Annotated in this window: 52 protein-coding genes and 3 tRNA genes (2 of these 55 only partly in view); 36 read left to right on the plus strand and 19 right to left on the minus strand. The window is 65.1% G+C overall.

Annotation, left to right across the window (positions count from 1 at the left end; all coding sequences use genetic code 11):
* From mce to ASE49_RS15710, 6 genes are all read left to right on the plus strand, one after another.
* Nucleotides 1-63, plus strand: partial view of a methylmalonyl-CoA epimerase gene (gene mce, locus ASE49_RS15685; RefSeq protein WP_056774655.1) — the final stretch only. 375 nt of this gene lie to the left of the window's left edge; only the last 63 of its 438 coding nucleotides appear in the window; its start codon lies off the left edge, out of view; the stop codon is at nt 61-63.
* A 44-nt stretch (nt 64-107) separates the two neighbouring features.
* Nucleotides 108-2,372, plus strand: a complete 2,265-nt coding sequence (gene scpA / locus ASE49_RS15690; protein WP_082456518.1) for a methylmalonyl-CoA mutase — start codon at nt 108-110, stop codon at nt 2,370-2,372.
* 65 nt (nt 2,373-2,437) lie between these two features.
* On the plus strand, nt 2,438-3,493 hold the full coding sequence (gene bioB, locus ASE49_RS15695; protein WP_056774657.1) for a biotin synthase BioB: 1,056 nt from the start codon (nt 2,438-2,440) through the stop codon (nt 3,491-3,493).
* Between the two features lie 128 nt (nt 3,494-3,621).
* Nucleotides 3,622-5,643 carry an acetyl-CoA carboxylase biotin carboxylase subunit gene (locus ASE49_RS15700; RefSeq protein ID WP_056774660.1) on the plus strand — a complete coding sequence of 674 codons (2,022 nt, stop codon included), beginning with the start codon at nt 3,622-3,624 and terminating at the stop codon, nt 5,641-5,643.
* Nucleotide 5,644: 1 nt separating this feature from the next.
* The gene (locus ASE49_RS15705) at nt 5,645-6,016 is read left to right on the plus strand and encodes a tRNA-binding protein (RefSeq protein ID WP_056774663.1); all 372 of its coding nucleotides are present in this window, start codon (nt 5,645-5,647) and stop codon (nt 6,014-6,016) included.
* The gene (locus ASE49_RS15710) at nt 6,016-6,792 is read left to right on the plus strand and encodes a thioesterase family protein (RefSeq protein WP_056774665.1); all 777 of its coding nucleotides are present in this window, start codon (nt 6,016-6,018) and stop codon (nt 6,790-6,792) included. The genes ASE49_RS15705 and ASE49_RS15710 overlap by 1 nt, the downstream gene beginning before the upstream one ends.
* Here the strand turns inward: ASE49_RS15710 and ASE49_RS15715 are convergent.
* The 3 genes from ASE49_RS15715 to ASE49_RS15725 all read right to left on the minus strand — a co-directional run bounded on the left by ASE49_RS15715 (nt 6,789) and on the right by ASE49_RS15725 (nt 9,963).
* Nucleotides 6,789-8,195, minus strand: a complete 1,407-nt coding sequence (locus ASE49_RS15715; RefSeq protein ID WP_056774668.1) for a peptide MFS transporter — start codon at nt 8,193-8,195, stop codon at nt 6,789-6,791. The genes ASE49_RS15710 and ASE49_RS15715 overlap by 4 nt on opposite strands.
* A 92-nt stretch (nt 8,196-8,287) precedes the next feature.
* Nucleotides 8,288-9,391, minus strand: coding sequence for a 3-dehydroquinate synthase (gene aroB / locus ASE49_RS15720; RefSeq protein ID WP_056774670.1), 1,104 nt, complete (start codon nt 9,389-9,391; stop codon nt 8,288-8,290).
* Nucleotides 9,382-9,963 carry a shikimate kinase gene (locus tag ASE49_RS15725; protein WP_056774672.1) on the minus strand — a complete coding sequence of 194 codons (582 nt, stop codon included), beginning with the start codon at nt 9,961-9,963 and terminating at the stop codon, nt 9,382-9,384. Before ASE49_RS15725 ends, aroB begins: the two co-directional genes overlap by 10 nt.
* A gap of 57 nt (nt 9,964-10,020) precedes the next feature.
* Between ASE49_RS15725 and ASE49_RS18370 the strand changes: the two genes are divergently transcribed.
* The 3 genes from ASE49_RS18370 to ASE49_RS15735 are packed head-to-tail and all read left to right on the plus strand — an operon-like array spanning nt 10,021 to nt 13,023.
* Complete coding sequence (locus ASE49_RS18370; protein ID WP_156370354.1) at nt 10,021-10,179, plus strand: hypothetical protein; 159 nt, start codon at nt 10,021-10,023, stop codon at nt 10,177-10,179.
* Nucleotides 10,180-10,186: 7 nt separating this feature from the next.
* A complete protein-coding gene (locus ASE49_RS15730; protein WP_056774676.1) occupies nt 10,187-12,109 on the plus strand; it encodes a hypothetical protein in 1,923 nt (640 codons plus the stop codon).
* 8 nt (nt 12,110-12,117) lie between these two features.
* Nucleotides 12,118-13,023, plus strand: a complete 906-nt coding sequence (locus tag ASE49_RS15735) for a tyrosine recombinase (RefSeq protein ID WP_056774678.1) — start codon at nt 12,118-12,120, stop codon at nt 13,021-13,023.
* Nucleotides 13,024-13,143: 120 nt separating this feature from the next.
* Here ASE49_RS15735 and ASE49_RS15740 read toward each other — a convergent pair whose 3' ends face one another.
* Nucleotides 13,144-13,320, minus strand: a complete 177-nt coding sequence (locus tag ASE49_RS15740; RefSeq protein ID WP_056774681.1) for a Flp family type IVb pilin — start codon at nt 13,318-13,320, stop codon at nt 13,144-13,146.
* 424 nt (nt 13,321-13,744) lie between these two features.
* Here ASE49_RS15740 and ASE49_RS15750 point away from each other — a divergent pair, with 424 nt between their 5' ends.
* The 3 genes from ASE49_RS15750 (at nt 13,745) to ASE49_RS15760 (ending at nt 14,441) form a co-directional block, all read left to right on the plus strand.
* Entirely contained in the window at nt 13,745-14,197 is a 453-nt protein-coding gene (locus ASE49_RS15750; protein WP_056774682.1) for a (deoxy)nucleoside triphosphate pyrophosphohydrolase, read from the plus strand.
* A gap of 44 nt (nt 14,198-14,241) precedes the next feature.
* Nucleotides 14,242-14,318 (plus strand) — tRNA-Arg (locus tag ASE49_RS15755).
* 46 nt (nt 14,319-14,364) lie between these two features.
* Nucleotides 14,365-14,441 (plus strand) — tRNA-Arg (locus ASE49_RS15760).
* Between the two features lie 256 nt (nt 14,442-14,697).
* Here the strand turns inward: ASE49_RS15760 and ASE49_RS15765 are convergent.
* Complete coding sequence (locus ASE49_RS15765; RefSeq protein WP_056774684.1) at nt 14,698-15,312, minus strand: hypothetical protein; 615 nt, start codon at nt 15,310-15,312, stop codon at nt 14,698-14,700.
* A gap of 384 nt (nt 15,313-15,696) precedes the next feature.
* Between ASE49_RS15765 and ASE49_RS15770 the strand changes: the two genes are divergently transcribed.
* The 3 genes from ASE49_RS15770 to ASE49_RS15780 all read left to right on the plus strand — a co-directional run bounded on the left by ASE49_RS15770 (nt 15,697) and on the right by ASE49_RS15780 (nt 19,419).
* Entirely contained in the window at nt 15,697-17,271 is a 1,575-nt protein-coding gene (locus ASE49_RS15770; protein ID WP_056774686.1) for a phospholipase D-like domain-containing protein, read from the plus strand.
* Entirely contained in the window at nt 17,268-17,876 is a 609-nt protein-coding gene (gene folE / locus ASE49_RS15775; protein WP_056774688.1) for a GTP cyclohydrolase I FolE, read from the plus strand. Before ASE49_RS15770 ends, folE begins: the two co-directional genes overlap by 4 nt.
* A 73-nt stretch (nt 17,877-17,949) precedes the next feature.
* Nucleotides 17,950-19,419: a hypothetical protein gene (locus ASE49_RS15780; RefSeq protein ID WP_056774692.1), complete on the plus strand. Its 1,470-nt coding sequence runs from the start codon at nt 17,950-17,952 to the stop codon at nt 19,417-19,419.
* A 13-nt stretch (nt 19,420-19,432) separates the two neighbouring features.
* On the opposite strand, the gene ASE49_RS15785 is transcribed toward ASE49_RS15780, so the two are convergent.
* Nucleotides 19,433-19,912, minus strand: a complete 480-nt coding sequence (locus ASE49_RS15785) for a peroxiredoxin (RefSeq protein WP_056774694.1) — start codon at nt 19,910-19,912, stop codon at nt 19,433-19,435.
* Nucleotides 19,913-20,090: 178 nt separating this feature from the next.
* Here ASE49_RS15785 and ahcY point away from each other — a divergent pair, with 178 nt between their 5' ends.
* The 8 genes from ahcY to trxA all read left to right on the plus strand — a co-directional run bounded on the left by ahcY (nt 20,091) and on the right by trxA (nt 33,102).
* On the plus strand, nt 20,091-21,512 hold the full coding sequence (ahcY, locus tag ASE49_RS15790; RefSeq protein WP_056774697.1) for an adenosylhomocysteinase: 1,422 nt from the start codon (nt 20,091-20,093) through the stop codon (nt 21,510-21,512).
* A 173-nt stretch (nt 21,513-21,685) separates the two neighbouring features.
* Nucleotides 21,686-24,043, plus strand: a complete 2,358-nt coding sequence (locus ASE49_RS15795; RefSeq protein WP_056774701.1) for a sensor histidine kinase — start codon at nt 21,686-21,688, stop codon at nt 24,041-24,043.
* Nucleotides 24,040-24,486: a tRNA (adenosine(37)-N6)-threonylcarbamoyltransferase complex ATPase subunit type 1 TsaE gene (gene tsaE, locus ASE49_RS15800; protein WP_056774704.1), complete on the plus strand. Its 447-nt coding sequence runs from the start codon at nt 24,040-24,042 to the stop codon at nt 24,484-24,486. The genes ASE49_RS15795 and tsaE overlap by 4 nt, the downstream gene beginning before the upstream one ends.
* Nucleotides 24,483-25,493 carry an aminoglycoside phosphotransferase family protein gene (locus ASE49_RS15805; protein WP_056774708.1) on the plus strand — a complete coding sequence of 337 codons (1,011 nt, stop codon included), beginning with the start codon at nt 24,483-24,485 and terminating at the stop codon, nt 25,491-25,493. Before tsaE ends, ASE49_RS15805 begins: the two co-directional genes overlap by 4 nt.
* Entirely contained in the window at nt 25,490-26,215 is a 726-nt protein-coding gene (locus ASE49_RS15810) for a nucleotidyltransferase family protein (RefSeq protein WP_056774713.1), read from the plus strand. Before ASE49_RS15805 ends, ASE49_RS15810 begins: the two co-directional genes overlap by 4 nt.
* Nucleotides 26,208-29,183, plus strand: coding sequence for a PD-(D/E)XK nuclease family protein (locus tag ASE49_RS15815; protein ID WP_056774716.1), 2,976 nt, complete (start codon nt 26,208-26,210; stop codon nt 29,181-29,183). The genes ASE49_RS15810 and ASE49_RS15815 overlap by 8 nt, the downstream gene beginning before the upstream one ends.
* The gene (addA, locus tag ASE49_RS15820; RefSeq protein WP_056774719.1) at nt 29,180-32,701 is read left to right on the plus strand and encodes a double-strand break repair helicase AddA; all 3,522 of its coding nucleotides are present in this window, start codon (nt 29,180-29,182) and stop codon (nt 32,699-32,701) included. The genes ASE49_RS15815 and addA overlap by 4 nt, the downstream gene beginning before the upstream one ends.
* A 77-nt stretch (nt 32,702-32,778) precedes the next feature.
* Nucleotides 32,779-33,102 (plus strand): thioredoxin, encoded by a 324-nt coding sequence (gene trxA, locus ASE49_RS15825; protein WP_056774721.1) that lies wholly within the window; start codon nt 32,779-32,781, stop codon nt 33,100-33,102.
* A 63-nt stretch (nt 33,103-33,165) separates the two neighbouring features.
* On the opposite strand, the gene ASE49_RS15830 is transcribed toward trxA, so the two are convergent.
* From ASE49_RS15830 to argJ, 3 genes are read right to left on the minus strand one after another with little or no spacing between them, the layout of a single operon-like run.
* A complete protein-coding gene (locus ASE49_RS15830) occupies nt 33,166-33,975 on the minus strand; it encodes an inositol monophosphatase family protein (RefSeq protein ID WP_056774723.1) in 810 nt (269 codons plus the stop codon).
* Complete coding sequence (locus ASE49_RS15835) at nt 33,972-34,610, minus strand: glutathione S-transferase family protein (RefSeq protein ID WP_056774726.1); 639 nt, start codon at nt 34,608-34,610, stop codon at nt 33,972-33,974. Before ASE49_RS15835 ends, ASE49_RS15830 begins: the two co-directional genes overlap by 4 nt.
* A 3-nt stretch (nt 34,611-34,613) precedes the next feature.
* A complete protein-coding gene (argJ, locus tag ASE49_RS15840) occupies nt 34,614-35,840 on the minus strand; it encodes a bifunctional glutamate N-acetyltransferase/amino-acid acetyltransferase ArgJ (protein ID WP_056774728.1) in 1,227 nt (408 codons plus the stop codon).
* A 91-nt stretch (nt 35,841-35,931) separates the two neighbouring features.
* On the opposite strand from argJ, the gene ASE49_RS15845 reads away from it, so the two are divergent.
* The 6 genes from ASE49_RS15845 to ASE49_RS15870 all read left to right on the plus strand — a co-directional run bounded on the left by ASE49_RS15845 (nt 35,932) and on the right by ASE49_RS15870 (nt 42,934).
* Nucleotides 35,932-36,537 (plus strand): TonB family protein, encoded by a 606-nt coding sequence (locus ASE49_RS15845; RefSeq protein ID WP_235523016.1) that lies wholly within the window; start codon nt 35,932-35,934, stop codon nt 36,535-36,537.
* 222 nt (nt 36,538-36,759) lie between these two features.
* Nucleotides 36,760-37,038, plus strand: coding sequence for a hypothetical protein (locus tag ASE49_RS15850; RefSeq protein ID WP_056774732.1), 279 nt, complete (start codon nt 36,760-36,762; stop codon nt 37,036-37,038).
* A 122-nt stretch (nt 37,039-37,160) separates the two neighbouring features.
* On the plus strand, nt 37,161-39,905 hold the full coding sequence (gene secA / locus ASE49_RS15855; protein ID WP_056774941.1) for a preprotein translocase subunit SecA: 2,745 nt from the start codon (nt 37,161-37,163) through the stop codon (nt 39,903-39,905).
* A 180-nt stretch (nt 39,906-40,085) separates the two neighbouring features.
* Entirely contained in the window at nt 40,086-40,652 is a 567-nt protein-coding gene (locus tag ASE49_RS15860) for a hypothetical protein (RefSeq protein WP_235523017.1), read from the plus strand.
* Nucleotides 40,649-41,995, plus strand: a complete 1,347-nt coding sequence (locus tag ASE49_RS15865; protein WP_056774738.1) for a PepSY-associated TM helix domain-containing protein — start codon at nt 40,649-40,651, stop codon at nt 41,993-41,995. The genes ASE49_RS15860 and ASE49_RS15865 overlap by 4 nt, the downstream gene beginning before the upstream one ends.
* Before the next feature lie 87 nt (nt 41,996-42,082).
* Nucleotides 42,083-42,934: a glucose 1-dehydrogenase gene (locus tag ASE49_RS15870; protein WP_056774945.1), complete on the plus strand. Its 852-nt coding sequence runs from the start codon at nt 42,083-42,085 to the stop codon at nt 42,932-42,934.
* 154 nt (nt 42,935-43,088) lie between these two features.
* Here the strand turns inward: ASE49_RS15870 and ASE49_RS18375 are convergent, their stop codons facing one another.
* Nucleotides 43,089-43,508, minus strand: coding sequence for a hypothetical protein (locus ASE49_RS18375; RefSeq protein WP_156370356.1), 420 nt, complete (start codon nt 43,506-43,508; stop codon nt 43,089-43,091).
* A gap of 66 nt (nt 43,509-43,574) precedes the next feature.
* Here ASE49_RS18375 and ASE49_RS15880 point away from each other — a divergent pair, with 66 nt between their 5' ends.
* Both ASE49_RS15880 and ASE49_RS18380 read left to right on the plus strand, forming a co-directional pair.
* A complete protein-coding gene (locus ASE49_RS15880; RefSeq protein WP_056774744.1) occupies nt 43,575-44,261 on the plus strand; it encodes a hypothetical protein in 687 nt (228 codons plus the stop codon).
* 18 nt (nt 44,262-44,279) lie between these two features.
* Nucleotides 44,280-44,771, plus strand: coding sequence for a DUF7694 domain-containing protein (locus ASE49_RS18380; protein WP_156370357.1), 492 nt, complete (start codon nt 44,280-44,282; stop codon nt 44,769-44,771).
* A 580-nt stretch (nt 44,772-45,351) separates the two neighbouring features.
* On the opposite strand, the gene ASE49_RS15895 is transcribed toward ASE49_RS18380, so the two are convergent.
* The 3 genes from ASE49_RS15895 to ASE49_RS18585 all read right to left on the minus strand — a co-directional run bounded on the left by ASE49_RS15895 (nt 45,352) and on the right by ASE49_RS18585 (nt 46,244).
* Nucleotides 45,352-45,720: a helix-turn-helix domain-containing protein gene (locus tag ASE49_RS15895; protein ID WP_056774750.1), complete on the minus strand. Its 369-nt coding sequence runs from the start codon at nt 45,718-45,720 to the stop codon at nt 45,352-45,354.
* Between the two features lie 11 nt (nt 45,721-45,731).
* Entirely contained in the window at nt 45,732-45,989 is a 258-nt protein-coding gene (locus tag ASE49_RS15900; protein ID WP_056774752.1) for a type II toxin-antitoxin system RelE family toxin, read from the minus strand.
* Between the two features lie 108 nt (nt 45,990-46,097).
* Nucleotides 46,098-46,244 (minus strand): hypothetical protein, encoded by a 147-nt coding sequence (locus tag ASE49_RS18585; RefSeq protein WP_200922074.1) that lies wholly within the window; start codon nt 46,242-46,244, stop codon nt 46,098-46,100.
* A gap of 156 nt (nt 46,245-46,400) precedes the next feature.
* On the opposite strand from ASE49_RS18585, the gene ASE49_RS18390 reads away from it, so the two are divergent.
* Genes ASE49_RS18390 through ASE49_RS15910 form a run of 3 tightly spaced genes read left to right on the plus strand, consistent with a single transcriptional unit; the run spans nt 46,401 to nt 47,337 of the window.
* The gene (locus ASE49_RS18390; protein ID WP_156370359.1) at nt 46,401-46,598 is read left to right on the plus strand and encodes a hypothetical protein; all 198 of its coding nucleotides are present in this window, start codon (nt 46,401-46,403) and stop codon (nt 46,596-46,598) included.
* The gene (locus ASE49_RS15905; RefSeq protein WP_056774755.1) at nt 46,598-46,864 is read left to right on the plus strand and encodes a hypothetical protein; all 267 of its coding nucleotides are present in this window, start codon (nt 46,598-46,600) and stop codon (nt 46,862-46,864) included. Before ASE49_RS18390 ends, ASE49_RS15905 begins: the two co-directional genes overlap by 1 nt.
* Nucleotides 46,864-47,337, plus strand: coding sequence for a hypothetical protein (locus ASE49_RS15910; RefSeq protein WP_056774756.1), 474 nt, complete (start codon nt 46,864-46,866; stop codon nt 47,335-47,337). Before ASE49_RS15905 ends, ASE49_RS15910 begins: the two co-directional genes overlap by 1 nt.
* A 132-nt stretch (nt 47,338-47,469) precedes the next feature.
* On the opposite strand, the gene ASE49_RS15915 is transcribed toward ASE49_RS15910, so the two are convergent.
* Nucleotides 47,470-47,544, minus strand: a tRNA-Asn gene (locus ASE49_RS15915).
* A 108-nt stretch (nt 47,545-47,652) separates the two neighbouring features.
* Nucleotides 47,653-48,447, minus strand: coding sequence for an NAD kinase (locus tag ASE49_RS15920; RefSeq protein WP_056774760.1), 795 nt, complete (start codon nt 48,445-48,447; stop codon nt 47,653-47,655).
* 126 nt (nt 48,448-48,573) lie between these two features.
* Between ASE49_RS15920 and ASE49_RS15925 the strand changes: the two genes are divergently transcribed.
* The gene (locus ASE49_RS15925) at nt 48,574-49,896 is read left to right on the plus strand and encodes an EAL domain-containing protein (protein ID WP_235523018.1); all 1,323 of its coding nucleotides are present in this window, start codon (nt 48,574-48,576) and stop codon (nt 49,894-49,896) included.
* A gap of 93 nt (nt 49,897-49,989) precedes the next feature.
* On the opposite strand, the gene ASE49_RS15930 is transcribed toward ASE49_RS15925, so the two are convergent.
* The 4 genes from ASE49_RS15930 to ASE49_RS15945 form a co-directional block, all read right to left on the minus strand.
* Nucleotides 49,990-50,811, minus strand: a complete 822-nt coding sequence (locus ASE49_RS15930) for a class I SAM-dependent methyltransferase (RefSeq protein WP_082456519.1) — start codon at nt 50,809-50,811, stop codon at nt 49,990-49,992.
* 206 nt (nt 50,812-51,017) lie between these two features.
* Nucleotides 51,018-51,473, minus strand: coding sequence for a hypothetical protein (locus ASE49_RS15935; protein WP_056774766.1), 456 nt, complete (start codon nt 51,471-51,473; stop codon nt 51,018-51,020).
* A complete protein-coding gene (gene mfd / locus ASE49_RS15940; RefSeq protein ID WP_056774949.1) occupies nt 51,470-54,949 on the minus strand; it encodes a transcription-repair coupling factor in 3,480 nt (1,159 codons plus the stop codon). The genes ASE49_RS15935 and mfd overlap by 4 nt, the downstream gene beginning before the upstream one ends.
* A gap of 78 nt (nt 54,950-55,027) precedes the next feature.
* Nucleotides 55,028-55,297 (minus strand): FAD assembly factor SdhE, encoded by a 270-nt coding sequence (locus tag ASE49_RS15945; RefSeq protein ID WP_056774952.1) that lies wholly within the window; start codon nt 55,295-55,297, stop codon nt 55,028-55,030.
* Between the two features lie 94 nt (nt 55,298-55,391).
* Between ASE49_RS15945 and recG the strand changes: the two genes are divergently transcribed.
* Nucleotides 55,392-56,521, plus strand: the 5' portion of a protein-coding gene (recG, locus tag ASE49_RS15950) for an ATP-dependent DNA helicase RecG (protein WP_056774771.1). Its footprint extends 928 nt past the window's final position; only the first 1,130 of its 2,058 coding nucleotides appear in the window; its start codon is at nt 55,392-55,394; its stop codon lies off the right edge, out of view.

A 56,521-nucleotide genomic window follows, 5' to 3' on the forward strand; every position in this document is an offset into this window, starting at 1 on the left:
CACCCCCGGGACATGGGCGGCCAGCTGACCGAGATCATGGAAACGCCAAAGGGCGCACACTGAGCTTTCCACGCCCCCGGCGGGGGCAGGATACACGAGGTAGAACGATGAGCGACACGTCCAGGCCGTCAGGCAACCCGGAAGGCCCCACCATCGAGACCAACACCGGCGAGGACAGCGGCGTCGCCCCGCAGGCGCGCGATCTTGCCGAGCCTTCGCCAAACCCGGACCTCGAAAAGTGGCAGGCCGCCGCGACCAAGGAGGTGAAGGGCAAGGACCTGACGTGGAACACGCCCGAAGGCATCGCGGTCAAGCCGCTCTACACCGCCGAGGACGTGACCGTCGATCCGGGCCTGCCGGGGTTCGCGCCGTTTACGCGGGGTGTGCGCGCCTCGATGTATGCGGGGCGCCCCTGGACTATCCGCCAGTACGCCGGTTTCTCCACCGCCGAGGAATCCAACGCTTTCTATCGCCGTAACCTCGCGGCGGGCCAAAAGGGCCTGTCGGTCGCCTTCGACCTGGCGACGCATCGCGGATACGACAGCGACCATCCGCGTGTCGTCGGCGATGTCGGCAAGGCGGGCGTGGCGATCGACTCGGTCGAGGACATGAAGATCCTGTTCGACGGTATCCCGCTCGATCAGATGTCCGTCTCGATGACGATGAACGGCGCGGTGATCCCGATCCTGGCGTTCTTCATCGTGGCGGGCGAGGAGCAGGGCGTCGATCGCAAGCTGCTCGACGGGACCATCCAGAACGACATCCTCAAGGAGTTCATGGTCCGCAACACCTACATCTATCCGCCCGAACCCAGCATGCGGATCATCTCGGACATCTTCGGCTACACCAGCCGCGAAATGCCCAAGTTCAACTCGATCTCGATTTCCGGCTATCACATGCAGGAAGCGGGCGCGACGCAGGTGCAGGAACTGGCGTTCACCATCGCCGACGGCGCGGAATACGTGAAATACGGGGTGGCCAGCGGCCTCGATATCGACAAGTTCGCGGGACGCCTGAGCTTCTTCTTCGCGATCGGCATGAACTTCTTCATGGAAATCGCAAAGCTGCGCGCTGCGCGCGTGCTGTGGCACCGGGTGATGACCGATCTGGGCGCCAAGGACGAGCGTTCCAAGATGCTGCGCACCCATTGCCAGACCTCGGGCGTCTCGTTGCAGGAGCAGGATCCCTACAACAACGTGATCCGCACCACGATCGAGGCGATGGCCGCGATGCTGGGCGGCACCCAGTCGCTGCACACCAACGCGCTGGACGAGGCGATCGCGCTGCCGACGGATTTCTCGGCCCGTATCGCGCGCAACACGCAGATCGTCATCCAGGAAGAAACCGGGATGACCAAGGTCGTCGATCCGCTTGGCGGCTCGTATTACATCGAGGCGTTGACACAGCAACTGGTAGACCAGGCGTGGGAGATCATCGAGCGGGTGCAGGCCGAAGGCGGCATGGCCAAGGCGGTTGCCGCCGGTTGGCCCAAGGCGATGATCGAAACCGCGGCCGCCGCCCGTCAGGCCCGCGTGGACCGGGGCGACGATGTGATCGTGGGTGTCAACAAGTATCGCCTCCCCAGCGAAGACCCGATCGAGACGCTCGACATCGATAACGCGAAGGTACGCGAAGGGCAGATCGCCCGCATCAACAAGATGAAGGCGCAGCGTGACGAGGCTGCGTGCCAGGCTGCGCTCAAGGCGCTGCGCGATGGGGCCGCGGGCGAATCTAGCATCGAGAACAACCTGTTGGCGCTGGCTGTGGAATGCGCCCGCGCGCGCGCCACGCTGGGCGAGATCAGCGCGGCGATGGAGGAAAGCTTCCAGCGCTATGGCACCCAGCCCACCCCGGTTAAGGGGGTTTATAGCGCGCCGTACGAGGGTGACAGCCGCTGGCAGCAAGTGCTGGACGGGGTGGCTGCGGTGGAGCGCCGCCTGGGTCGCAAGCCCAAGCTGCTCGTCGCCAAGATGGGCCAGGACGGCCATGATCGCGGCGCCAACGTCATCGCCTCCGCCTTTGGCGACATGGGCTTCGACGTGGTCTCCGGCCCGCTGTTCCAGACGCCGGAGGAAACGGTGGTGCTCGCGCTCGACAACGACGTCGATGTCGTCGGTGCGTCCAGCCTTGCCGCAGGCCACAAGACCCTGATCCCGGAACTGATCCAGCAACTGCGCGCCGCCGGGCGCAGCGACATCAAGGTGATCGCTGGCGGCGTGATCCCGGCCAAGGACTACGAGTATCTGCGCAACTCGGGCGTTCAGGGCATTTACGGCCCCGGTTCCAACGTGGTGGAATGTGCCGCAGACGTGCTGCGCCTGCTTGGCCACAACATGCCGCCGGCAGGTTCCGAACTGGAAGCGGCGGAGTGACGCTGGATCATGGCGGCCTCGCGTTCTATGACCCGGCTTTGGCCTTGGCCGCCTGAGGAAAGACGATGACGCAAACCTCCCCTTCGCCCGTGGTGCGCACCGACTGGACGCGTGACGAGATCGCCGCCCTGTTCGACCTGCCATTCCCCGAACTGGTGTTCCGGGCCGCGCAGGTCCACCGCGCCAGCCACCGGGCCGACGAAGTGCAGCTGTCCACGCTGCTGTCGATCAAGACCGGCGGCTGCGTGGAGGATTGCGGCTACTGCTCGCAGTCGGTGTCGGCCAACAGCGGCGTCAAGGCCACCAAGCTGATGGATGTGCAGGCGGTGTTGCAGCGCGCGGCGCAGGCGGCGGACCAGGGCTCCACGCGTTTCTGCATGGGCGCGGCCTGGCGCAACCCCAAGGACCGCGACATGCCCGCCATCATCGAGATGGTGAAGGGCGTGCGCGCGATGGGCATGGAAACCTGCATGACGCTGGGCATGCTGACGCCAGCGCAGGCCGACATGCTGAGCGAGGCGGGCCTCGATTATTACAACCACAACATCGACACCTCGCCCGAACGCTATGATCAGGTGATCACCACGCGCACGATGGACGACCGGCTCGATACGCTGTCCAACGTGCGGATGGCGGGGATCAACGTGTGCTCGGGCGGGATCGTCGGCATGGGTGAAACGCGGGCCGACCGGGTGGGCTTCATTCACACGCTCGCCACGTTGCCCGAACATCCCCAGTCGGTGCCGGTCAACGCGCTGGTGCCGGTGAAGGGCACCGTGCTGGGGGATATGCTGGCCGACACGCCGCTGGCCAAGATCGACGACGTGGAGTTCGTGCGCACCGTGGCGGTGGCGCGCATCACCATGCCCGGCTCGATGGTGCGCCTGTCCGCCGGGCGCGAATCGATGTCGGAGATGACGCAGGCGATGTGCTTCATGGCCGGCGCGAACTCGATCTTCACCGGCGACAAGCTCCTCACCGCGCCCAACGCGGGCGACGACAACGACATGGCGATGTTCGCACGCCTCGGCCTCAAGCCCATGGCGATCGAACTGACGGCCGCCCAAGTCGAAGCGCAGCGCATGCCCAAGGGCTGCGCGAAGCTGGAGGCAGCGGAGTAGGAGCTTTGGCAATGGAATCGAGCGCTAGAGCTGTCGTCTTCGGCTTGATCCTTATGCTTTTTATAACCGTTTTAATGCTCAACGCTGGCTGGTTTATGCACGGCGACTGAATTTTGGAGGATACGGGGTTGTTCAAGAAAATCCTCATCGCGAACCGGGGCGAGATTGCGTGCCGGGTCATCAAGACCGCGCGGCGGATGGGCATCGCTACGGTGGCGGTCTATTCCGATGCCGATGCGCGCGCGCCGTTCGTGCAGATGGCCGATGAGGCGGTGCATATCGGCCCCGCGCCCGCCGCGCAGTCCTACCTGATCGCGGACAAGATCATCGCCGCCTGCAAGCAGACCGGCGCCGATGCGGTGCATCCGGGCTATGGCTTCCTGTCCGAGCGCACGTCGTTCGCCGAGGCGCTGGCGGCGGAAGGCATCGCCTTCGTCGGCCCGCCGGTGAACGCAATCGCCGCGATGGGTGACAAGATCGAATCCAAGAAGCTGGCGCTGAAGGCCGGCGTCAACGTGGTCCCCGGCTTTGTCGGCGAGATCGAGGATACCGAGCATGCGGTGCGCATCTCCGAGGAAATCGGCTACCCGGTGATGATGAAGGCCAGCGCCGGCGGCGGCGGCAAGGGCATGCGCCTGGCTTATAACGAACAGGATGTGCGCGAAGGGTTCGAGGCCACCAAGCGCGAGGGTCTCAATTCGTTCGGCGATGACCGCGTGTTCATCGAGAAGTTCATCCTCAACCCGCGCCACATCGAAATCCAGATCCTGGGCGATAAGCACGGCAACATCCTGTACCTGAACGAGCGTGAATGCTCGATCCAGCGCCGCCATCAGAAGGTGGTGGAGGAAGCACCTTCCCCCTTCGTCACCCCCAAGATGCGCAAGGCGATGGGCGAGCAGTGCGTCGCCCTGTCGCGCGCGGTGGGGTATTATTCGGCCGGCACGGTGGAACTGATCGTTTCAGGCGCCGATCCCACGGGTGAGAGCTTCTACTTCCTGGAAATGAACACCCGCCTGCAGGTGGAGCATCCCGTTACCGAGGCGATCACCGGCATCGACCTGGTCGAGCAGATGATCCGCGTCGCCGCTGGGGAAAAGCTGGCGATGACGCAGGACGATGTGAAGATCGACGGCTGGGCGATCGAGAACCGCGTCTATGCCGAAGATCCCTATCGCGGGTTCCTGCCCTCTACCGGGCGCCTGTCGCGCTATAACGCGCCGGTCGAAGGCTGGACGGATGATGGTGCCGAAAACGGGCGCCGGGGCGTGGACGGCGTGCGCGTGGACGACGGCGTCTACGAAGGCGGCGAAGTGTCGATGTTCTACGATCCCATGATCGCCAAGCTGATCACCTGGGGCGAGACGCGTGACGAGGCGGCGGACAAGCAGGTCGCCGCGCTCGACGCGTTCGAGATCGAGGGGCTGGGCCACAACATCGATTTCGTCTCCGCGATCATGCAGCACCCGCGCTTCCGCTCGGGCGAACTGACCACCGGTTTCATCGCCGAGGAATACCCCGAAGGCTTCCACGGCGCGCCCGCGTCCGATGATCTGAAGGTAAAGCTGGCCGCCGTCGCCGCGTTCGTCGCCACCGCACGGGCGGATCGCTCGCGCCGGATCGAAGGGCAGCTGGGCCGTGCGCTGCAGCCGCCGGGCGAGTGGACCGTCACGATCGATGGGGCTGCTTACGATGTCGCTCTCGACGAGGATCTGCTGACGGTCAACGGGCAGGAGGTCGATCTCGAACTGGAATACACGCCGGGCGACCGTTTCGTGGAAGCCGAAGTGAACGGCGAGGAACTGGTGCTCAAGCTGGAGGCCAGCCGCACCGGCTTCAAGATGACCACCCGCGGCGCGATCCACAAGGTGGTGTGCCTGCCCACCCACGTGGCCGCGTTGTCGCGCCATATGATTGCAAAGGTGGCGCCCGATCTTTCGCGCTTCCTGATTTGCCCGATGCCCGGCCTGCTGGTGTCGCTCAACGTGGCCGAGGGCGACAAGGTGGAAGCTGGCCAGCCGCTCGCCGTGGTGGAAGCCATGAAGATGGAAAACATCCTGCGCGCCGAAAAGTCCGGCGTGGTGAAGACGGTCAACGCCAAGGCGGGCGAAAGCCTGGCGGTGGACGCCATCATCCTCGAACTGGAATGACATGCATCTGGATCACGACCCGGCGGCGCCCGCTGCGCCGCCGATCGGTTTTGATGATTTCCTGAAGGTCGATATCCGCGTGGGCACCGTGATCGCCGCCGAGGTGTATGAAGGTGCCCGCAAGCCCAGCTACAAGCTGCGGATCGACTTTGGCCCCGGCATCGGCGAGAAGAAAAGCGTCGGGCAAGTGGCGGCGCTGTATGCGCCTGAAGATCTTGTGGGGCGGCAGGTGGCGGCGGTCGTGAACTTTCCCGTGCGGCAGATCGGCAAGGCCTTGTCAGAAGTGCTGACGCTGGGGTTTGCGGACGCACAGGGGCGGGTCACGCTGTTTTCGCCGGACGCGCGCGTGCCCAACGGATCGCGCCTGTTCTGATGGCAAGCCTGGCCGAACTGCTTGCCGGGGCGGAGCCCCTGGACAATGGCTTTACGGTTCACATTACGCCGGACTGGCTGCAGGGGCGCACGGCCTATGGCGGACTGACGTCTGCCATTGCGCTGGCTGCGGCGCGAAACGCCTTTCCTGATGTGCCCCCGCTGCGTTCCGGGCAGTTTTCGATGATCGCGCCGCTCGCCGGTCGGATCGAGGCCCGTGCGCGGGTGGTGCGCAAAGGGCGCAACGTAACCTGGGTCGCATCGGAATTGCGGGATGACCAAGGCGTGGGGTTTTCCGCCAGTTTCGTGTTCATGGCGAGCCGGCCCAGTGTGTTGGCGATGCCGGGCATCCCATTGCCGGACAATGTCGTTGCGCCGGCGGATGCACCGCCGCTCCCGCTGGATCGCGCGCCGGTATTTCTACGCAGCCACTTCGAGGTGCGCATGGCCCTGCCGGTTATACCGGGCACCGCGGACATCGGCTGCTGGGCACGGCTGCGCGAAGGGGAAGGGCTGCACCCGGAGGTGCTATGCGTGGCGTGCGGCGACGTGTTGCCGGCGGCGGCGTGGCTCTCCGTACCTGCCGATGTGCCCATGAGTTCGACGCAGTGGCACGTCAACGTGCTGGACGCCGCCATGCCCCAGGACGGCTGGTGGCTTATCCGCTCGACCAGCGAAGCGGCGACTGATGGCGCGGTGAGCGAGCGTATCACCCAGTGGCATGCTGACGGCCGGCTGGCGATGGCCGGCATGCAGTCCGTCGCCGTGTTCGGCTAGCCTGCCGAAGTCGGTTCACCGCCCATCAGGCGGCGCGAGAAGAACAGTTTGAACACCGCAAAGCCGACTAATCCAACGCCTGCCGATGCCATGTGCAGCAGCCAGAACTGTGTGGTGGGCATCGTTTCGAACAGCGTGCCGATCTTACCCACCGCCAGGTTCGCGGCGAAGAACGCAAGGTAGTAGATCCCCACGATCGAGGCGTTCAGCGCGCGCGGCGCAAGGCGGGTGAACAGCGCCAGGCTGACCGGGAGCAGGTGGGCGAAACCGATCGAGTTGACGAGGTGGAACATGACCGGCCAGAACAGCCCGATCTTGCCGGTCCCTTGCGTGGCGGCGGCCAGATAGAGGCAGCCCGCGCCCACCGCGATGAAGCCGCAGCCCAGGATCATCTTGCCCAGTTCGTCCGGCTCCTTGCCGGTGCGCTTGCCGACGAAGGCCCAGAACGCGGCGACCGCGACCAGCATCGAGAAGCTGAGCGTGGCATCGATGGTGATCATCCAGCTGGTGGGCAGCGTCTCTCCCATGAACGTCAGCTGGAACTGCTGGTCCGCCCATACGAGGTAGGCGTTGAAGATCTGCTGGTTGGTCAGCAGCGAAATCGCCATGATCGGCACCAGCACCAGCACCGCCACCAGGCGCGGCCCGTCACCGGGGAGGAACCGCGCGCGCGGTTTGGTCGCTCCGGCTGCCTTGTCCGCCCTGGTATCGGCCGGCAGCCACGGGCGTGCAGCGATATACAGCACGAGGCCCGCCACCATCACCACGCCGGCGCAGCCAAAGCCCCAGTGCCAGCCGACCTTTTCCCCCAGCGTACCGGACACCAGCGGGGCGGCGATGACGGACACGTTGATGAAGATGTAGAAGATCTGGAACGCCATGGCGCGGCGCGGGTCCCCGGCGCGATACAGTTCGCCCACCTGGCTGGCGATGTTGCCTTTGAACAGGCCGACGCCCACCACCAGCGCGATTAGCGCGAACAGGAACGCGCCTTCGAACGCCATAAGGAAATGACCGAGCGCCATGATCGCCCCGCCCGCGATCAGCGCGGCGCGGCGGCCCAGCAGCAGATCGGCCAGAATGCCGCCCAGGATCGGGGTGAGATAGACCAGCGCGGTGTAGGTGCCGAAAATCTCGGAGGCGAGCGGCTGGCCTTCGAGGCCGGGAAACACGTGCGCTTTCAGCCAGCCAAGCCCGATGACCGTTTCCTGCCGGCCGGGCAGGAGCAGGTATTTGACCATGTAGAGCGTCAGTAGCGTCTGCATGGAATAATACGAAAACCGCTCGCACGCCTCGACAAGGCCCAGCAGGCCAAGGCCCTTGGGATGGCCCAGGAACGCGCGGTCGCCGGGGGCGGGATGTTCGGGAAAATCGAGTTCGGGGGTGGCTTCGGCGGCAGTCATCTTTGTGCTTTCACACCCCCCGTGATTATCGTTGTGCGAAACGGAAATGTCATGCCGAACGCGCGCCGTCAAATCGGGACGGCAGGTTCGATTTAGGCCAATTTGGTATCGAGGAAGCGCGCCACGTCATCCAGCGACACCTGCTTATCCAGATAGGTCTGGCCGATACCCCTGAGCAGCAGAAAGGGCAGGGTGCCGGCGTCCATCTTCTTGTCATGCGTCATGTGGTGCACCAGCGCGGCGCCATCGCAATTGAGGCCCAGATCGCGCAAGGATGCGGGAAGACCCACCGAACCGATGTGGCGGCCGATGCGATCCGCCTCGGCCTGCGGCATCAGGCCCTGGCGCGCGGAATAGTGCGCCGCCAGCACCATGCCCAGCGCCACCGCCTCGCCATGCAGCAGCCGGTCCGAAAAACCGGTCTGCGCTTCGAGCGCGTGCCCGAAGGTGTGGCCAAGGTTGAGCAGGGCGCGCTGGCCGGTCGTCTCGAATTCGTCCTGCGCCACGATCCGCGCCTTTGCGGCGACCGAGTGGGCCACGGCATATTCACGTAAGGCGGCGTCGCCCGCGATCATCGCCGCGCCGTTGGCTTCGCACCAGCCGAAGAAGGCGGGATCGTCGATCAGGCCGTACTTCACCACTTCCGCGTAGCCGGCCCGCAGTTCACGCTGCCGCAGGGTGTCCAGCGCGGCAAGATCGGCCAGCACCAGCGCGGGCTGGTGGAAGGCGCCGACGAGGTTCTTGCCGGCAGGCGTGTTGACAGCAGTCTTGCCGCCGACGCTGGAATCGACTTGCGCCAGCAGCGTCGTGGGCACCTGGATGAAGTGGCACCCGCGTTTGAGCACGGCGGCGCAAAACCCGGTCAGGTCGCCGATCACGCCGCCGCCCAGCGCGATGATGTGATCGCCGCGCTCCACCCCCAGGCCGAGCAGCCAGTTCACCGTCGCGCCCAGTTCGTCCCACGACTTGGTGTGTTCGCCCGGCGGCAGGATGCGCCAGCATGGCTCCAGCCCGGCGTCACGCAAGGACGCTTCCACTGCCGGCCCCCAGGCCGCGTGGACGTTGGTGTCGGTCACGATCGGCACCTGGCGCTTGCGCAGGCGGGCCCCGCATTGCGCTGCAAGGTCCGTCAGCAGGCCTGTGCCCACGCGCACGTCGTATGGGCGCCCGGCGATGTCGACGCGGATCACAGCCATTGCGAAATTCCCTGAAGCACCTTGTTGATGGTCTGCACATGCGGCCCGCTGCCGCTGGTGACGTGGATCGGCGCCTGCGCGTAATCGGCGGCGCGCTGATCGCGCAGGCGGCTGAGGATCTCGTGCGGGTCGCCGGTGCGCAGCAGCGGGCGGTTGCCTTTGCGCGCGGTGCGATCGACCAGCGTGGCGACATCGCTGTCCAGCCACACGGTGATCGCCTTGTTCAGGATCAGGGCACGGGTTTCCGGGTTGACGAAAGCGCCCCCGCCGGTGGCGATCACGATCTTGTCATCCCCGGCATGCTCGGCCAGCAACCGCGCGATGACGCGGCGCTCCCCGTCGCGAAAATAATCCTCGCCATACGTCTCGAAGATTTCCGGCACGCTCATCTGTGCGGAGCGTTCGATCTCGTCGTCGGCATCGATGAAGGCGCAGTGGAGCAGGGAGGCCAGCCGCTTGCCCACGCTGGACTTGCCCACGCCCATCATCCCCACCAGCACGATCGGGCGATCGATGCGGCGCGCCAGGGCCGCAATTTCCTGCGGGGAAAACCGGGTCTGTTGAACGTCCATTGCCGGATCGCCTATAGTTGCGCTAGGTCGCAGCGCAAGCATGGTGAAGGAAGGCAAGTGACGGTCATACAACGCAAGGCTGGGCTTGCCGGCGCCATCGCCATCATCGTGCTGCTGGCATTGGTGGTGCTGGGAATTGCCGCGTGGCGCGATGCCGGCGTGCAGCCGGTACAGGACATGACCGTGGCCGTGCCGCTGCCGGATTCGGCAAAGTGAGGGCGAAGTGAAGGCTGTCCATCTGCTTGCGGGCGCGGCGCTGGCGCTGACGTCTGCGTGGGTTGCGGCGCAGGACGCGCCCGAATCGCTTCTGCCCAAGTCTTTCGAGGAGCCCTCCCGCGCGCCTGCGCCCCGCCGCACCCCGGCTACGCGACCTGAGCCGAGACCTTCGCCCCGCGCTGCCCCTGCGCGCAGCGAAGTCCCCCGCGCTGCGGCACCGCGCCCCGTGTCATCGACGGCGGCGCCCACCGCGCAGTCCACGCCCGTCGTGCAGGCGCTACCCGCCGGTGCGCCCGCCGCGCTGTCGCCCGTGCCGGCGCTTGCGCAGGACGACGGCACCTTGAAGCGCATCCCCAGCCTGGAAGAGCTGGAGCGGATGTCGCCCGAAGATTTCGAATCGCTGCTGGGCACCAAGGTGTTGATCGACACCCCGCCCGCCGCTCGTCGCAGTGCGAACGAGGCCGGGCTGTTGGGCGCGGACGAGGGCGGCCTGCCGATGGATTCGCTTGCCAGCCAGAACGGCAAGCTCATCCAGATCGCGCTTCTGGGCAACCGGGGCATGCTGGTATCGCGCTGGGGCCACATCCTGCTACGCCGGGCGCTGGCATCGCGCCTCAACCCGCCGCCGGGCATCAGCGGTGCGGATTTCTTGGCAATGCGCGTGGCGCTGCTGCTGCGCATGGGCGAGATCGACGCGGCGCGTGCGGTGCTGCAGGATCTGGACATCGCGAATTACACCCCCGCGTTCGGCCGGGTGGCGTTCGATGTCTATTCCAAGAACGCGGACTTCACCGGCCTGTGCCCGGTGATGGCCACGCAAGGCTCGCTGCAGGACGATCCGGCATGGGGCGTATCGCGCACCATCTGCGAGGCGTTTCGCGGCAACAGCACTGCGGCGCTGTCGGTCCTCGAACGCGATCGCAATCGCGGCACGATGGACCAGATCGACCTGTTGCTGGCGCAGAAATATGCCGCTGCCGCCGGCAAATCGCGCCGCGCGGTGACGATCGAGTGGGACAAGGTCACAACGCTTACGCCGTGGCGCTATGGCCTTGCGGTGGCCGTGGGCCTGGAGCCGCCCGCCCCGCTGCTGGCAGATGCCGGCCCTTCGTATGACTATATCACCGCGCTCGCGCCTGCCGTCAGCCTGACGCGGCGGGCTGCGGCGGCGGACCTGGCGGCGGCGACCGGCGTGTTGTCCAACGCGGCGATGGTGGACCTCTATTCCCAGTTGTATGCGGATGCCGACACCAAGGGCGAGTGGCAATCACGCGCGGAAAACCTGCGCGATGCTTATACGCTGGAAGATCCGGTAGCCCGCCTGGCTGCAATGCGCACCTTGTGGAAGGCGACCGGCGCGGCGCAATACGCGCGCCAGGTGCTGACGGCGGCAGCTGCCGCGCGCGTGGCGCCCACTGCCGCGCTGGCGGACGATGCGGCGGCGCTCATTTCCTCGATGCTGGCGGCGGGCTACGATGCCAACGCGCTGCGCTGGGCCACGGTAGTTCCGTCTGGCTCGCAAGGATGGGGCATGCTGGTGCTGTCCGCGCCGCAGGGGATCAATTCCGTCGATTCGAGCGCGGTCGATACGTACGTCAGCAGCGATGACAGCGCGCGCAAGCAGCGCTCCGCATTCCTGGTGGCCGGGCTGGCGGGCCTTGGCCGGGTGAACAACGGCGTGGCGCAGCGCGTGACGGCGGACGCCGGGATGAGCATGGACGGCGCCACCCGCTGGACCAAGGCGATCGACAGCGCGGCGCAGCGCGGCGATCAGGCCAGCGTCGTGCTGCTCGCCGCGTTCGGGATGCAGGGGGACAGCTGGCAGCGGATGACCCCGCGCTATCTGTTCCACATCGTCTCCGCGCTGCGGCAGGTCGGGCTGGACGCCGAAGCCCGGATGATCGCGGCGGAGGCGGTATCGCGGGTCTGATCGCGCCCATGCCTGCCGGAGAGGATCAGGCGGAGCGGTTCCTGGCGATGCTGGCGGCGGAACGCGGGGCTGCGGCCAACACCCTGATGGCCTATCGCCGAGACCTTGAGGCTGCGCGCGCGGTGCTGGGCGACATCGCCACAGCGAACACCGATGCGCTGGAAACGCTGGGCTCTGCGTGGAGCGACCTGGCCGCGTCCAGTCTTGCCCGGCGCTGCTCCGCCTTGCGGCAGTTCTATGGGTTCCTGGTGGACGAGGGGGTGCGGGCGGACGATCCGTCAGGCGCCTTGCCGCGCCCGCGCACGCGCCGCCCGCTGCCACGCCTGCTCAGCCACGCCGAAGTGGAGCGCTTTCTGGAGCAGGCGGACGAGGAGGCGGTGAGCGAACGGCCTGATGCCGTGCGCCTGCTGGCTTTGCTGGAACTGCTCTACGGATCAGGCCTGCGCGCAACGGAGCTGGTGTCGTTGCCGCTGGCGGCAGTGCCGCGCGACGCGCCGTTTTTGCACGTGACCGGCAAGGGCGGGCAGCAACGCATGGTGCCCGTCAGCGGGCGGGCCAGTGCGGTGCTCTCGCGGTGGCTGGCGGTGCGCAAGGGCGGCTCGCGTTTCCTGTTCCCCTCCAGTGGGGCGAGCGGGCATCTGACGCGGGTGCGGCTGTTCCAGTTGCTGCGGGCGCTGGCGGGCCGCGCCGGGCTGGACCCGCTGCGGGTGTCCCCCCACGTGTTGCGCCATGCGTTCGCCACGCACCTGCTGGAAGGCGGGGCGGACTTGCGCGTGCTGCAGATGCTGCTGGGCCATGCCGATATCGCCACCACGCAGATCTACACGCACGTGGACAGCGCGCGGCTGGTGGAACTGGTCAACGCGCGCCATCCGCTGGGCGGGGTGCGCGGAACGATCAACCGCGAATCGTAGGCGGCGATCGTAGACGGCGGTAGCGCGGCAGAGCCTGCGTTAGCGGGCTGCGTTTGCAGCAGACATGAAAAGGGCGGCAGGTTTCCCCGCCGCCCCGATCAAGTATTCGTTTAGCGGCTGTTAGCCAGCAACGCCCTTCGACATCGAAGAAGACGTCTTGGAGAAGGTCGAGATCAGCTGCGAGCCCATGCCCTGCATCGCGGCAATGGCGGCAACGGCGATAAGCGCGGCGATCAGACCGTATTCGATAGCGGTCGCACCCTTGTCATCACGGCGCAGCTTGGCGAGAAACTTCATGAATTGTCTCCTGATGTAGCAGTCTTGTATACCCGGTCCGCCCCGCTTCAGTCTCTCTTCTGCGCCTTGGACAAGGTGTTCTCTACCGCGTAATCCTTGCCAAACATTTAAGGCTGTAGCGCCTTCAATTCTTTGACGTTGCGGTGGCCTGCTTGCTGGCGATATCGTTCCACATCGCCACTGTCTGGCCTGCCAGCGCCTGCAGGGACGCGAAGATTGCGATCACGATGAAGGCCAGGATCATCCCGTATTCGATCGTCGATATGCCCCGGTGGCAGCGCATGAGCCTTGAAAAGAAGCGAATAAGCCGCATGGTCACCATCGAGTTTGCGCGAGCATCTTCGCGCAGGTGGGGCCGGCATCGCAGCCCGGCGTTAAATTGCCTTTAAGGCAGGAGGCCGACCTGGAAGATCTATCGACACCGATGCTCGTCGTGGCCGTCGCTCTGGTCGACGATATCGGCGACGTTCTTATGCAGCAGCGCAATTTCTCGGCGGTGCATGGCGGCCTATGGGAGTTTCCGGGAGGCAAGGTCGAGGCGGGCGAAAGTCCCGAGGAGGCGGTCGTGCGCGAACTGGCCGAGGAACTGGACGTGCGGATCGACGTGCATGCGCTGCAGCCGGTGGGCTTTGCCAGCGGGCGCACTGCATCGCCGGAGCAGGGTGGGAAGGGGCCTTCGCGCCCGCTGGTGATCCTGCTCTATGCCTGCCGCGAATGGCTGGGCGAGCCGCGCGCACTGGAAGCCGCTGCGCTGCGCTGGCTGCCGGTCGCTGCAATCACCACCCTGGATATGCCGCCGCTGGACTATCCGCTGGCCGCCGCCCTGGAACGGCGATTGGCCGCGCCCGGCGCATATTCGGGGGACGAGACGATATAGGCGTTGACCGCCCGCGATTCCCTTTCTAAAGGCCCACCTCCAACGCGCCCGTAGCTCAGCTGGATAGAGCATCAGACTACGAATCTGAGGGTCGGACGTTCGAATCGTTCCGGGCGCACCACATCCCTTAAGGGGCATCGTGGTCTTGGTTGGACCGAAAATGGTATGCGCCCGTAGCTCAGCTGGATAGAGCATCAGACTACGAATCTGAGGGTCGGACGTTCGAATCGTTCCGGGCGCACCATTTTTCTCGAGCTTCCACAAACGCACTAGCGGCGGCATCCGCGATATTGGCCTTCCTTGCGGACGACTGTTGGGCCGTGCGGCGCTCGTCAGGTTCGATGACGCGTATCGCAAGGTTTCACCGCTCCCCCTCATCGCCGCCCCGCAGCAGGCGTTCGTGATCCAACCGGCAGCGCTCCCGGCTTAGCGATCCGGCAACGAAACGGCCCGGAAGCGCAATGCTTCCGGGCCGTGAATGCGTCTAGAGGACTATAGTCTTACTGCGCCGGTTCGGCCGTGGCGCCAGCGGTCGTGCCGCCTGCAGCGCCGGTAGCCGGGGCAGCGGCAGCCGCCGACTGGGTGGCCTTGGCAAAGTCCGCCGCAGTCATGCCGATTGCCAGCGTGCCATCCGCACCAAGGCCAATGGTGTCCTTCTTGAGCGCGGCAGCCGCGCCGCTGGTCAATTGCACGGTAACGGTATCACCTTCGACCTTGCTGATCGTGCCAATCACCGTGCCGTCGCTGCTCTTCACCGGTGCGTCCGGGACCATCTTGGCGTCCTTGGCGGCGGTGTTTTCCGCCTTGGCGCCATTGACGGCAGCTTCAAGCTGAACCTTCGTCATGGCGATGGTCAGGCCCTTGTCACGCATCACGAACGCCGACTTGGGAAGTCCAGCCCGTGCCGTGCCGGTCGAGACGGTGACGACATCGCCCTGAACGGTTTCCACGGTGCCCACATCCCCGCCCTGCGCGTCATAGACCTTCGCGCCGACGGTGGGGTTCACCGCTGCGGCGGCAGAAGCGGCAGGCGCGGCCTGCGCGGATGCAGCGGCGGGTGCAAGGCCGGCAACGGCGATGGCGCTCAATGCGGCGGAAATCATGATCTTCTTCATGGCTAACTCCTTGTTGGCGGGACGATGGGAGAAGCGTCCCGAAACAAGCCCCGTGTAAGGGCCGTGAATGGTGCCCCGGTTTAAGGCCCGGAAAAAAGGCAGTGCCCCCGTCCGGCTCAGACCGCCTTGCGTGCTTGCGCATGCATCTGGCAGGACGAACCGGATGGTATGCTCATCGTAAATCGACCTTAGGTGAACGGTTGCGGCGGCGAGAGTTGAAGCGAGCCATACTTACGATAAATGCCATTATGGCGTTATTATGCGTGCTAATTTGGCGTTTTGTCCCTTGATTTCCTATGCGGCAGAACGCGAAAAGTCGGTAAGGGAACAAGCAGGGCGCTGGGGGCTTGATCCGCGGTGGTGGAAGTTCCAGCAAGGGTATCGATGGACGGGAAAGCAGGGGAGCGCGTGCCGGCAGGCACGCAGCACGAGGGTGTGTCGCCCTCGGTATGGCGCTACACGATGGCGCGCCGGGCCCATTTGGTAATCGACGCTGCGGACTATTTCGAGGTCATCCGCGAGGCTATGGACGAAGCGCGCCAGCGGATCTTCATGATCGGCTGGGATTTTGATTCGCGGATACTGTTGCCGTCCGGCCGACGCTGGTGGCAGCCCGGTCGGCGGCGCAAGTTTCCGGCGCGGCTGGGCTCGTATCTGGTCTGGCTGGTCAGCAACAACCCGGATCTGGAAATCCGCCTGCTGAAATGGAACTTCGCGGTGGTGAAGTACCTTTTCCGGGGGACGATGCTGTTCGATCTGGTGCGCTGGGCGGTGCGCCCGCGCATCTTCTTCAAATTCGATTCGGCGCATCCGGTGGGATGCAGCCATCACCAGAAGATCGTGGTCATCGACGATGTGTTCGCCGCATGCGGCGGCATCGACATGACATCGGACCGCTGGGATACGCCCGAGCATCGCCCGCACGATCCCCGTCGCCGCAGGCCGACCGGGCGGCTCTATGGTCCCTGGCACGATATCACCATGGTGATGGAGGGCGATGTCGCCGCCGCGCTGGGGGAACTGGGACGGGAACGCTGGAAGATCGCGGGCGGCGGCGATGTGCAACCCTGCCAGCCGCAGGATACATCGCCATGGCCCGGCGGGCTGGAGGCGCAGTTCGAGAACGTCGAGATCGGTATCGCCCGCACGCGAGCGCTGTATGGCGATTGCCCGCAGGTGAGCGAGATCGAGGATCTGTTTGTAGAGCAGATCCGCCGCGCCCGTAACTTTGTGTATGCCGAAACGCAGTATTTCGCCTCGCGCGCGATTGCCGAGGCGATCTGCCAGCGGCTGATGGAAGAGGATCCGCCGGAGTTTTTCATCGTCAATCCGCGCACGGCGGATGGCTGGCTGGAACAGATGGCGATGGATACCGCCCGCGTGGAACTGGTGGAAACGCTCCAGCAGGCGGATCACAAGGGCCGGTTCCACATCTTCAACCCGGTCGCGGTGGATGGCACGCCGATCTACGTCCACGCGAAGCTGACGATCATCGACGACGAGATCCTGCGGGTGGGATCGGCCAACATGAACAACCGGTCTATGGGGCTGGACAGCGAGTGCGACGTGTTCATCGACACCGCCCGGCCAGCCAATGCGCCCGATGCCAACCCGGGTTTGCGTGAGAAGATAACCGCGGTGCGCATCCGCCTGCTGGCCGAGCATTGCGGCATCTCCGAAGCTGCAGTGAGCGCCGGGATCGAAGAGCATGGCTCGATGGCGCGGATGGTCGATGTCCTCAACCGGGACGGCCCCGCGCTGGGGCACAAGTATCTCGAACCGCTGCCCTTGAAAGACCTTTCAGAAACTGAAAGAGCGCTGGGTGAAAGCGGGCTGCTGGACCCGGAGCGGCCGGATGAGATGTTCGAGCCGATCGAACGGCGCGGCTTGTTCCGGCGCAAGGGGCAATTGATGCGCCTGCGCCTGATGAAGCGGTTTAAAAGGACGAAGCGTAGATGAGCGACCTTGTTGCCTCGAACACCCCAGAGCCTCCCCGCAAGCCCGACGTGCCCGAACATGTGCAGCAGGCGATCCGCACCCTGATCGAATGGGCAGGCGATGATCCGGCACGTGAAGGCTTGCTCGATACGCCCAAGCGGGTGGCGCGCGCATGGCTGGAATACTGCCAGGGCTATCAGGAAGATCCGGCGGTCCACATGTCCCGCGTGTTCGAGGAGGTGGGCGGGTATGACGAAGTGGTGCTGCTCAAGGACATTCCTTTCCAGTCACACTGCGAACACCATATGGCCCCGATCATCGGCAAGGCATCCATCGCTTATCTGCCGCACAATCACGTCGTCGGCATCTCGAAGCTCGCGCGGGTGCTGCACGGGTACGCGCGGCGCCTGCAGATCCAGGAACGACTCACCGCCGAAGTGGCGCAGTGCATATGGGATCACCTGAAGCCGCAAGGCGTCGCCGTGGTGATCGAAGCCAGCCATGCCTGCATGACCGCGCGGGGCGTGCGTACGCCGGGGGTGGGCATGATCACTAGCCGGATGATGGGCACGTTCCTGGAAGACCAGCGTTCGCGCAAGGAAGTGCTGAGCCTGATGGGCTACTGACGGCGGGATAGAATTATAGGCTTGCTCCGCCCGGCTGGCGGGGCAAGAGACGCTCGACCACGCAAGCAGGCCCATGATCGAGCATACCCGCCATAGTCCAGCCATCGCCGCCACCCCGGTTGCCCACTTTGTGCGTCCGCTGCTGGCCTGCGTGCCCGCCATGATGCTGTTGGTGCTGCTGCTGCGCGCGGTGTGGGACGTCGACGTCTTTTGGCAGTTGAAGCTGGGCGAACTGATCCTCGATCACGGCGGACCGATCGCGCGTGAGCCGTTCGCTGCGTTGCATGCGCAAGACCTGCTGCCCGCCGTTGCATGGGCCGGGCAGGCGATCATGGCGCTGGTCCGGCGGATCGGTGGCTGGGGCTTGCTGCGGGTGTTCGACGCGCTGTGCTGGCTGGGCGGCTTCTGGGCGGTAGCAGCCGCGTGCCGGCGGCGCGGCGCGGCCCCCGGCGCGGTCGTCCTTGCCCTCGTGCTGGCCTTCGTGGCGGCGCTGCCCACTGCCAGCATCCGCCCGCAGAGCTTTGCCTGTCTGTGCCTTGGCCTGCTGCTGGCGCTGCTGCGCTTACGGTTGAAACCGGCGATCACGATCGCGCTGGGTTTACCGCTGCTGGTGGCGTGGCAGAACCTTCATCCCTCCGTAAGTATCGGCGTCCTGGCGCTGGGTCTGACGGCGTTGCCCGATTGGGTGGCGCGTCTGCGTGGGCGCTCGGATGCCGTTCCCGTTGCGCCCACGGGTCTGGCGTTGATCGGCATTGCGGCGATCTTTGCTACGCCGGACGGCTTTTCAATTCTGGCGATATCCGCGCGCAACGCCGAGGCCAGCATGGCGATCGGCGCGAGTGAGTGGCTGCCGCTGTGGATCCCCGGCAATCACGGCAATGCGCTGCCGATCCTGCTGGTAACGGCGATTGCGCTAAGGCTGGTTTGGCGCACCCAGCGTTTCGACATCGGCGAAGTGGCGGTCGCGCTGGGCCTGCTGGTGCTGACCGTATCGGCCTATCGCTTCGTGCTGTTCTGGGCCGTGGCGATGGTGCCGGTGATCGCCCGCGCCGCCGCGCCGTCCGGACAGCCTGGTATGTCACGCCGTGAATGGGCAGGGCTGTTCATCCCCATCGCACTCGTCGCGATCGTCACGCCGCTGGTGGCGCCCACCCGCTTTGCCCGTAGCCTGCCACTCCCTGCCGTTACCTATCTGCGCCAGCAGCACGTGCGCGGCACTGTCTATGCCGATTTTCCCTTCGGCGGGGTGATCATCGACACCGGCTATCCCGATTGGAAAGTGGCCTACGATGGCCGTTATTACCGGTATGCGCGCGAGGAATGGCAGTACAATGGCGCCATCGAGGCCGGCTTCGTGCCGCTGGTCGACGTGGTGCGCAAATGGAACCCGGCTGCGTTCGTACTGAACGAGGCGCACAATGCCCCGCTGGCTCAGGCCCTGTCACGCAGCCGCGCCTGGCAGCGCATTTATGCCGGGGAGGGGGTGGTGGTGTATCTGCCGCGCTATCGCAGCCGCGCGCCAGCAAGGCCTAACCCCCGCTGACGCGCGCCGTTTGTTAAAGCTGGCCTAGCAGGTGGTCGGCAGAGCTGACCTCGAACGAGCCGGACGCCTCGACGTTGAGCTGCTCCACCACGCCGTCGTTGACGATCATCGAATAGCGCTGGCTGCGCGTGCCCATGCCATACGCCGATCCGTCCATCGTCAGGCCCACGGCCTTGGCGAACTCGGCGTTGCCGTCGGCCAGCAGGGTGATATCGGCAGCGTCGCCGGCCTTGCCCCACGCGCCCATCACGAACGCATCGTTGACAGACGTGCACGCGATCTCGTCGATGCCCTTCGCCTTGAGTTGGTCGGCCTTCTCCACGAAGCCGGGCAGGTGCTTGGCCGAGCAGGTGGGGGTAAACGCACCGGGCACCGCGAACAGCGCCACTTTCTTGCCCGCGAAGTATTCGCCGGACTGCACGGTATCAGGTCCGCTTTCGCCGACCTTTACCAGTTTCACGTCAGGCAGTTTGTCTCCAATGGCGATGGTCATGGCATGCGTCCTTTTCGGCTGATGTATCTTGACGCCGGATATAGGAGCCGGTTTGGCGACGGCAACGCGGATGGGATATAAAGATAGCTTTATATTTGCCTCCAGCGCGGTGAGCGTTTAGGGAGGCGCGATTGCCGGCGCTGTTTGCCGGCCGCAATCATTCCAGGAGTTCGCGCCCGTGGCCACCGCCTCGATCACCGCCCCCGACTATATCATCGCCGACATTGCGCTTGCCGATTTCGGCCGCATGGAAATCGACATCGCCGAAACCGAAATGCCCGGCCTGATGGCCCTGCGCCGTGAATTCGGCGCATCGCAGCCGCTCAAGGGCGCGCGCATCACCGGCTCGCTGCACATGACGATCCAGACCGCGGTGCTGATCGAAACGCTCGTCGCGCTGGGCGCCGAGGTCCGCTGGGCAACGTGCAACATCTTTTCCACGCAGGACCACGCCGCCGCCGCGATCGCTGCCGCAGGTATCCCGATCTATGCCATCAAGGGCGAATCGCTGGCCGATTACTGGGACTACGTGGGCAAGATCTTCGACTGGTCGAGCGAAGGCGATCCCGATCTCACCTGCAACCTGATCCTGGACGATGGCGGCGATGCCACCATGTTCGCGCTGTGGGGCGCACGCGTTGAAGCGGGCGAAGCGCTGTTCGAGCCCGGCAATGCCGAGGAAATCGAATTCGTCCGCGCACTGAACGCGTTTCTGAAGGCCAAGCCGGGCTATCTCACCCGCACGGTCGCCGCGATCAAGGGCGTTTCGGAAGAAACCACCACCGGCGTGCATCGCCTTTATCACCTCGCCAAGGAAGGCAAGCTGCCGTTCCCCGCGATCAACGTGAACGATTCGGTCACCAAGTCGAAATTCGACAACCTCTACGGCTGCCGTGAATCGCTGGTCGATGCGATCCGCCGCGCGACCGATGTGATGCTGGCCGGCAAGGTTGCCTGCGTTGCCGGGTTCGGCGATGTCGGCAAGGGTTCGGCGGCCAGCTTGCGCAACGGCGGCGCGCGCGTGCTCGTCACCGAGATCGATCCGATCTGCGCGCTGCAGGCCGCGATGGAGGGCTACGAAGTCGTCACCATGGAAGACGCGGTGGCCCGCGCCGACATTTTCGTGACTGCCACGGGCAACGAAGCCGTCATCACCGGTGAGCACATGACCGCGATGAAGGACAAGGCGATCGTGTGCAATATCGGCCACTTCGACAGCGAGATCCAGATCGGCGCGCTGGACAATTACGACTGGAAGGAAGTCAAGCCCGGCACCGACCTCGTGACATTCCCGGATGGCAAGCAGATCATCGTGCTGGCCAAGGGCCGTCTGGTAAACCTGGGCTGCGCCACCGGCCACCCCAGCTTCGTGATGTCCGCCAGCTTCACCAACCAGACGCTGGCCCAGATCGAACTGTGGACGAAGAGCGAGCAGTACGAGAAACGCGTCTACGTGCTGCCCAAGCACCTGGACGAAAAGGTGGCCGCGCTGCACTTGGAAAAGCTGGGCGTGAAGCTGACCACGCTCTCCAAGAAGCAGGCCGACTATATCGGCGTGCCCGAAGCGGGTCCGTTCAAGCCGGATCATTACCGCTACTGATCGCCCCGGCGATACCGCGACAGACACACGCTCCGTCATCGTCACGATGGCGGGGCGCATGTCGTTCTGGGTTGAGCGACACCACTTTTTCCGGGCATTGCCGCCGTTCTTGCGCCGTATGCGCCGCTTTTGCCCATTGTCACCGCGCCGCGCGGGCACCATAGCCTGAGGGGATGGACCTGACGCGCTTTCTGCCAATCCTGATCGGCGTTGTGCTGGGCGCGTGGACGATCGCGGCGGCCTGGGCGGTGCTGGCATCGCGCGCGCGCCACGGCCGCGCCGAAGCGCAGCTGCGCACCGCGCGGCGACTTTCGCGCATGGTTGAGGAATCGCCCGCGCTGCCCCTGCTGGTGCGCACCGATGGCCGCATCGAGGCCAGCCCGCGCCTGGCGCAGTGGCTGGGGCTGGACGATGTGCCGCAGTATCTGTCCGAACTGGATGGCACGGACCGGGGCCTGCCTGCCGATAAACTGGCCGAACTGGCCGAAGCGGTGCGCCGCTGCCAGAAGACCGCCGCGCCGTTTCGCCTTGCCGTCACCCCGCGCGGGTCCAGCCGCAGCCTGGCGCTGCGCGGCCATCTGGCGGACCCGCAAGTGTCGCCCGGCGGCGCGGCGCTGGTGTGGGTGTTCGATTTTAGCGACAGCGAGACCGAGCTGGTGCGCCTGCGTGATGAGGCGGCACGGGCGCGGGGCGATTTTCATGCGCTCGTCTCGCTGATCGAGGCAGCGCCGATGCCGATGTGGTTCCGCCGCCCGGATGGCGAACTGCAGCTGGTCAACCATGCCTACGTGGCTGCCGTGGGCGCCGATAGCGCCGACGATGCGGTTATCCAGGGCATCGAACTGATCGAGGCGGTGGACGGGCTCACCCCCGCCGAAGTCGCCCGCCAAGCCGCCGCGAAGGGCAAGCCGATCGAGCGTATCGTTTCCACCACCATCGGCGGCCAGCGCCGCGCGCTGCGCGTCAGCGACTTGCCATTGGGCGAGGACGGGGTGGCGGGCTATGCGGTCGATATCGAGGATCTGGAGGAGATGTCGCGTTCCTTCCGCGCCTTTCGCGAAGCGCAGCGCGCGCTGCTGGACCAGCTTTCCGCCGGGGTGGCACAGTTCGATGCGCGCAAGCGCCTGGCCTTCGCCAACCAGCCATTCCAGCGCCTGTTCAAGCTGGACGGCAAAGTGCTGGTCGATCCGCCCGCGTTCGAGCGGCTGCTGGATGCCGCGCGCGATGTGGGCCGGGTGCCCGAAGCGCGGGACTTTCCGGCATGGCGGCGGGAGAAAGCCGCATGGTTTGCCGCCGGCAGCACGCAGGAAGAAGCCTGGGCGCTGGCGGACGGCACGCACTTGCGGATCGTGGCGCAGCCGGTACCCGATGGCGGGCTGCTGCTGATCGTCGAGGATCGCACCGAACAACTGCGCTTGTCCGCCATGCGCGATACCCTGCTGCGCACCCGCACCGCCACGTTCGACAGCCTGTTCGAATCGATCGCGGTGTTCGCGCCCGATGGCCGCATGCAATTGTGGAACCGCCGTTTCGCCGCCGAGTGGGGGCTCGACACCGATTTTCTCGACACCCACCCCCACATCGAGGCGCTGCTGCGCACGATCGCACCGCGCCTGGTCCGCGCGGATGATGCCAAAACGGTGGGCGACGTGGTGCGCGCGGCCACGCTGGACCGCACGCAGACCGGTGGTCGGCTGGCGATGAGCGATGGGCGCACGCTGGAATATGCCGGCGTCCCGCTGCCCGATGGCAACGGCCTGCTGGCGGTGCTGGACATCACCGATTCGGTAAAGGCGGAGCAGGTGCTGCGCGAAAGCAACGTGGCGCTGATCGAGGCGGACGCGATCAAGACCCGGTTCCTGGCCAACATGAGCAAGGAATTGCGCACGCCGCTCACCTCCATTGGGGGCTTTGCGGAAATGCTGGATCTGGGTCTGGGCGGCGAATTAACCGAGGCAGGCCGGGACTATGTCGTCTCGATCATCACCGCCTCGCAGCAGCTTGGCGACCATATCGACGGATTGCTGGACCTGTCACAAAGCGAGGCGGGGCTGCTGCCGCTCAAGTTCGAGGAAATTGATCCGATGCCGTTCGTGCGCGCCGTGGTGGAGGAGCGCGCCGCCCGTCTGCAGCGCGCGGGCCTCACGCTCGATCTGCAGGGCAGCGGCCTGATGCGCCCGCTGGTGGGCGACCGGCGGCGGCTGGCGCGCGCGCTGGGGCACATCGTGGATAATGCCATCGAAGCCTCGCCGCGGGGCGCGCGCATTCTCGTCCAGCTGTCGCGCCGCAAGGCCGCATCGGGCGAGGGCGACGTGGTGCGCATACTGGTGCAGGACAAAGGGCCGGGGCTTGACGGGCGCAGCCTGGCGCGCGCGCTCGATGGGTTGAAGGTCGGCGCGGACGGCAAGGTGGAAAGCCGCCAGGGCCTTGGCCTGCCGCTGGCGCGCCAGCTGGTGGAGGCCCACGGCGGCGTGCTGCGGCTGCAGTCCGAACCGGGCAAGGGCACCAGCGCGGTGATCGAACTGCCATGAGCATTCCGCTCCCCGATCTTGCCGCGATGGACCGGCTGGGCCGCGCGATCGCTGCGGCGCTGCGGCCCGGTGATGTGGTCGCGCTTTCGGGCGGGCTGGGTGCGGGCAAGACGACTTTGGCGCGCGCGATCGTGGCGGGGCTGGGCTACCGGTCCGAAGTGCCATCGCCCAGCTTCGCGATCATCGAGGTGTACGATCCGCCTGCCGTGCGCCTGCCGCTGGTCCACGCCGATTTCTACCGACTGAAACATCCCGACGAAGCGCAGGAGATCGGACTGGACGATTATCGCGAGGGCGCCGCCCTCATCGCCGAGTGGCCCGATCATGCCGGCGGGTTCGCGCATGAGCCGGGCTGCCTGTCCATCGCGCTGGAAAGTGCGGGTGAGGGCAGGATCGCCATTGTCGAAGGCGGCGCGGATTGGCTAGGGCGTATGCCGGTATGACGCTGGACCCGCAAAACACCCCTTTCGTATATCCTGAAGGCCTGGATGCTTTCCTGTCCGCTGCCGGCTGGGGCGGCGCTCACGTCGATCCGCTGCCCGGCGATGCCTCGTTCCGCCGCTATTTCCGGGTGCGGGATGCGGATGGGTCCACCGCGATGCTGATGGATGCGCCGCCGCCGCATGAGGACACCGGCCCGTTCCTGCGCGCCGCGCGCTGGCTCGATGCGAACGGCCTGCGCCCGCCGCGCATCCTGGCCGAAAAGCCCGAACAGGGGCTGGTGCTGATGGAGGACTTCGGCGAGGCGCGGATGCGCGATTACCTCGATCAATGGCCGGATGACGAGGCGGCGATCTATACCGGCGCGGTTGATGCACTGGTGGCGCTGCACCAGCTGCCCCCCGGACCGTTCCTGGATTATGCGCTGGCGGAATACGTGCGCGAAGTGAAGCTGTTCATCGACTGGTACTGCACTGCGCAGAACCTGTATGTGGACGCCGCCGGGTTCGTGGCCGCTTGGGAACAGGCGCTCTCGCCCATGCTGGTGCGCCAGCGCCCCGGCGTCACCGTCCTGCGTGATTATCATGCCGAGAACATCATGCTGCTGGGCAGCCTGGAAAAACAGGGCCTGCTGGATTTCCAGGACGCGCTGATCGGCCATCCCGCGTACGATTTGGTTTCGTTGCTGCAGGATGCGCGGCGCGACGTTTCACCCGCTCTCGAAGCGCAGATGTTCGACCATTACGTGCGCAGGTCCGGGGCGGACGCGGAAACGCTGCTGGCCGATTATGCGCGGCTGGGGGCGCAGCGCAACGCCAAGATCGTGGGCATCTTCGTGCGGCTGTGGCGGCGCGACGGCAAGCCGCGCTATCTCGATATGATCCCACGCGTATGGGCGGCGTTGGAGCGCGATCTGGCCCACCCGGCGCTGGCGCCAGTAGCATCGTGGTTCGACGTCAATGTGCCTGCCGCCTTGCGCGATGCCAATGGTGGGACGTTCGCGCAGTGAGCAACAAGCCGCTGGCCAGCGATACGGCGATGGTGCTGGCGGCGGGGCTGGGCAAGCGGATGCGTCCGCTCACCGCCGCGCAGCCCAAGCCGCTGGTGCGCGTCGCCGGAAAATCGCTGATCGATCATGCTCTAGACAAGCTGGGTGCGGCGGGGATCGCCACCGCCGTCGTCAACACGCATTACATGGCCGACGCGCTCGAAGGGCACCTGAAGGTGCGCAGGGCCCCGCCGCGCGTGGTCCTGTCCGACGAGCGCGATATGCTGCTGGAGACGGGCGGCGGCATGGTGCGGGCGGCGCACCTGCTGCCCGATCCCTTCTTCTGTCTCAACAGCGACAACATCTGGCTGGACGGCCCGGTGGACGTGTTTGCCGAACTCTCCGCCGGATGGGACCCCGAGCGGATGGATGCGCTGCTGCTCACCGTGCCGCACACGCGTGCCTGGAATTACCGGGGGGAAGGGGACTTTCACCTGGACCCGGAGGGGCGCGTTTCGCGGCGGCGTGCGGGGCGGGTGGCGCCGTTCATCTACACCGGCATTCAACTGGTATCGAAGCGCCTGCTGCGCGATGCGCCGCCCGGTGCGTTTTCCACCAACGTCTTGTGGAGCCGCGCGATCGAGGAGGGCCGCCTGTACGGCATCTCCCATCAGGGCCTGTGGTTCGAGGTGGGCGAGCCCGGCGCCATCAAGCCGACCGAGCAGTGGCTGAGCCGTGCCTGACAAGGGGCGGCCGAAAGTCTACTCCATCGCGGCGCATCGCGGGTTTGCCGACGCTCTGGTAGCCGGCCTGATCCCGCGTTACGCGCAGGGCGAACTGGGGTTGGCCCGGCTGACGTTGCTGCTGCCCAGCCGCCGCACGGTGCGCACCGTGACCGAGGCGTTCGTGCGCCATTCCGGCAATGGCCTGCTGCTGCCGCGCATGGCGGTGGTGGGCGACCTTGACCTTGACGAGACGCTGGGGCCGCTGCTCGATCCGCTGGGTGCGGCGGAAATTCCCCCCGCCGCCGACACGACCCGGCGCTGGCTGCGTCTGGCCCACTACTTGCGCGAAGTGGAAGGCGAGGCGGCCGGCACCGGCGCCGCGTTGCTGCGCCGGGCGTTCGAGATCGGCCGCACGATGGACCGGCTGATCGCCGAAGGCATCGCCCCGATCGACCTGATGTCCGATGCGGTGATCGGCATCGTCGGCGAACTGGCCGGGCACTGGAGCGACAATACCCGCACGTTTCTGATGGTGCAGCAGCACTGGATCGCCGAACTGGCCGCGCGCGGCGAGATCGACGCGCCGGAGCGGCGCAACCGCCTGTTCGATCACGCCGCGCAGCGCTGGCGGAATACGCTCCCGGCGCACCCGGTGGTGGCGGCTGGCGTCACCGGCGCGTCGCCGGCGCTGGCGCGATTGCTGCGGGTGGTGAGCGAACTGGACAATGGCAGCGTGGTCCTGCCGGATTTCGACTTGGCGCTGGCAAGCGATGTGTGGGACGAACTGGGCACCGCCGGCGTGCCGGCGAATCCCGGCGAGCCGCCGTTCGGGCGCAGCGATGCGGTGACGCACCCGCAGTATCACCTCAAGCTGCTGCTCAACCGCATGGGCATCGCGCGCGATGAAGTAGCTGCATGGCACCGCTCCGGCCTGTCCGCCGCGCCGCCGGAGCGCAGCCGCGCGATCTCTAGTCTGTTTCTGCCGCCCGCGGCGTCGGCTGCGTGGGTTGACCTGCCGCCCGAGTGGCGACGGCTGGGCGGGGTGCGGCTGATGGAAAGCACTCATCCGGGCGAAGAAGCGCAGGCCATCGCGATCCTGATCCGCGAGGCGCTGGAAACACCGGAACGCCGCGTGGCGCTGGTCACCCCCGATCGCGGGCTGGCGGCACGCGTGGTCGGCCACCTCAAGCGCTGGGATATCGCGGCGGACGACACCGCCGGTCGACCGCTGCCGCAAACCGCCGCCGGGCGCCTGCTGCTGCTGCTGGCCGAAGTGCTGGCGCTGCAGGCTGCTCCTGTGCCGCTGATCGCACTGCTGGTCCATCCGCTGGCGGGGGCGGGCGCGCAGCGTGCAAGCTGGCTGGAACATGCGCGCGCGCTGGATCTGGCCCTGCGCGGGCCACGCCCTGCCGCGGGGCTGGCGCCGCTGGCGCAGCGCGCCGCCAAGGCGAACCTGGGCGACTGGTGGGCGCAGGTCGAAGCGATCCTCGCACCGCTGTTCACGCTGGGCGATGCCGAGCCGCTCGACCATCTGCTGGACCTGCTGGCACAGGCCGCCGAAGCCTTGTGCGGCGAAACCTTGTGGAGCAGGCCCGATGGCCGCGCGCTGAGCGCCTTCATCGAGGATCTGCGCGATGCCGCCGCCGGCGCCGGCACGCTGCTCGATCCGCGCGATCTGCATGCCGTGCTGCGCGATGCGATGGACCGCGTATCAGTGCGCCCGCCGTGGGGCGGCCATCCGCGCGTGGCGATCTATGGCCTGCTCGAAGCCCGCATGAGCCGCGCCGATCTGGTGATCTGCGGCGGGTTGGTTGAGGGCGTGTGGCCTGCCGCGCCGTCGCAGGATTCGTTGCTGCCCCCCGCCGTGCTGCGCGCGCTTGGCGTGCCGGGCGCGGATTTCCGCATCGGGTTGGCCGCGCACGACCTCGCCTCGGCGATGGGCGCGCCCGACGTCGTCCTCAGCTGGGCGCAGCGTGACGAGGGCGGGCCGGTGATCCCCTCCCGCTTCGTGCTGCGGGTGCGCGCGATGCTGGGCGACCAGCTTGACCGGCATCTGGACCGCGCCGGGGTGCGCTTTGCGCGTTTGATCGACGATGCCGCTGCCGTGCCGCATCATCCCCGTCCGCAGCCCCGCCCGTCGGCGGATCAGCGCCGGGTGGACATCTCGGTCACCGGGCTCGACCGGCTGCGCGGCGATCCATACCAGTTCTACGCCAGCGCGGTACTGGGCCTGCGCACGCTGGACGCGCTGGACGCGGAGCCGAGCGCGGCGTGGAAGGGGCAGGTGGCTCACCTCATCATGGAGCGCTGGCATAAGGCGGGAGAGCCTGCGGGTGGGCTGCGGCCACTGGCCCAAAACGTGCTGGTTGAGGAAAACGCCCACCCACTGATGCGCGCGCTGTGGTGGCCGCGCCTGGCCGCTGCGCTGGAAACCTTCGAAGGCATGATCCTGGATGCCAAAGCGCAAGGGCGCCAGGTGCTCGGCGTAGAGGCCTGGGGCGACATGCGGCGGCGTGATATCCGCATTCATGGCCGCGCCGACCGGATCGACCTCGCAGCGGACGGCACGTTGACGATCGTGGATTACAAGACCGGCCAGCCACCCACCGGCCGCCGTGTGCAGGAAGGCTTTGCGCTGCAGCTTGGGCTGATTGCCCTGATCGCGCAAGCGGGCGGGTTTCCGGGCATTGCCGGAGAGGCTAACGCATTCGAATACTGGTCAATGGCCAAGGGCAAGGATGGGGCGATGGGCTATGTGTTCGAGCCCGTGCTGGAAGGCCGCAAGAAATCCGGCATCCCGCGCGAGGATTTCCTGCCGGTAACCGAACGGTTTCTCGACGATGCGCTGGATCGCTGGATACTGGGCGACGAACCCTTCACCGCGCGGCTGAACCCTGACCTCGGCAGCTATGCCGATTACGACCAGCTGATGCGGCTGGACGAGTGGATCACCACGCTGGGCAACATGCCGGATGGTGCAGCATGAGCGGGCCGGCCACCGTCTATCCGCTTGTCGACAACCAGATGCTGGCGGTGGACCCGCAGGAAACCGTGTGGCTCTCCGCTTCGGCGGGGACGGGCAAGACGCAGGTGCTGTCCTCACGCGTGCTGCGGCTGTTGCTGCAACCCGGCGTCGAGCCCTCGCAAGTGTTGTGCCTTACGTTCACCAAAGCGGGCGCTACAGAAATGGCGGCGCGGATCAACGGGACTCTGGCCGAATGGGTGCGGCTGGACGACGTGGCGCTGGGCATGCGCCTGGCGGCGATCGGCGCGGTCAACACCGGGGCGGCGCGGGCGCGGGCGCGCACTTTGTTTGCCGCCGTGCTCGACAGTCCGGGCGGCGGCTTGCGCATCGATACGATCCACGCCTTCTCGCAATGGCTGCTCGCCACGTTCCCGCTGGAAGCCGACCTTGTGCCCGGCAGCCGCCCGATGGAGGAGCGCGAGCGCGATCTGCTGGCACGCCAGGTCCTGGCGGACGTGCTGGTGGACGCGGAGACAGATCCGCTGGGCGATCCCGCGCTGTTGCAGGCGGTGGAGCAGCTTTCGCTGCGCCACGGGCCCGATGCGGTGATGGAATTCCTGCTGCGGTGCGCCTCCGCCCGCGCGGCGTGGTTCGGGCCGGGGGGCTGGCAGGCAGCGGACATGCGCGCCAACGTGCTGCGGCTGCTGGGCCTTCCCACGGACGCTGACGACGCGTGGCTGGCGCAGCGTTGCGCGGACCCCAGCTTCGACGTGGCTTCGGTACGCCACTGCATGGACGTAAATCACCAATGGGGCACCAAGAAGGGCCTTGAGGCGGTCGACGCTATCAGTGAATGGCTGCTGGGCGATCCGATGCAGCGGTTGGCCGGGCTTGATGGACTGGCCTCGGTTTTCCTCACCAAGAAGGGCGAACCGAAATCCGCCACGTCGCAGGACAAGATCGACCCGGCGTATTCCGCCTCATGCGCGCGGATCGTCGAGGCCGTAGTGGCGATCCGGGCTGACCGCGCTTTGCTGGCGCTGGCGGACCGGCTGGTGCCCGCGCTGCGGCTGGGCCGGGTGTTCGCGCTGGCGTGGGATGCGGCCAAGCAGCGTGAGGGGCTGATCGATTTCGACGACCAGATCCGCCGCGCCGCCGATCTGCTGGGCAACCGCGCGCAGGCGGACTGGATCCGCTACAAGCTGGACCGCCGCTTCGACCATATTCTGGTGGACGAGGCGCAGGACACCAACGCCGCGCAGTGGGACATCATCTTTGCGATGGCGGGCGAATTCTGGGCCGGGCTTGGCCAGCATGAAGGCCGGCAGCACCCCGTCACCCACGAAGAGCTGATGCGCACGCTGTTCGTGGTGGGCGATTACAAGCAGGCGATCTTCCGCTTTCAGGGCACCAGCCCGGAAAATTTCCGCCGCGCCGCCGACCGGGTCCGGCGCGCGATGGGCGAGGCGGAGCGCAACGCCGCCGCCTTGCGCAGCAATATTTCGCCGCGCGCCTTGCAGGAATACGGGCTGGATCGCAGCTTCCGCACCGCGCAGACCGTGCTCGATTTCGTGGACCGGGCGATCGCCGGGATCGGGCACGAGAATTTCGGGCTCGATCAGCCGGCTGGACGGCACGAGGGTCAGGAACGGCCCGGCTACGTCGCGTTGTGGAAGCCGGTCAGCGAGGGTGAGGGCGCGGACGACGATGACGTGCCGGAAGACGGGCAGGAGGATGGCACCGCGCCCGGCTGGCTGTCGCGCCCCGATCGCCAGATGGCAGAGCGGATCGCGCTGCAGGTGCGCGAGTGGCTGGATCAGCAGGGCCCCGGCTTCACGCTGGTGAAGGGCGGCGCGCGGCGCGTGCAGGCCGGTGACATCATGGTGCTGGTGCGCCAGCGCAAGGAACTGGCCGGCCTGATCGTCGCGCGGCTCCATGCGGCGGGGGTGCCCGTGGCGGGTGTGGACCGGCTGCGGCTGGGCGCGCCGCTGGCGGTGAAGGATCTCGTCGCCGCGCTGCGCTTTGCGGCGCAGCCGCTGGACGATCTCAACCTCGCCGCGCTGCTGGTATCCCCGCTGATCGGCTGGACCCAGGAGCAGCTGCTCGCGCACGGGTATCGCGACAAGCATACCCGGCTGTGGGATCACCTGCGCCGTTCGCGCGAGCCGGAGGTGGGCGCGGCGATGGCGCAACTGGGCGCGTTGCTGGCGCTGGCGGACTTCGATCCGCCGCATGATTTGCTGCAGTGGTTGCTGGTGGGACCGTGGCAGGGCCGACGGCGGCTGGTGGCGCGGCTGGGCACCGAGGCCAACGATCCGATCGACGAACTGCTGAACGCCGCGCGCGCTTATGAGGCCACGGATACGGCCAGCCTTGCCGGGTTCCTGGCCTGGTTCGACGCCGGCGACGGCGAACTGAAGCGCGAGGCGGACAATGCCGCCGGGCTGGTCCGGGTGATGACCGTGCACGGATCGAAGGGCTTGCAGGCCCCGATCGTGATCCTGGCGGACGCGACCAGCAACCCGGACAATGCGCGCGAACGCGGAGTGGACTTGCCCGATCCGGCGAACCCGGCACGCGCCATTCCGCTGCCGCCGCTCTCCCGGGACGAGAAGCAGGGCCGCATCGCCGACACGCTCGAAGCGGCCAAACGCGCCGACGAGCAGGAGCACTGGCGTCTGCTGTACGTGGCGATGACGCGCGCGGAAGAAGCGCTGTTCGTGGGCGGGGCGCTGGGCAGCCGGGACAAAGGCGTGCCCAGTCCCAAAAGCTGGTACGCGCAGTTGCGGGCCCTGTTCGAACCCGAAGCGGAGGTGCCCGATCCGATCTGGGGCGCGCGGTGCGAGCATGGCCATCCCGCGCCCACCGTGCCCGCACACGGCGCCGCGCCGTTGCTGGACCTGCGCGAGCCGTTGCCGCGCTGGCTGGAGGCTGCCCCCGCCGCTGAGCCGCGCCCGCCGCGTCCGCTTGCCCCCTCGTCTTTGGGGGAGGATGATGCCCCCGACCCGCCGTTGCCGCCCGGCGCGGGGCGCGATGCGGCGCGGCGCGGAACGCTGGTGCACAAGCTGCTGGAGCGTCTGCCCGAAGTCCCGCCCGCTGAGCGAGACGCTGCGGGAAGGGCGTGGCTGGCCCGTCACGCCGCCGATGTGTCGGACCGCGACGCCCTGCTGGCCGATGCCCTGGTGGTGCTGGACAATCCGGCGTGGGCAGACCTGTTTGCACCCGGCAGCCTGGCGGAAGTGCCGGTGGCGGCGGTGGTCGGCGGCCAGGTGGTGGCCGGCACGATCGACCGGCTGGTAGTGGAGCCCAGCCGCGTGCGACTGATCGACTACAAGACCGCGCGCCGCCCGCCTGCCACGCTGGCGCAGGTGCCGGTAGGCGTGTTGCGCCAGATGGGCGCGTACGCTGCTGCGCTGGAAGCGACGTTTCCGGGCCGCACGGTCGAGGTGGCACTGCTGTACACCGCAGTGCCGCGCTTGATCGCTGTGCCGACAGAGATATTGGCGGCCCACAAGCCGGACTTGCCCCCGCGCGAATAAAGCTATCGCGGGCAGGGCGTTGCGCCGCCGTGTTTCATCCCTAAGTTGCCGCTAAACCCATCAGGAGTTCTTTTGCCATGTCCACGATTGCCGTCACCGATGCCAGCTTCGAGGCCGACGTCCTCAAGTCCGACAAGCCCGTTCTCGTCGATTTCTGGGCGGAATGGTGCGGCCCGTGCAAGATGATCGGCCCGGCTCTCGAAGAAATCGCCGACGAATTGGCAGGTAAGGTGACCATCGCCAAGATGGACATCATGGCCAACACCGGCGTTCCGGCGCAAGTAGGCGTCAAGTCCATCCCGTTGCTGGTGCTGTTCAAGGATGGCAAGCCGGTGGCACAGAAACTGGGCGCAGCGCCCAAGGGTGCGCTAAAGGGCTGGCTCGAAGGCGAACTGGGCTGATCTAAGCCGATCGCGATGCAAAAGCCCCCGTCGCACTGCGGCGGGGGCGTTTTGCTGCGCGGCTCAGGCGAGGCGAGCGATCAATGCCGCAAACGCGTCCCACAGCGCCGGGCTCGATGCGCCGATCAGGTCGCGCCGTTCGTATTCGTCCACCCGGTACGCGCTGCCGTCCGGCCGTGCTGCTTTGCCGCCCGCTTCGTTGAGGAATAGCGCCCCGGCGGCATGGTCCCACGGCAGGGTGCGGTTGAACACCGATATGTCGTTCACGCCCGTGACCAGCCGGGGATACTGCTCCGCCGCGCAGCGCGGGATGTCAACGAGCCTGTACTGCGGCGCGATGTGCGTCAGCACCTTTTCACGCGCCTGCGGATCCAGAAATATGGTGGAGATCGCCGCGACCGGCGCGGTTTCGCCGGTTTCGCGCGCGGCGATGCGCGTCCCGTCGATCCACGCGCCGCCGCCAAGGTGGGTGCGACAGAACCGCCCGCTCAGGCAATCGAGGATCCAGCCGGCCTGCACTTCGCCGCGATCCGCCAGCGCCACCAGCACCCCGAACGGCGGTTTGCCAGCCGCAAAGTTGTTGGTTCCATCCAGAGGGTCGACGATCCAGCACAGCCGGTCTTTCAGCTGCTCCATCACGGTGGGATCGGCGAACGCAGCTTCCTCGCCCACCACCGCCGCTTCGGGCAGCAGGGCCCAGAGCCGCTCGGTCAGCATCGCCTCGGCGTCCTTGTCGGCGATGGTCACCACATCGTCGGGGGCCTTGGCGTCGATGTCGGCGGCGGTGAGCGACTGGTAGCGCGGCAGGATGGCGCGCTCGCTCGCCTCGCGCATGATGGCTTCGACGGCGGCGTGGAAAGCAGGTCCGTTCATGTCAGCGGGATCATCACGGTCGCGGCGTAACCCGGGCGCACCTGCAGGCTATCATACCACTGCGCCAGCGCCGGAAGGGCGGGGCGCTCCACCCCGAAAGCATCGAACGGCAGGCTGAACCAGGTGTGGATATAGACCCCCATCGGAATGTCGCCAATGCCGAACCGCGCGCCCGAGAGCCAGGGCTCGCGCGCCAGATGCGCCTCCAGCACGGCGAGATGGCGCGCGCACGTTTCAAGATCGCGGGCAATCGCAGCCCGGTCCCAATCGGCTTTTTCCATGCGCGCAAAGCTGAGGAACGGCAAGCGCTGGGCCTCCGCATACGTCTGCTGCCAGTCCATCCAGCGATCGCCGCGCGCGCGGTCGATCGGGTCGGCGGGAAACCACGCCGGGCCGCCGTACTCCGCCGCCATATAGCGCAGGATGGCGTTCGATTCCCACAAAGTGATCTTGCCGTCCTCGATCGTCGGGATCAGCCGGTTGGGGTTTTTCGCCAGATAGGCGTCGGAATAGCCGAACTGTCCGCCCATGTCGTGGCGCACATGATCCAGCCCCAGTTCCTGCGCGAACCACGCCACTTTCTTGACGTTGTGCGAATTCAGGCGGCCCCAGATGGTGAAGAACGGCGCGGCCACCGGTCAGCTCCGGTAATCGGCGTTGATGGCGATGTAGCCATGCGTAAGGTCGCAGGTCCACACCGTGGCGCTGCCATCGCCAAGGCCAAGATCGACCTCGACGGAAATCTCGTGGCCTTTGAGATGCGCGGCAACCGGTGCTTCGTCATAATCGGCCAGCGGCAGGCCGTCTCGCGCGGCCCAGGTGCCGCCAAAGCCGATCGACAGGCGATCCCGGTCCGCCGGCTCGCCCGCCTTGCCCACCGCCATGACAACGCGGCCCCAGTTGGCGTCCTCACCCGCAATCGCGGTCTTGACCAGCGGAGAGTTGGCGATGGCCATGCCCACTTTGCGGGCGCTTTCATCGGAAACCGCGCCGGAAACACGCACGGCAATGAACTTGCTGGCGCCCTCGCCGTCGCGCACGACCAGATGCGCAAGCTGGCGGCACACGTCGAGCACGGCGGCGGCAAAGGCATGCGCGCCCACGCTGTCGAACGAGGCAAGCGGGGCATTGCCCGCCTTGCCGGTGGCAAAGGCCAGCACGGTGTCGCTGGTGGACGTGTCCGAATCCACGGTGATGCACGAAAACGTGCTGATGTTCGCGGCAGACAGGCAGGCCTGCAGGAAGGCAGGCTCCACCGCCGCGTCAGTGAACAGGTAGCCCAGCATCGTCGCCATGTCGGGCGCGATCATGCCAGAGCCCTTGATGATCGCGCTGATCGTCACCTTCACATCGCCGATCATTGCAGTGGCGGTGGCGCCCTTGGCGAAGGTGTCGGTGGTGGCGATGGTGTTTGCCGCCTCTTCCCAGGAGCAGGGCTGGGCGGTGAGCGCGGTCGCCACGCCTTCGCGCGCCTTGTCCTTGGGCAGCGGCACCCCGATGACGCCGGTGGACGAGACGAACACCTGCTCACGCGGGCAGCCCAGATGTTCGGCCACCTGATCCATGATCTGCTCCACCGCCTCGCGCCCGCGATAGCCGGTGAAGGCGTTGGAGTTGCCCGCGTTCACCACCAGCGCCCGTGCGCGGCCTTGCGCGGCGTTCTGCCGCCCCAGTTCGACTTCGCTGGAACAGCACACGTTGCGGGTGAACACGCCGGCCACGCTGGTGCCTTCGTCCAGCGTCACGTACGTAAGATCGCACCGGCCCCAGTCCTTGTAGCCGGCCCGCACGATATGCGGAGTAACCCCAGCGATCGCGGGCAGATCGGGAAAGGGCAAGGCGAGCGGGGAGACGGGATGAGCCATGCGCGGTGGCCTAGCGGATGGCGGGGCAAGGTCAAGCACGGGGCCGCTTTACACGCGCTGGCAGGTTGGGCATTGATGGCGCATGTATCCCTTGTTGCTCATCATCGCGCTCGCGGCAGCGCCTTCCGCCCAGGCTTCGCAAGACACCGCGGCGCAGGTCGCCAGCACGTCCTTTCCCAGAGGGGTGAGGCTACTGAGCAAAGCTGGCGACCTGATCCGCCCGGAGGATTACCCAGCTACGGCGGTGGCACAACAAACCGAGGGGGCGGTAGGATTTACCGTGCAGGTCGATCCGAACGGTCGGGTCAGTCACTGCGCGGTAACCACCAGCAGCGGCAACGAAGAACTGGACGTAACCACCTGCAATCTTGTCACCTTACGCGCGATGTTCGACCCGGCGCGCGACAGGAAGGGCAGGGCGATTGCCAGCACGTACTCCACCCGCGTGGTGTGGAAGATGAACGACCCCAGGCCCGCTCCGGAGCCGATGAATTTTGTCTCCACCTTCATCCTCGAGACCGACGGGACTGTCAGCGACTGCAAGGTGGAAGGCTCACCAATGACAGCGCCGCAGGTGGCACAAGCGCAAGAGCGCTGCACGAAGGGCGAGTTTTTGCCGTATCGCGACGATCGCGGACAACCGGTTCGCAGACGCGTACGGGCAACGCAGTCTGTTACTGTCGCTCCAGCAGAGTGAGAGAAGTGGAGTGATCGGGGGCAGGCAAGGCCGGTTTTCCTACATCGAGCCGGTCTGATAGGCTGCGCGAATTCGCTCTTTCGCATCGTCGCTCGTTTTACAGCATTCGGGCACCCGAAGCGGGTTGTCCAGCATGTATTTCATCAACTTGCATTTTGTGCACGCGATTTTGGTCGCAAAGCCTTGTGGACTAATCGCAACCGCGCCCTTATCTGGTCCGCAATGGTCTCGCGCCTTTTCCTTACCCTGCTTGCCCTGCTGACGGGCCTTGCAGCGCAGCTGTCGCCGGCCGACGCGCGGGTAGCAGCGGTGGCCGAAGCGCAGCTTACGCCTGTTCGCGCGCCGGTAGTGGCCAAGGTTGCACGTGCGCCGATTGCCCTGGCGCAACTGCCGGAACCGGGTTTGCGCAACACGCGCCGTCATGCGCCGCTGCAAGCGGCGATGCCCGCCCGGGTCGCCGTGGTCACCGTTTACACAGGCATAGATCGCTCGCGCCAATAGCGCCTGACGCGTAAGGCTTGGCGCTGAAAACTGCGCCGATTTCGCGTGCCCGGCTGCATCCGGCGGGCTGCGCGGCTATCCATCATCGACACGAAAATCACGAAATACAGGGGCACACCGCCATGCTCGGCGCACTCGTCAAATCCATCTTCGGCTCGTCCAACGAGCGCTACGTCAAGTCGCTCGACAAGGTCGTCGCCCAGATCAACGCCTTCGAGCCCGCCATGGAGGCCATGAGCGACGCGGAACTGGCGGCGCAAACTCCCAGGTTCCGGCAACTGCTCGCCAACGGATCCTCGCTGGACGATATTCTCCCTGAGGCCTTCGCCACGGTGCGCGAAGCGTCCAAGCGGGTCTTCGGCCTGCGCCACTTCGACGTGCAGATGATCGGCGGCATGGTCCTCCACCGCGGCGAGATCGCGGAAATGCGCACCGGTGAGGGCAAGACGCTGGTGGCGACCACCGCCACGTATCTCAACGCGCTGGAAGGCAAGGGCGTCCACGTCGTCACCGTGAACGATTACCTCGCCCGCCGCGATGCTGAGCAGATGGGCCGGCTCCACGGGTTCCTGGGTCTGACGGTCGGCGTGATCGTGCCCAACCTCAACGAATACGAACGCCGCGAAGCCTACGGCGCCGACATCACGTACGGCACCAACAACGAGTTCGGTTTCGATTACCTGCGTGACAACATGAAGCACGAGCGCGACCAGATGGTGCAGCGCCCCTTCAACTTCGCGATCGTCGACGAAGTCGATTCGATCCTGATCGACGAAGCGCGCACGCCGCTGATCATCTCTGGCCCCACCGATGATAAGAGCGAGCTGTACGTCTCGGTCAACGCGATCGTGAAGGAATTGAACGCCGAGGATTTCGAGGCGGACGAAAAGACCAAGAACATCAGCCTCACCGAAGACGGCGTGGAAAAGGTGGAGCGCATCCTGGAAACCGCCGGGCTGCTCGAGGGCTCGAACCTGTATGACGTCGAAAACACGCAAGTCGTCCACCATCTGGATCAGGCGCTGCGCGCGGTCTTCATGTTCAAGCGCGATACCGACTATATCGTGAAGGACGAAAAGGTCGTCATCATCGACGAGTTCACCGGCCGCATGATGGATGGACGGCGCTGGTCCAACGGCCTGCACCAGGCGGTAGAAGCGAAGGAAGGCGTCCGGATCGAGCCGGAAAACCAGACGCTGGCCTCCATCACCTTCCAGAACTATTTCCGCATGTATCCCAAGCTTTCGGGCATGACCGGCACCGCCGCCACCGAGGCAGGCGAATTCTACGACATCTACAAGATGAACGTCGTCACCATTCCCACCAACGTACCGGTCATGCGCGTGGACGAGGAGGACGAGTTCTACAAGAACACGCTCGACAAGTTCGCCGCGATCGCCAAGCTGATCCGCGAAAAGTACGAAACCGGCCAGCCGGTGCTGGTCGGCACGGTGTCGATCGAAAAGTCGGAGCTATTGTCTGACTTCCTGAACAAGGAGGGGGTCAAGCACTCGGTCCTGAATGCGCGGTTCCACGAAATGGAAGCGCATATCGTGGCGCAGGCGGGCAGCCTTGGCGCGGTGACGATCGCCACCAACATGGCCGGGCGCGGCACCGATATCCAGCTTGGCGGCAACGTGGAATTCCGGGTCGAGGATGAACTGCGCGACATGGCTGAAGGGCCTGAGCGCGATGCCGCGATCGCCAAGATCAAGGCCGAAGTGGCCGAACAGAAGCGCCTGGTGCTGCAGGCGGGTGGCCTGTGTGTCATCGGCACCGAGCGCCACGAAAGCCGGCGCATTGACAACCAGCTGCGTGGCCGCTCCGGCCGCCAGGGCGATCCGGGCCTGTCAAAGTTCTACCTGTGCCTGGAAGACGATCTGCTGCGCATTTTCGGGCCCGACACGCTGTTCTCCAAGATGATGAACAGCAACTTGGCCGATGGCGAGGCGATCGGCTCCAAGTGGCTGTCCAAGGCGATCGAAACCGCGCAGAAGAAGGTCGAGGCGCGCAACTACGAAGTGCGCAAGCAGGTTGTCGAATACGACGACGTGATGAACGACCAGCGCAAGGTCATCTACGAACAGCGCGCCGACATCATGGATTCCGAGACCGTGGACGAAGTGGTGGTGGACATGCGCCACGACACGATCAACGCGATCGTCGCCGATGCGTGTCCGGCGGGCTCCTACCCTGAACATTGGAACATCGAAGGGCTGAAAGAGCGGGTCCGCGATGTGATCAACGTCGATGCGCCGATCGATGCCTGGATCGAGGAAGACGGCATCGAGCCGCAGGACATCGAGGAGCGCCTGACGTCCCTCGCCGATGCGCAGATGACCGAGAAGATGGCGCAGGATGATCCCGCTGTCTGGCGGCAGGTCGAAAAGTCCATCCTGCTTGACCGGCTCGATCACTACTGGAAGGAGCATCTCGCAACCCTGGATGCGCTGCGCCAGGTCGTATTCCTGCGCGCCTATGCGCAGAAAACGCCGATCAACGAATACAAGCAGGAAGCGTTCAGCCTGTTCGAGCGCATGCTGGAAACAATCCGCGAGGACGTGACCCGGATCATCTCGGTCAGCGAGCTGCGCATGCCCGACATGATCGACCTGCCCGAACTGCCGGACTTCCTGACCGGGCATATCGATCCCCTGACCGGCTTCGACGACAGTTACGATGGCGACGGGTCTGAACAGCGCCCGCAACTGTTCGCCAACCTTGCCAGCAGCCCGCAGGGCGTGACGCCCGCAGATGGCCTGCGGACCGGCGATAACCCGTGGGCCGGGCAGGACATCAGCCGCAACGCCCCATGTCCGTGCGGTTCGGGGAACAAGTATAAGCATTGCCACGGCGCGCTGGTCTGAGCGACCAGCGCGGACGGAGCGCGCTTTTTCCATGCGTTGAGGGTCCCTTTGGTTCCACCGACGCGCTCTTGATAATGAATATCAGCTGCATTAAGGCTGACCCATGTATTGGGTCAGCCTTAATGTTCTGACGCCGTGTGGCGCCGCTTTTTCGGTTCCCCGCGCGTCATGACCGCCGATTTGCTCCTTTTTGCTGCGGTCGCTTTCGCCGTTTTCGGCATCGCTGTGCTGCGATGGGCGTGGGGGCTCGCGCGCCGTTCGCACGCCATCACCGGCGGCGGCTGGCTGTTGGTCCTGCTGGGTACTATCCTGGGCTGGCTTGGTGATGGCGCCTGGGGCACGGCCATCGTGGCGCTTGGCGCGATGACGACTGCGCTGGCACTGCTGGCTTTTGCGGCGTCCACATCCAAGCCAGGCAAAGTCCCTGCATCCACGCGGCGCACGGGCATGCTGCCCGAAGGCGATGAACCCAAACGCATCGGCGCGCGAACATTGACATTCGTTCTCGCCGGCCTGGTTTGCGCAGTAGTGTCGATTGGCATTGCAGTGGCTGCCAACATGTTGGCGAAGGCCCTCGGCCTTGGCGCCGCCGATGCGCTGGCGTTGGCGTTTTTCGCGATGCCGCTGGCGTGGACGGTCTTGTCCTATGCCGTGCTTATGGCGACGGAACGACGCCGGCAGATCCGGATATTGGCCTATGCCAGCGTGCCCTCCTGGGTCGTTGCGACAATGGCGGTGATGACATGACGAATGCGCCTGAGCCTTCCACCATCAAGCGCGCGCTGACCTCCCACGCGGCTATCGGCCTGCTTGTAGGTGCGCTGCTCTATGTCGTTTGCCTGACCGGCACGATCGTGGTGTTTTTCGCCGAGTTGCAGCGATTTGAACAACCGCATGTGCCGGAAATGCGCACGATCTCACCAGACGCGGTGCAGCGGGGGGTAGAGGCGGTGCTGGCGCGGGAGAGCGCCAAGCCTGCGTCCGGGCATATGTACGTTCATCTGCCCGTGGAGGATCTGCCGCGTGCCACGATCACCACCGACAGCGGCGCTGTGCATCTGCAGCCCGACGGGCGGCTTGCCAATGACGAACAGGTCGCATGGTCCGATTTTCTCGTGGCGCTGCATTATACCCTCAACATTCCCGGCGTGATCGGCATCACCCTTGTCGGCGCGCTGGGCGTAATGATCCTGGCGCTGTCCCTGTCCGGCGTGATCGCCCACCCGCGCATCTTTCGCGATGCCTTCCGGCTGCGCGCGCGGGACACCGGCGGCTTGGCGCTGGCGGACTGGCACAATCGGCTAAGCGTGTGGTCGCTGCCATTTTCCGTTGCCGTGGCTTTGACCGGTGCGGTGATCGGGCTGGCGTCTCTTACTGCGTATGTAATGGCCGCCCGCGATCACAAGGGCGATCTGGAAGCGGTGTACGCCCCGATCTTCGGCGCGGAAGGCAAGCCCGACAAACGCAAGGCCGCCGCGCCCAACGTCGGCGCCGCGCTGGCGTATATGGCCGCGCATTACCCGGCCACGACGGTGACGTACGTCATCGTCCACGAACCCGCGACGGTGGGCCAGGAGATCCAGATCACCGCCGAACATCCACGCCGCCTGATCTACGGCGAGAACTACCGATTTGACGCCCAAGGTCAGTTTCGCGGCACCGTGGGTCTCTCTGATGGCGCAGTGGGGCAGCAGATCGCGTCCTCCAATTACCGGCTGCATTTCGGAACGTTCGCCGGGCTTCCGGTGAAGTTGGCCTACCTCGTGTTCGGGTTTGCCCTGAGCGCGATCTGCGCCACGGGAACATACATCTGGCTGGGCAAGCGACGCCGGCGCGGGCATCACGAGCCGCGTCTGCTCAAGGCATGGGACGCCGTGGTGTGGGGCGCGCCGCTGGCCTTGACGCTCACCTTGCTAGGGCGTTTCGCGATCGGCAATGCGGCGCCGTTTGCGCTGATCTTCTGGGTTGGACAGGCGGTGCTCATCGCAGCGGCCTGCGCTCCGTTTGACCCGGCGAGGTTTCGCAAGGTCTTGCAGGTCGGGCTTGCGGTCTGTCTCGTGCTCGCGGTCGTGGTGGGCGCCGCGCGATAGTTCGCTCATGCGCCCGGCACAACAAAGGATGTTATCCCGGGCCAACCTGTCAGCGTGATCTTCGTTCTGCCTGCAAAGGAGATCCGCATGACCGAAACAATCAAGATGATTCACGAAGATGCGCTTCCCGGTAGCGAGGCCGGGCTTGAGCCAAAACCAGAATGGCAGCCGCGGTACCCCGGTTCCGGCAGGCTCAAAGGCAAAGTCGCGATCGTCACTGGCGCGGACAGCGGCATCGGGCGGGCAGTGGCGGCGCTCTATGCGCGCGAGGGCGCCGACATCGCGATCGTCTACATTCTGGAAGACGAGGACGCACGGGAAACCCAGCGGATCGTCGAGGCGGAGGGACGCCATGCGATCACCATCAAGGCAGACGTGGGATCGCGCGCGATGTGCGACAATGTGGTGCAGGAAACTCTGGCGGCATTCGGCAGGATCGATGTGCTGGTGAACAACGCCGGCGAGCAGCATCCGGACAAAGAGATCACCGACATTTCCGAAGAGCAACTGCGGCGTACGTTCCAGACGAACATCTTCGGCATGTTCTTCATGGTCCAGGCGGCGCGCCCTTACCTCAAAAGTGGGGCCGCGATCGTAAACTGCACCAGCGTGACGATGTACCAGGGCGAAAGCGAACTACTGGATTACAGCTCCACCAAGGGGGCCATCACCGCATTCACCCGCTCGCTGTCGGAGAACCTGATCAAGCACGGCATTCGGGTGAACGCGGTAGCGCCGGGGCCAATCTGGACACCGCTCAACCCGTCAGGCGGGGCAAGCCCCGAAAAGCTGGAGCATTTCGGAGAAGGCACGCCGATGGGCCGCTGCGGACAACCCAACGAGGTCGCGCCCGCGTTCCTGTTTCTCGCATGTGAGGATGCCAGCTACATGAGCGGGCAGGTGCTGCACCCCAATGGCGGAACTATCGTGAACGGATGAATGATGCGGGCGGCGGGTTGCCGCCGCCCGGCTTTCCGAGCCGCCAGATGAAGTTGGGCCAGTCACCAGATAAACCGACGCGGCAATCCAGACTAATCATTTGCGAGTGACTTCGTAAGGGGAGGTTTGGCGTAATTTTTAAAGCTAACATGTTTCAAAAATTTAACGTTATTTCGGACGTATCTTCAATGTAACCGCCTTCATCAAGCAGGATGGATGGTGAGGGACGTTGAGGCTCGTCAGATTGTTGAAATGGCTCTGGAGCCTTTCGTCTATTCATCGCTGCCCGTATGAGCGCGTCGATTGTTCCAAGCATGATCTCTGCTGGGATTGCGCCTGCGACAAGCACTGGTGAAGACGCGCCGAGTTCAACACTCTCTTGCAGGCTGTCCATGGCCTGATCGAAGACTTCGACACCGTGACCGCGCCCGAGAAGTTGCAGGCACTGGTCAACACGGCATTCAAGGGCCTGCCAGCTTCGGCCACCCGTCAGCCTCTCGCCCTCGCGGCCGATAACGCGCACCTCGCCCCAAAGGGCGGCGGTAAGCCGACGATCCGGGCGAACGCTGGACACGGTGGCCGTCAGCCTCTCGCCCTCCCGGCCGATCGCGGCTTCCCCGCACCCAACGGAGACTAACCCATGTTCCGCGAAACCCTCCCACAGGGCCCAACGCCCGCCGTCCCGCTCAAGTCGTCGCCAGATCGCACCCGCATCCTCGACGAAAAGCGCTACTGGCCTGACGAGCGCGCTTGCCCCAACTGGCCGCACCTGCCTGGTAACATGCGGTACGACGGCATGACGGGGAAAGCCGGCGCAGAGCAGCGCCTGTCCGTAATTGGCCAAATCCTCAACCAGGCCGCAACATCGCTGCACATTCCTTCGTCTGACGAGGTGATTGCCGAATTCTCCCGCGTGTTCCGTCGCAGCGGCACCTTCTACAACTGGCCCGCGATCGGCATCCTCGACCTTAGCCCGCTCGGCATGATGGCCGAAAAAGACGCCATGCTCATGGTCGAGGCCTGTCACATTCGCGGTTACCTGAGGAAGCTGGAAGCCGCCGCAAAGCGCGATGAAGAATCCGCGAAGGAGCGCAAGCAGTCCGAGGCACGCCGCGCCCTGGAAGAGTACCGCTCAACGGTTCCCAGCTATGTCGAGGAACTCAGCGGCCTTGCGGACGCGGTTGCCCGCCACCAGCAGCGTCTCGACGACGAGAAGGCCGTCCAGCGCACGCAGATGCTTCGCCAGCACGCTGAGACGCTTCACAGCAGCGCCGTACAGGCCGCTCACACGCTCGGGCTCAGCGTGCCCGAAGCGCCTGAATTCTGAGGCCAAAGGGAATCAGCCATGGACGTCGCAGCGCTCAACTTTCCGGCCGTCGCTCGTCCTGGCGGTCCAGATCGAATTGGCACCTTCGCGCGCACTATCGATCCAGTGATCGATCGCGCCGCCGTAAGTGCGGACATCGTAAAGCGGTCGCATGCGCCCGTTGACGGTAAGCAGGCCGCAAGCCAAGCTGCCGTGTACCATGCGCACATGATGAACGCGGGTGCCCAATGGTGGCACAATGCCGACTACCTCGTTCAAGCGACTTTATCGTCAGCAGCCGGGTTCGCTGGCGCTAATGAGCCTCCGGTCCTCTGGCTTAGGATTTACCGTCACGACGGGAAACGCCTGCCCAACCATTGGCAGGACCTCCAGGCGATCAAGTCCGAGTTGGTCGGACCTGAATTCGAGGCGGTCGAGATCTATCCGAAGGAGAGCCGCCTCAAGGATGGCGAGAACTCATATCACCTCTGGGTTCCGCTCGGCTGGCCCTTTCCGTCTTTACCTCAATGACATCGCCCGCCTCTGGCAAATCGCTCCAGTTCCAGTCGCTTATCTTAACGCTGCTATCCCAAATCTCGATCGCCATGCCCACTCCTGTTCCCACGCGGATCTGCGCGATAGGCGAACATGGGATATCCTCAGATTGAGGTAAAGGGGGGAGGGCGGTTCACGCTCCCCTATGTTGAGCATAGGGCGTCGGTATTGCTGGAAGCAAAATCGTCAATTGGAGTTTCAACGCAAAATGCTGCGAAACTCAGTTCTCGCGGAAGAATCAACGATGTTCAATCGCAGCATTTTGCGGCGATTGAAAGTAGACGGTTCGATGGCTCGGCTTTGATCCATTCTGAGATTGAGGACGGGTCGTTTCCAGGAACGACACCCACCAATGGTGGACGTGAGATGATCCAAATCTGGACCATCCCCCATTGGGGGTTTTGCGGCACCATGTCGCAAATCTGCGTCATCTCACTTCCTCAAATTGAGGCCGTCAGTTCGTCTGGCAGATCACCGATAGATTGGGTGCAGCAGGAAGCGCAGTGGACGGAAATCGACGGGTCAACCCAATCGGCTTTGGTATCGAGATTGCTCATCAGTGATGATCCGGCATTTCCAAGGCCCAGACAGGGACCTGGAGAGCATCTGCCAGCTTCTCCAGCGTCGCCTTCCTCGCCTTGCTTCCCCTCGCCTCCACACGCGCCAGCGCTGGCTGGAGCATACCGGAAGCCTTGGCTAGCGCGTCCTGCGTCATATCGCGATGGACGCGCCACGCTGCGATAGGCGTCGCGCCGGCCAATATACCATCCACTACCTCGGAAGGAATGGTGAAGTCGCTCTCCGCAACCGCGCGGTCAGCGGCCATAATGTCCGCCGCATCAATCAAAGCGCGATAATCAGCCTCGGTAATCACGACCAGCGCGGTGCCATCGGGCGCGGTGATCTTTTGTGCATGGTAGGTCATCGTCTGCCCTTTCAATCGTAGACGCCGCCGCGCGGCCCAATTTCGATGATGGCCAATACCACCAGATCAATCGTGAAGATCACTCGCCAGTCACCAACCCGGAGACGGCTGTAATCCGAGCCTTTCAGTTCGGTCACGTTGTTAGCGAGGCTGGCCGGATCGGTCGCAAGCTGGTCGATCTTGCCGCGAATGGTGCGCGCAGAGTTGGCAGGCATCTTGAGCAGCGTCTTGGCTGCCTGCTTGGTGAAGGTGATGTCCCGCTTGCTCATGCAGCGGTTATAACACAGTGTATAACACTTGCAAGCGGTAATGTTATATTTTCTCGATTAATCTGATGTGAGATTTTGCGGCATGGCGGCTCAAATGCCAAACTTGCCTCATGGGATCAGCCCCCGCAGCGGATCGTGGTCGGACCCAAGGCCCTTTTCGACCAGGCGGCGGATCGCTTCGGCGCGTGATGGGATATCCACCTGCTTACGGCGCCAGTCGTCGATCGCCTCAAGCCACTCTGGTGAAACGGACATTATGAAGCGTGTGGATTTCAATTCAGCCATAGGCATCACTGATATCATTTTACACTTGACATGCAATAGATATAGCCGATATCAGTGATGCAAGCCGAGAGGAGGTTGCACCCTCACTCCCGGCCCTGACCTCAACCGTCTTAGTGGAGACAAATCATGGCTGGAAACGTCATACCCATTCGTGCGCGTGCTGCCAAGAGCGGATACGCTCCTGATGTTGTGCCTTTCGACAGCAGCAACCCCGCGCACATCAACGCTTGGAACACTTTGTTCGCCTTGGGCTGGGCTGAAAGCAAGTTCCGCGACAAAGAGCGTCGGGAGCGCACGGCGCGGGTCGGCATGGAGGTTGTGTGATGGGCGAAATCGTCAAATTTCCCTACGCTGTCGAGGTTGAGCGCAAGGTCCGCCATGCCCAGCGCATGATCACATTCCACGAGGAGCGTATTGAAAACGGCGGCGGAGGCGGGGAGGCGCTCCTCAAGGCGCGGCTGTCGGAAAGCATGCTGCCAGATTATCAGGCTGATCTACGCAAGGCGCTTGCCGAGAAGGCTTTTTTCGACGCTGGGAGCGTCCTGCAATTCAATGGCCGCGCTTACGCAGAAATGGCGGGGAGGGCGTGATGTCAGCTATATCCCAGACGACCTACAACCTCGCCCTGACGGCGCAGGCAGCGTCCACGATGGGCGTTGACGCCAAGTGGGACGCAGCCGTTGCGAATTACCTCCGTGCCTACTCTCTAATGCAGGCGGATGACGAGTACGGCGCGCATAACAAAGCGCATAACGCCTCCCTGATGCACCGATTTGAGCTTGAGGGGCAATTCGGGAAAGGGTGGCGGCACCATCCGGGCGCCAGTGAAGAAGTAACCCGGATGGATGCAGACCTTGCCGTTGCGCGGGAGGCGCACAACCAAGCCTATATCGCGCCCTACTGGAAGGCGCTGCGCGATCTGGTGGCAACCCCGTCACCAAGCATCGTCGCGGCGACGTTCAAGAGCCTGCTGATCACCGCCGAGGAAATCTACAACGACAGCGCGATGATTGCGGATTGCATGACGATCGTTGCCGAGGATTTTGCCCGGCTGGCGGCGTGACGGATACCCGAACGACTAAACGATGGCCCTCGCTAGCTGCGGGGGCCTTTTCATAAGTGGTGCACTTTTGTGGGAACGGGAAATGGGCTGAGCCAGATTTCCGTTACAAACCAACACTTTATGAGAAATTGTTGGCTCCCCGAGTAGGATTCGAACCTACGGCCATTCGATTAACAGTCGAATGCTCTACCGCTGAGCTATCGGGGAGCGGCCTGTCGGTGTCTCCACCGCCGGGCAGGGGTGCGCCTATAACAGCGTGGTCGAAGTTGGCAACCCCGACATGGCAAAAATGGCATCGATTTTTTTGCGCGTCGCTCAAACCTGGAATTGTTCGGCGAAGATCCGCTCCTCCAGCGTAAAGCCGGGGTCGAACAGCAACGTCAGCTCCTTTTCGGCGCTGGCGGAAATGCGTACGACGGCGACATCGCGCACTTCCTTGTGGTCGGCCACGGCGGCGACCGGGCGCTTGTCCGGTTCGAGGATGCGAAACTCCACCTCGGCGCTTTCCGGCAGGATGGCGCCTTTCCACCGGCGCGGGCGGAACGGGTTGAGCGGGGTCATCGCCAGCATCCGGCTGCCCAGCGGGAGGATCGGGCCGTGGGCGGACAGGTTGTAGGCGGTTGAGCCTACCGGCGTTGCCACCAGGATGCCGTCCCCCGCAAGTTCGTCCATGCGGACGCGGCCATTGATGCGCACTTCCACTTTGGCGCTTTGGCGTGTTTCGCGCAGGAGCGAGACTTCGTTGATGGCGTGATACGTGTGGGCCGTTCCGGACCGCGTCACGGCTTGCATACGCAGCGGGCGGACCGGAACCTGATGGGCTTCGGCGATGCGCTGGGCGATCGGCGCCGGGCTGGCGGGGCCGTTCATCATGAACCCCACAGTGCCAAGATTCATTCCGAACACAGGCTTCAGCTGGTCCCAGTCCAGCATGTCATGCAGCACGTGAAGCAGAAACCCGTCGCCGCCCAGCACCACCAGCACATCCGCGTCCGCTGCGGGAACCCACGGATGGGATTCGCGCAAGGCCTGCGCGCCCGCCTGCGCTTTGGCGCTGTCCGACACGATCAGTGCCAGGCTGGCCTGGGATAAATTCGTGTCCGTCGTCATCGGCTCTCCAAAAAACACGCGTGTTCTATCCCATTACGGGACCGGGGCTCGCGAATTTTGAGGGGTTTTGCAAGGGCTTTACGCTATGCCCACGCGATGGGCGCCAAACCTCACAAAACGGTCCGAATGCATTCCAAGGGCATCGCCTACCGGCTGACCGGCATCCCCGGGCTTGATGCGGTCCATGATCGCATTGCAGCCTGGCGTGAGGATCCCGTGCTGATGCCGCATCTGGCGCATGTCCATGCCATGCTGCTCAGCTTGCGCCGCCTGGATGCCATTAACATGGCCTATGGTGCGGCTGCGGGCGATGGCGCGCTGGAGGAAGTGGCCGCGCGTATCGGCCAGTTCGCCGAAGAAGAACTTGATGGTCCGTGGATGCTGGCACGCGCCGGGGGCGGTAGTTTCCTGCTGGTCGCCAACGAGGCGTGCAGCCGCGAGCGCTGGCAGTTGTTCGCCGACCAGCTTGCCGACATGATCGCGCGGCCCATCCCGGTGCCCTCGGGCATCCTGCGCTTGTCGCCACGGGTCGCACTGATCCGCGGGCTGGGCGAAGAAACCGTGGAGTCCATGCTCGATCGGTTGGGCCATGCTCTGGGCGACGCGCACGACCAGCACGGCGCGCGCCTGGCCTGGGCCGATGGCGAGATTACCCCGCCAGGCCGCTCGGCGCAGCAACTGGAAGCAGACTTGCTCGGCGCGATCGACCGGGACGAGATCGAGGTGTTGTTCCAGCCGCAATTCAACCTGCCGGACGATGATCTGACCGGTGCGGAGGCGCTCGCGCGCTGGAACCACCCACAGCTCGGCCGCATTGGTGCAGGCGCGCTGTTCGCCATTGCCGAACGGGCTGATCATGTGGGACCGCTATCGCGCCACATCGCGCAAAAGGCGATGGCGGTTGCCAAGGCATGGCCGGGAACGCTGCGCCTTTCCATCAACGTGACCGCAGCCGACCTCGCATTCGGTAGTTATACGCGCCAGATGCTGAATCTGGTGCGCGAGAGCGGCTTTCCGCCGCGCCGGCTGACGTTGGAGATCACCGAGCAGGCGCTGATCGGCGACATCGAGCTTGCCGCACAGACGATGGCGGAATTTTCCGCGCAAGGCATCCGCATCGCGCTCGACGATTTCGGCGCGGGCTTCTGCAACTTCCGGTACCTGAAAGTGCTACCGATCCACTACCTCAAACTCGATCGCTCGATGATCGACGGGATCACGGCTGACCGGCGCGACGTGGCCGTGCTGCGCGCGATCGTGGCGATGGCCAGGGCGCTCGATCTGGAAGTGATTGCCGAGGGTATCGAGGAGGAGGCGCAGCGCCTCGTCGTTGCGCGCGAAGGGTGCGCATATTTTCAGGGATTTCTGCGCGCCCAGCCGATGAGCGCGGCGATGTTCGCCAAACTCGCGCGCGCGCAGGACGATCCGCTTTACGAGAAGCGCGCCTAGGGGCACGGTTTCCGGCATGTGATGGTGCGCGTGGACAGGACGAGCCCCGCACCGTGTGTTAGCGCTACAGCAAGAGAACCGAAGCATGCCAGATCAAGCGTTGACGCCAGGTTTGCCGAACACCACGACATCCTGATGATCGTCCCAGTCTCGCTCGCTAAAACCCAAGATGCGGATGTCGTCCAATTTGGATAATCCGTTCATCAGCCAGCCCGGGCTCGTCAAAGCAACCCCGTAACTTTCCTGCGCGTTGAACAGCGATGCCCGCAAGTCGGTGTTGTAGTCCACAAAGCCGAAGCCTTTTTCATGATACTGATGACGTGCGACGTCAAACAGATCATCCTCTATCAGCTTCCATTTATGGTCCTGGATATGAAGTACATGGCGGCCTTCCAGTGTGACGACGGCAATCCCGGAGGGCGATAATGATCGAGAGATAAAGTCAATCGTCGACCAGAAAAGCGCCTCCGGCAAATGGGTCAGCAGAGAACCGCAGAAAATCAGATCCCAGGTTCCGACATCCAGTTGATCAAGGTTTTCCTTCGAAAGAAGGGGCACCGTCGCAAATCGGCTGGCGCAAAAATCGACATGGCTCGCGTAGAGATCGCAGCCTCCGATTTGGGCGTCCGGAAACATTGCGCGCAAATGGCGAGTCACTCGGCCAGAACCACAGGGGAAGTCTAAAATGCGCTGGGGTACATCACGACCGGCGCATAATAAGGATTGAACAACGATTCGCATCGCATCGTAACCGACGTCGAAATAGTGTTGACGATGCCACGCTGTAGGAAATTCATTTTCCTTATCGGTCGGGTCCAGCGTTTCGTCGATGCCATTTTTTATATAGGATTCCCACAAGGCCATATACTTGGCGGAAAATGATGGGAAGCGACGCGAAACGGGTGAGATCGACATTTAGAAACCCTTGATAGACAAGCTTTGTGATCGGTCGGCTGATCCGTATGCATTCAAAGCACGTCTTGGCTATGACGCCTAGGCGCTGAAGATGCAGTCCACAGATCACGGATACTTGAGATCCCGGAATGTGCGAGAATAAGAGATACGCTAGCTCTTTACCGTACTGGCACCGCAAGTGCGCTGTTGACACGACGCAAATACAGTCAGGAACGGGCCGCCAGCTGCTGGCCTATCCGGGGTGCACGCATGTCCGGCCACAAAAGCCCCTGCAGGTGTGCATCGGAGGGGTGGATTACGCGCAGCACACGACCATGCTGTGTCAGCAGCGCGCCTAAGGTGTTTGCGGCGGGCTTGCCTGCGACCGGCACTGCGAGGGTCGCGATTGCCGCTTCATCGCACCATTGCGGCAGCTTGCGCATGGCGTGCGCGTGCGCGCCGGAATTGCGGAACGCGCGCATGGGCTGGTTGCCGTGCCACACGGACACGGTCCAGAACGTCAGTTTCGGTCCCAGAGCGAGGTATCCGCTATGGAAGCCGGGGGTCTGTACGATCTGGCGGTTGATAGCCGCCGCGCTGTGGAAAAACATTGGAAGCAGCCACCAACGCCGCAAGCGCAGCCGGGTGATCGACAGGATATAGCCCGGCGCGTTGCTGCTCATCCCTTGCGGGCCACAGCGCTCAAGCCCTTGGTCAATTGCAGCAGGCCGTTCAGGCGGCTTTTGGGGTCGCCCCAGGCGCGTTGCAGCACCAGCTTGTTGTCCGGCCGCAGCTTGATCGCGCCTTGCAGGCGCTCGGTATAGGCGATCAGGCCTTCGGGGTTGGGGAAGCTGTCATTGTGGAAGCTGACCAGCGTGCCGCGCGGCCCCACGTCGATCTTGGCGATATGTGCCTCGATCGCCTGCCGCTTGATCTGGATCAGCTGAACGAGATTGGCGGTGGGCTGGGGCAGGGGGCCGAACCGGTCGATCATCTCGGCGGAAAGCGATTCGATTTCCTGCCGGCTTTCGGCATCATTGAGGCGGCGATATAGCGCCATGCGCACCGCCAGATCGGGCACGTATTCTTCCGGGATCATGATCGGCGCTTCGACCGTAATCTGCGGCGAGAGACCGGTGGTGTCCTTCTCCAGCCCCACACCGCCCGCGCGCGCGGCCAGGATCGCGTCCTCCAGCATCGATTGGTACAGTTCGAAGCCGACTTCGCGGATGTGGCCGGACTGCTCGTCGCCCAGCAGGTTGCCGGCACCGCGAATGTCCAGGTCGTGGCTGGCCAGCTGGAAGCCTGCGCCCAGCGAATCGAGGTCGCCCAGCACCTTGAGCCGCTTTTCCGATACTTCGCTCAGCGCCTGCCCGGCAGGGGTGGTGAGGTAGGCGTAAGCCCGCAGTTTGGAGCGGCCCACCCGCCCGCGCAGCTGGTACAGCTGGGCCAGCCCGAACCGGTCGGCACGGTGGATGATGATCGTGTTGGCGCGGGGAATGTCGAGGCCGGATTCGACGATGGTGGTCGAGAGCAGGACCTCGTACTTGCCCTCGTAGAAGGCGCTCATGCGCTCTTCCACCTCGCCCGCGCTCATCTGCCCGTGCGCGGCGATGCTGTTGATTTCGGGCACGTGCTTGCGCAGCCAGTCCTCAACCTCGGGCATGTCGGATATGCGGGGCACGACGATGAAGCTTTGTCCGCCGCGATGATGCTCGCGCAGCAGCGCCTCGCGCATCACCATGTCATCCCACTCCATCACGTACGTGCGCACGGCCAGCCGATCGACCGGCGGGGTCTGGATGGTGGACAGTTCGCGCAGGCCGGACATCGCCATCTGCAGCGTGCGCGGGATCGGCGTTGCGGTGAGCGTCAGCACATGCACGTCGGCGCGCAGTTGCTTGAGCTTTTCCTTGTGGTTGACGCCAAAGCGCTGCTCCTCATCGACGATGACGAGCCCCAGTCGCTTGAAGTTGACGGACTTGGACAGGATCGCATGGGTGCCGCACACCACATCCATCGTGCCCTCGGCCAGCCCCTCGCGGGTCGCCTTGGCTTCCTTTTCAGGGACCAGACGCGACAGCCGCCCGACGTTGAGGGGAAAGCCGCCGAACCGCTCGGCAAAGCCGGCGTAATGCTGGCGCGCAAGCAGGGTGGTGGGGGCGACGACAGCCACCTGGTGCCCGGCCATTGCCGCCACGAACGCCGCGCGCAGAGCGACCTCGGTCTTGCCGAATCCCACGTCGCCGCAGACCAGCCGGTCCATCGGCCGCCCGCTCGACAAGTCCTCAAGCGTATCGCCGATCGCGGCTTCCTGGTCTTCGGTTTCCTGCCAGGGAAAGCGATCGACGAACTGGTTGAAGGCGGATTCGTCCGCCACCATCACCGGCGCTTCGCGCAGCGCGCGTTCGGCCGCGGTCTTCATCAGTTCGCCGGCGATTTCGCGGATGCGTTCCTTCAGCTTCGCGCGGCGACGCTGCCAGGCTTCCCCGCCCAGCTTGTCCAGCACCGCGCCTTCGCTCTCGCTGCCGTAGCGCGACAGGACGTCGAGGTTTTCGACCGGGATGTAGAGCTTGTCGCCACCGGCATACGTAAGCATCACGCAGTCGTGCGGGGACTTGCCGACCGGAATGGATTGCAGGCCCTCGTACCGGCCGATGCCGTGATCCATGTGGACGATCAGGTCGCCCGGCGTCAGCGCGGCCAGCTCGGCCAGGAACGCGTCGGAATCCTTCTTGCGCTTCTTGCGGCGCACCAGCCGGTCACCAAGAATGTCCTGTTCGGTGATGACTTCGAAGGCATCATTGGAAAAGCCGGTTTCCAGCGGCAGCACCAGCGCGGCGGACCGGCCCTGCACGGCCAGGCCCAGCGCCTCCTGCCAGGTATCGGCAAGGAGCGGCTCCGGCCCTTCGGCTTCGCCCAGGATCGAGGCCAGGCGGGCGCGGCTACCGGTGGAATAGGCCGCCAGGATCGCCTTGCGTCCAGACTTGGCGATCGCCTTCAGGTGCTTGGCCGCCGCTTCGTAGGCATTGTCGCCGCGCGCGCGTTCGGGGGCAAAGTCTCGCGCGTTGCCGAACCCGAAGTCGATGACCTTGCCGGTTTCGGGCTGCGCGAACGGATCGGCGCGGTGCACCGGGTGGGCGGCCAGCAAACCGTCGAACTCATCCTTGGACAGATAGAGCGCGTCGGTCGCCAGCGGGCGGTAAGAGCCGGCTTTCTGGCCCGAGGTTTCCAGCCGCGCCTTGTGATAATCGGCGATGTCCGCCGCGCGCTCTTCTGCTCCGCCCAGCGCGGCGCTGTCGATCACGATCACGTCGTCATGGCCCAGATGATCGAACAGGGTGACCAGCCGGTCCTCGAACAAGGGCAGCCAGTGCTCCATGCCCGCGAGCCGTCGCCCGTCACTCACCGCCTGATACAAAGGATCGGCAGTGGCGTTGGCACCGAACATCTCGCGGTACCGGGTGCGGAAGCGCTTGACCGTATCGTCGTCCAGCAAGGCCTCGCTGGCGGGGAGCAGCAAGTGGTCGGGAACCGTGCCGGTGGACCGTTGGGTGCCGGTATCGAACAGGCGCAGCGTTTCCAGCTCGTCGCCGAAGAAATCGAGCCGCAGCCCGCCTTCCAGGCCCGAGGGCACGATATCGAAAATCGAGCCGCGCACCGCGAACTCGCCCGCATCGATCGCTGTATCACTGCGCTGGTAGCCCTGCCGGCGCAGCAGCGCGATCAGGCTTTCGTGGCCCACTTCCATCCCCGGCTTGAGCAGGCGCACCGATTCGCGGATGCGGAACGGGGTAAGCACCCGTTGCAGCACGGCGTTGGTCGTGGTGACGAGCAGTTGCGGGCCGGACCGCTTCAGCTGCAGGCGGTGCAGCGCGGCCAGCCGGCGGGCGCTGACCGACAGCGCCGGGCTGGCGCGATCGTACGGCAGGCAGTCCCACGCGGGAAACTCGATCACGTCGAGTTCGGGCGCGAAGAAGGCAGCGGCCTGTGCCACTGCGCTCATCGCCGCCTCGTTGTCCGCTACGAACACCGCGCGGCCCTTTGCGGCGGCGGCGCGGGCAAGGTCGGCCATGACAAGCGGCTGCGCCCCGCGTGTCACCGAAGCGAGGGTCAGCGGCGCGGTCGCCGTGAGGATACGGGAAAAATCAGCTGTCATGGGGATAAACGGCGCGATATGCGCCAAACGCGGCAAATTCAATCGTCTTGCGCGAATGGCGTGCCGCGCAGCCGTCGATCAGCGCGGGATGTCCACGTAGTCCAGCTTCATCATGCGATCCAGCATCGGCCCGCGATATTCCTCGGGGATGGTTTGCGTGCCCAGCGCCCAGGCCATGATGTCCACGTCGTCTTCCTCGATCATCTGCTCGAACAAGGCGATATCGGCCTCGGACCATTGCGCGTGGAACTGGTCGAAGAAGCAGCCGATCATGTAATCGGCTTCACGCGTACCGCGATGCCAGGCGCGAAACTTGATGCGGGCGAGGCGGGGCGAAAGCTGCGTCATGGGCGCGGCGATACAGGCCAGCGGCGTGCTGGGCAAGTTTGCACACAAGCCTCGCTGGCGAAATGGGCGGCAGTCGGGCTAAGAGGCGGCGGTCATGCGGCCCGAAACGCTCAACCCCCTGTTCGTCGACGTCGAATCGCTGGAAGGCGTCGGCCCCAAGCTGCGCAAGCCGCTCGAAAAGCTGGGGCTGACGCGGATCAGGGATGTCGCCTATCACTTGCCTGACCGGTTCGTGGAGCGTCGGGTGCTCGCAAATCTGGACGAGGCCAGCGTCGGTGAGAACGTCATCGTTGCGCTGACGGTGCGCGAGCATCGCGCGCCGAGCGGGCGCGGGCCGTTTCGGGTGCTGGCGGAGGACGCAGCTGGCAACGTGTGCACGCTCACCTACTTCGGCCGCGCATCCTATGCCGCGAAGAAGCAGCTGCCTATCGGCGAACTGCGCTGGGTAGCCGGGCGGATCGATCAGTATGGGCAGATGCTGCAGATCGTGCACCCTGAGCATGTGTCGCCCGACTCCGCCGCGCCGATCGGGCAGCAGTGCGAGGCGGTCTATCCGTTGTCGGAAGGGCTGACGCAGGGGCGGGTAGGGGCGATGGCTGCACAAGCGCTCAAGACCCTGCCAGACTTGCCCGAATGGATCGAGCCGGGCCTGATCGCCAAGACCGGGTGGCCGGCATGGCGCGCCGCGCTGAGCGAGGCACACCGGGGCATGAACGCCCTTGCGCGGGACCGGCTGGCCTATGACGAATTGCTCGCCAATGCGCTGGCGCTGATGCTGGTGCGCGAGAGCAACCGCGCCCAGCGCGGCACGCCGCTGGTGGGCGATGGCGCGTTGCGGGGGCGGCTGCGACTACCTTTCGCCCTGACCGGCGCGCAAGTGCGCTCCATCGCCGAGATCGAGGGTGACCTGGCGCAGGCCGCGCCGATGTTGCGGCTGCTGCAGGGCGATGTGGGATCGGGCAAGACGGTGGTCGCGCTAAACGCCATGCTGATTGCGGTGGAGGCAGGGGCGCAGGCCGCGCTGCTGGCGCCCACCGAAATCCTGGCACGTCAGCACTTTGATACACTTTCGCGTATGCTGCAGGGCACCGGGGTGGAGATCGCGCTGCTCACCGGGCGAGACAAGGGCAGGGCGCGCGAGGCGATCCTGATGGGCCTGCTGGATGGCTCTATCCAGATCGTGGTAGGCACCCATGCGATCTTTCAGGACAGCGTGGCCTATCG

Origin of the sequence: Novosphingobium sp. Leaf2, from assembly GCF_001421325.1 — a bacterium.
GTDB lineage: Bacteria > Pseudomonadota > Alphaproteobacteria > Sphingomonadales > Sphingomonadaceae > Novosphingobium.

Excerpts from the sequence above, each read along its gene's own strand:
- ASE49_RS15850 (WP_056774732.1), top strand. The coding sequence starts at position 36,760 with ATGGTCTCGCGCCTTTTCCTTACCCTGCTTGCCCTGCTGACGGGCCTT.
- ASE49_RS15920 (WP_056774760.1), bottom strand. The coding sequence starts at position 48,447 with ATGACGACGGACACGAATTTATCCCAGGCCAGCCTGGCACTGATCGTG.
- secA (WP_056774941.1), top strand. The coding sequence starts at position 37,161 with ATGCTCGGCGCACTCGTCAAATCCATCTTCGGCTCGTCCAACGAGCGC.
- ASE49_RS15865 (WP_056774738.1), top strand. The coding sequence starts at position 40,649 with ATGACGAATGCGCCTGAGCCTTCCACCATCAAGCGCGCGCTGACCTCC.
- ASE49_RS15750 (WP_056774682.1), top strand. The coding sequence starts at position 13,745 with ATGCTCGTCGTGGCCGTCGCTCTGGTCGACGATATCGGCGACGTTCTT.
- ASE49_RS15925 (WP_235523018.1), top strand. The coding sequence starts at position 48,574 with ATGCATTCCAAGGGCATCGCCTACCGGCTGACCGGCATCCCCGGGCTT.
- ASE49_RS15935 (WP_056774766.1), bottom strand. The coding sequence starts at position 51,473 with ATGAGCAGCAACGCGCCGGGCTATATCCTGTCGATCACCCGGCTGCGC.
- ASE49_RS15705 (WP_056774663.1), top strand. The coding sequence starts at position 5,645 with ATGCATCTGGATCACGACCCGGCGGCGCCCGCTGCGCCGCCGATCGGT.
- ASE49_RS15740 (WP_056774681.1), bottom strand. The coding sequence starts at position 13,320 with ATGAAGTTTCTCGCCAAGCTGCGCCGTGATGACAAGGGTGCGACCGCT.
- ASE49_RS18585 (WP_200922074.1), bottom strand. The coding sequence starts at position 46,244 with ATGTCCGTTTCACCAGAGTGGCTTGAGGCGATCGACGACTGGCGCCGT.
- ASE49_RS15765 (WP_056774684.1), bottom strand. The coding sequence starts at position 15,312 with ATGAAGAAGATCATGATTTCCGCCGCATTGAGCGCCATCGCCGTTGCC.
- bioB (WP_056774657.1), top strand. The coding sequence starts at position 2,438 with ATGACGCAAACCTCCCCTTCGCCCGTGGTGCGCACCGACTGGACGCGT.
- ASE49_RS15870 (WP_056774945.1), top strand. The coding sequence starts at position 42,083 with ATGACCGAAACAATCAAGATGATTCACGAAGATGCGCTTCCCGGTAGC.
- ASE49_RS15930 (WP_082456519.1), bottom strand. The coding sequence starts at position 50,811 with ATGTCGATCTCACCCGTTTCGCGTCGCTTCCCATCATTTTCCGCCAAG.
- ASE49_RS15830 (WP_056774723.1), bottom strand. The coding sequence starts at position 33,975 with ATGAACGGACCTGCTTTCCACGCCGCCGTCGAAGCCATCATGCGCGAG.
- ASE49_RS15785 (WP_056774694.1), bottom strand. The coding sequence starts at position 19,912 with ATGACCATCGCCATTGGAGACAAACTGCCTGACGTGAAACTGGTAAAG.
- argJ (WP_056774728.1), bottom strand. The coding sequence starts at position 35,840 with ATGGCTCATCCCGTCTCCCCGCTCGCCTTGCCCTTTCCCGATCTGCCC.
- ASE49_RS18390 (WP_156370359.1), top strand. The coding sequence starts at position 46,401 with ATGGCTGGAAACGTCATACCCATTCGTGCGCGTGCTGCCAAGAGCGGA.
- aroB (WP_056774670.1), bottom strand. The coding sequence starts at position 9,391 with ATGGCTGTGATCCGCGTCGACATCGCCGGGCGCCCATACGACGTGCGC.
- ASE49_RS15715 (WP_056774668.1), bottom strand. The coding sequence starts at position 8,195 with ATGACTGCCGCCGAAGCCACCCCCGAACTCGATTTTCCCGAACATCCC.
- mfd (WP_056774949.1), bottom strand. The coding sequence starts at position 54,949 with ATGACAGCTGATTTTTCCCGTATCCTCACGGCGACCGCGCCGCTGACC.
- ASE49_RS15710 (WP_056774665.1), top strand. The coding sequence starts at position 6,016 with ATGGCAAGCCTGGCCGAACTGCTTGCCGGGGCGGAGCCCCTGGACAAT.
- ASE49_RS15910 (WP_056774756.1), top strand. The coding sequence starts at position 46,864 with ATGTCAGCTATATCCCAGACGACCTACAACCTCGCCCTGACGGCGCAG.
- ASE49_RS15945 (WP_056774952.1), bottom strand. The coding sequence starts at position 55,297 with ATGACGCAGCTTTCGCCCCGCCTCGCCCGCATCAAGTTTCGCGCCTGG.
- scpA (WP_082456518.1), top strand. The coding sequence starts at position 108 with ATGAGCGACACGTCCAGGCCGTCAGGCAACCCGGAAGGCCCCACCATC.
- ASE49_RS15900 (WP_056774752.1), bottom strand. The coding sequence starts at position 45,989 with ATGAGCAAGCGGGACATCACCTTCACCAAGCAGGCAGCCAAGACGCTG.
- ASE49_RS15780 (WP_056774692.1), top strand. The coding sequence starts at position 17,950 with ATGATCGAGCATACCCGCCATAGTCCAGCCATCGCCGCCACCCCGGTT.
- ASE49_RS15905 (WP_056774755.1), top strand. The coding sequence starts at position 46,598 with ATGGGCGAAATCGTCAAATTTCCCTACGCTGTCGAGGTTGAGCGCAAG.
- ASE49_RS15725 (WP_056774672.1), bottom strand. The coding sequence starts at position 9,963 with ATGGACGTTCAACAGACCCGGTTTTCCCCGCAGGAAATTGCGGCCCTG.
- addA (WP_056774719.1), top strand. The coding sequence starts at position 29,180 with ATGAGCGGGCCGGCCACCGTCTATCCGCTTGTCGACAACCAGATGCTG.
- tsaE (WP_056774704.1), top strand. The coding sequence starts at position 24,040 with ATGAGCATTCCGCTCCCCGATCTTGCCGCGATGGACCGGCTGGGCCGC.
- ASE49_RS18380 (WP_156370357.1), top strand. The coding sequence starts at position 44,280 with ATGGACGTCGCAGCGCTCAACTTTCCGGCCGTCGCTCGTCCTGGCGGT.
- ASE49_RS15735 (WP_056774678.1), top strand. The coding sequence starts at position 12,118 with ATGCCTGCCGGAGAGGATCAGGCGGAGCGGTTCCTGGCGATGCTGGCG.
- ASE49_RS15880 (WP_056774744.1), top strand. The coding sequence starts at position 43,575 with ATGTTCCGCGAAACCCTCCCACAGGGCCCAACGCCCGCCGTCCCGCTC.
- folE (WP_056774688.1), top strand. The coding sequence starts at position 17,268 with ATGAGCGACCTTGTTGCCTCGAACACCCCAGAGCCTCCCCGCAAGCCC.
- ASE49_RS15770 (WP_056774686.1), top strand. The coding sequence starts at position 15,697 with ATGGACGGGAAAGCAGGGGAGCGCGTGCCGGCAGGCACGCAGCACGAG.
- ASE49_RS15795 (WP_056774701.1), top strand. The coding sequence starts at position 21,686 with ATGGACCTGACGCGCTTTCTGCCAATCCTGATCGGCGTTGTGCTGGGC.
- ASE49_RS15895 (WP_056774750.1), bottom strand. The coding sequence starts at position 45,720 with ATGACCTACCATGCACAAAAGATCACCGCGCCCGATGGCACCGCGCTG.
- ASE49_RS15805 (WP_056774708.1), top strand. The coding sequence starts at position 24,483 with ATGACGCTGGACCCGCAAAACACCCCTTTCGTATATCCTGAAGGCCTG.
- trxA (WP_056774721.1), top strand. The coding sequence starts at position 32,779 with ATGTCCACGATTGCCGTCACCGATGCCAGCTTCGAGGCCGACGTCCTC.